Source organism: Ruegeria sp. AD9 (genome assembly GCF_056542305.1).
The window spans coordinates 55,474-110,408 of record NZ_JBQFZP010000007.1 but is presented as its reverse complement, the minus strand read 5'-3'; the positions used below and the strand labels follow the sequence as shown (position 1 = coordinate 110,408).

Genomic DNA, 54,935 nt, shown 5'->3' with positions numbered 1-54,935 from the left:
CCGGGCCAGTTTTGTGTCCATAAGCCCCGAATCATTGAGTTTCGCTGCTTTGCTGAAGGTGATGACATATTATTCGCCGCAAAGCAGACCGATTGTGCCCCTTTCGGGGCAATGTAGTACCTGAGCCCGGAACGTCTGGGCGAAAGGAATAAATGGGCAGGCTGCGGCTAACGCGCCTGTCGGAGAAGAACCGCGATGACGCGCGCGCAACGATTGAGTGACCGGGCAGGGGGCCACAGCGCCAGACCCTGCCGCGCGCCGTCCGATATCGCCCTGACAAGACACCTCCCCAAATGTGCCTGTCCACCTGGACGGGTCAGGACAACGCGTTTGGCGCGGTGCACCAAGGACACATGGCTAAGAAAATGCTTATCGATGCCACCCACGCGGAGGAAACCCGCGTCGTGGTGGTCGACGGAAACAAGGTCGAGGAGTTCGATTTTGAATCCGAAAACAAGCGCCAGCTTGCTGGCAACATCTATCTTGCAAAAGTAACACGGGTTGAGCCGTCGCTTCAGGCGGCCTTTGTGGATTATGGCGGGAACCGGCACGGCTTCCTCGCGTTTTCGGAAATTCACCCGGACTATTACCAGATCCCCATCGCCGACCGCGAGGCGCTGATGGAGGAAGATCGCGCCTATGCCGAGGCCATGAAGGCGCGGGATGAGGCCGACGAGGGCAAGCCGAAAAAGCGGCGTTCGCGCGCCCGATCAAAGGCCGCGGATCTTAAATCGGACGATCTGGTCGAAACGATTGAAGTTTCGACCGAGCCGACCGGTATGGAAACCATCGACCTTGACGATGCCGACATGGAGGTGCCCGAGGGGACATCGCCTATGGAAATCGTCGGTGAAACACCTGTTGAGGAGCCTGCGGACAACGAAGCGCCAGAAGCTGTGTCAGATGACACTGCTGAGGAAACGGCTTCGGAAGACGAGGCTCAGGCTGAAACGGTCGAGTCTTCACAAGACGATGCAGCAGGGGATTCTGATGACGCGGCGGATGCTTCAATCGCTGACGATGGCGATGAAGCGTCTGAATTGTCTGAGAATGACCCGGACGCAGATGATGGCGATGCGGATGAGGAACACGCTGACGCAGCCGCGAAAGATGACACGATTGAAACCGTAGCCGAGGAAGACGACAGCGAGGACATCCGCCCTCAGCGCAAGCCACGCCCACGCCGGTATAAGATTCAGGAAGTGATCAAAGTGCGCCAGGTGCTGCTGGTGCAGGTCGTCAAGGAAGAACGCGGCAACAAGGGGGCAGCCCTGACGACCTATCTGTCGCTGGCAGGTCGCTATTGTGTTTTGATGCCGAACACCGCGCGTGGCGGTGGGATCAGCCGCAAGATCACCAACGCAGTTGACCGCAAAAAGCTGAAAGAGATCGCCGCGGATATTGATGTTCCGACAGGGGCGGGTTTGATTATCCGGACTGCAGGCGCCAAGCGCACAAAATCGGAAATCAAGCGCGACTATGAATACCTGCAACGCCTGTGGGAGCAGATCCGGGCATTGACCCTGGAATCCATTGCACCTGCGAAGATCTATGAAGAAGGCGATCTGATCAAACGGTCGATCCGGGACCTTTATAACCGCGATATCGACGAGGTTCTGGTCGAGGGCGAGGGCGGATACCGCATCGCCAAGGACTTCATGAAGATGATCATGCCGTCCCATGCCAAGAATGTGAAACGGTACGAGGACGCGCTGCCACTGTTTGCGCGCTATCAGGTGGAAAGCTATCTGGCGGGGATGTTCAACCCGACCGTTCAGCTGAAATCTGGCGGGTATATCGTGATCGGCGTGACCGAAGCGCTGGTGGCAATCGACGTGAACTCGGGCCGGGCCACGAAAGAAGGCTCGATCGAGGAAACGGCGCTGAAAACCAATCTGGAAGCCGCGGAAGAAGTGGCGCGTCAGTTGCGTCTGCGTGACCTTGCCGGTCTGATTGTCATCGATTTCATCGACATGGACGAGCGCAAGAACAATGCGTCGGTTGAAAAGCGTCTTAAGGACAAGCTGAAAACCGACCGTGCCCGCATTCAGGTCGGCCGGATTTCGGGTTTTGGCCTGCTCGAGATGAGCCGTCAGAGGCTGCGCCCGGGTATGATCGAGGCGACCACGCAGCCATGCCCGGCATGCCACGGCACCGGCCTGATCCGTTCGGACGACAACATGGCGCTGTCGATCCTGCGTCAGATCGAAGAGGAAGGCACCCGCCGCCGCTCGCGCGAGGTTCTGGTGCGCTGCCCGGTCAGTATCGCGAACTTCCTGATGAACCAGAAGCGCGAGCATATTGCACAGATCGAATCGCGCTATGGCCTGTCTGTACGGATCGAAGGCGATGTGCATCTGGTCAGCCCGGATTTCTCGATGGAGAAATTCAAGACCGCCAGCCGCATTGTTCCCGAAGCGACAGCACCTGTCGTGTCGGTCGATGCCTCGCTGATGGATCTGGTCGATTCTTCGGACGAGGAAGAAACCGAAGAGGATATCGCGCCGACCGAAGATGACACCAAACCCAAGCGCAAGCGCCGCCGTCGTCGTCGCAAGAAGGGCGGGGGCAATGGTGACGCGCCGGAACAGGGCGCGGATGACGGTGAAGGGGCAGAGCAGGAGGATGCCGCAGGCGAATCCGCTGAAACCGAGACCGCTGTCGAGGCAACCGAAGCCGAAGCGACGGAAGAGGAAAAACCCGCCAAGCCCAAACGCAAGCGCGCTCCGCGCCGTCGTAAGAAAGATGCGGTGGCAGAAGAGGCTTCGGAACAGACAGAAGCAACTGATGCCGATGCCGGGGCTGATGCACCGACGGTTGAAGAGGCGGCCTCAGACGCTGAATCCGAACCTGCCGAGGCGACTGTCGCCGAGCAAAGCGAAGCCGCTGAGGCCGCTGATGCTGCGCCTGAAGCAACAGAGGTTGCCGAGCAGACTGAGGAAGTCGCCCAAGCTGAAGCGATCGTTGCGGTGGAAGAACCTGAAGTTCAATCTGCCGATGAGCCGGTCGAAGACGCGCCCGTGGAAGAAACACCCGTGGCAGCAGAACCTGAACCGGTGCTTGAAACTGTGGCAGATGAACCTGAGCCAGAATCCGACAGGCCCAAACGGCGCGGATGGTGGTCGTTGGGCAACTGATGAAAGGGCGGGCAGATTTGCCCGCCTTTCTTATTTCATTAAGTCAGTCGGATTTTCGGATCAGATAGACCTGATGTTCACCATCCAAATCCTGAGACAGCAATGTGTGGCCAGCTTCGGCGCAAAAATGCGGGACATCGATGATGGCTGCCGGGTCATCAGCCAGTACACGCAACACAGAACCTTGCGGCATGGATTTCAGCCGTTTGCGGGCCTTGAGGACGGGCAGGGGGCAAAGAAGGCCCAGCGCATCCAGCGTATCTGTAATCTCTGACATGATTTTCGGGATAGGGCGTAGTTGTAATATTGTCCAGATTCCAAGCACGAGGATGTGACTCATTGGCCCCGTGACGGACCGCCAATCATCACTTATGTGCTTAGACATGTTCGGAATAGAAATCATAGACGCGGGGCTGCTGCCCGCCATGTTTGTTGCCCTGCTGGGTGGCCTGATCAGCTTTCTGTCGCCTTGTGTGCTGCCCATCGTGCCGCCCTATCTGGCATATATGAGCGGCGTCACGATCAACGAAATGCAGGATGAGACCCGCGCCCGGCGCAAGGCAACCATGTCAGCGCTGTTCTTTGTGCTGGGCCTGTCGACGGTTTTTCTGCTGTTGGGCTTTACCGCATCTGCTTTTGGAGTGTTCGTGCTGCAAAATCAGGTGCTTTTTGCCAAGCTGTCGGGGGCCGTTGTCATTGTCTTTGGCCTGCATTTCCTGAATGTCTTCCGCATCCCCTTTCTGGACCGCGAAGCCCGGATCGAAACCGGTGATTCCGGTGGCTCGGTCTTTGGTGCTTATATTCTTGGATTGGCCTTCGCATTCGGCTGGACGCCCTGTATCGGGCCCCAACTGGGCGCGATCCTGTCCCTTGCGGCGACCGAGGCCTCGGTGGCGCGGGGCACGCTGTTGCTGGGTGTCTATGCGGCTGGATTGGGTATTCCGTTCCTGCTCGCAGCCATGTTCCTAAACCGCTCTATGACGGTGATGAACCGGATCAAGCCCTATATGGGTGTGATCGAAAAGGTCATGGGCGGGCTGCTTCTGTTCGTGGGCATCATGCTGGTCACAGGCCTGTTCACCCGCTTCAGCTGGTGGTTGCTGGAAACCTTTCCGGCGCTTGCGAATTTCGGCTGAGCGTCTGACCCCCTTACCTTGACCTAAAGCCTGCGTTAACCTGCGCGGCAGAAGGTAAAGGCATGAGCAGTCAGAGAAATCAGTCACAGGTGCGCAAACGCCGGGTGTTCTACATCCCCGGTTATGACCCGATGCCGCCGCGACGATATCGCGAGCTTTACCGAACCGAGTCGCAGGCGCAGGCCCGGATCTCGGGATATGAGATCGCCATGGCCCCCAAGTCCGTAAAAGGTCTGTTCGGCTGGTCCGTGACATCAATGCAGGACGGTGCGTCTGTTGAGACAGAGATCGAAGTACTGGTCTGGTCAGACATCGTGCGCGACAGCATGTCCGCGTCGATCCCTGCAACCTACGCGCAGTTGGCCCACACGGCGTGGATATACATTTCGACCGGTGCTTTGTGGCGCCTCATGCGGTTGCGCAAGGGCCCGGTGATTGCGGCGCTCTATCCGGTGGCGATGTTGGTGTCTCAGTTGCTGGTTGCGCTTGCGGTCGTGTGGGCATCTGTGGTTGTGGCCGGCTGGTGGGGCCTGTTTCCGGGTATCGCCGTTGCGGTTGCGCTGATGCTGTGGTTCCGCAAAATCGACAACCGGCTGTTTGCCTACTACCTGATGCATGATTATGCCTATTCCGCGCAGCTGAAGGGGGAAACTCCGCTTAAACTGAAGGACAGACTGGCCGTATTCCGCAAGGCGATTGAAGCCGCTCTGATATCTGGTGTGGATGAGGTACTGGTCGTGGGCCACAGTTCGGGCGCGCATATGGGGGTGTCTGTTCTGGCCGACCTGATCCGCGACAGGGCTGTGCCGAAACAGGGGGCAGAGTTGTCGTTCCTAAGCCTGGGGCAGGTGATGCCTATGGTATCCTTTCTGCCAAATGCGCATGGCCTTCGGTCCGACCTTCAATTCCTGTCCTCCAGTTCAGACATCACCTGGGTCGATGTCTCGGCCCCCGGGGATGGCTGCGCATTTGCGCTGTGTGATCCGGTGGCCGTCACAGGGGTGGCCGGGCCGGACAAACGCTGGCCGCTTGTCCTTTCAACCGCCTTTACCCAAACCCTAGCGCCTGAACGTTGGAAAGCCCTGCGCTGGCGGTTCTTCCGACTGCATTTTCAGTACCTTTGCGCCTTCGATAAGCCGGGTCTGTACGACTATTTTCGGATAACGGCAGGCCCTTTGACGCTGAAACAGCGGTTCCTTGGGCGCACGCCCTCGCGCAGCCGGATTGAGACGCCAGTGTCCAAATACACGTCAGTGCACCTATGACCCCGCCCAAGCCCCAGCCGCGCGCAGACAAGGTTTCCCTACTGCGCTATCTGAAACTGTTTCGTCAGGATCTGCTGTCTGCACAGCCAGCGCGCCTTTACCGCGCGTGGATGGCCGAATTTAGGACACCCTTCTTTCGATCTTTCCTGATCAATCAACCAGACCTGATTGACACCGTCCTCAGGAAACGCCCCGAAGATTTCCCTAAATCGGGCCGGATCAGCGAAGGCCTGCGCCCCTTGCTTGGAAATTCGGTGTTTCTGACCAACGGAGAGACGTGGAAACGTCAGCGGCGCATCATTGACCCGGCATTTGAGGGCGGGCGGCTGAAAGACACGTTTCCCGCCATGCTGGCCGCGGCAGACGCATGTGTTGAGCGGTTGCGGCCCCATGTCGGCAAACAGATCGAAGTCGAAGAACAAACAAGCCACGCCGCAGCGGATGTGATTTTTCGCACCTTGTTTTCGGTGCCAATAGACCACGCCATAGCCAGCAAGGTGTTTGAAAAGTTCCGCAACTACCAGCGCGAACAACCTCTGCTGAACCTTGCAGCCTTCGTTCCGCTGCCCAAATGGATGCCTCGGTTTCACTCCCGGACGACACGGAAAAACGCCGAAGACATTCGTAACCTGATCACTGACCTGACCCATGAGCGGGCTGAGGCGATCAAGGCCGGAACCGCCCCCGATGATCTGGCAACCAAGATCATGACGACCGCTGATCCTGAAACCGGCCAGTTTTTCGGGCCCGAGGAGATGGTTGATCAGGTCGCGATCTTCTTTCTGGCAGGCCATGAGACCAGCGCATCGGCTCTGGCGTGGACATTGTATCTGCTGGCAATTTATCCCGAATGGCAGGAAAGGATTGCTGACGAATCTGCCGCTCTGGACGATCCGACATTTGCCTCGGTTTCCAAACTCAAGATCAGCCGCGACGTGTTTCGCGAGGCACTGCGCCTTTACCCACCAGTTCCCATGATGGTGCGAGAGGCCACGTGCCCACACCGTTTTCGAAACAGGGACGTTCCCAAAAGGTCACAAATCGTAATCAGCCCCTGGCATCTGCACCGTCACGAACGATTATGGGACAACCCCGACAGCTTTGACCCGACTCGCTGGAACAGTGAAAACGGCAAGACATGCCAGCGCGAAGCATATATCCCGTTCTCCGCAGGTCCCCGCGTTTGTACCGGGGCCGGGTTTGCCATGGTCGAAGGGCCGCTGATCCTGTCGATGCTGGTGCGAAATTTCAAATTCGAAACAATCAGCGGCAAAACGCCGGTTCCGGTGGCCCACCTGACCGTTCGATCCAGGGATGGCATATGGTTGCGGCTGATTGAGCGCTAACAAACTACCATCGGTCCTGACTGTGATGTATGCGGGGGGAGACATCGGAATCATCATTGAACGGGAAAACACTATGGCCAAAGCAGAACAGCGCGCGCAGATGATCAACGGCGCAGGCTTTATCGCGGCATTGGATCAAAGCGGCGGCTCGACCCCGAAAGCTTTGGCGTTGTACGGCGTTGACGCGTCGACCTACAGTTCGGACGCTGAGATGTTCGGTGAAATACAAAAGATGCGCGCGCGGATCATTCTGGCAAATGACTTCACCAAGGACAAAGTCATCGGTGCGATCCTGTTCCAACGCACCCTCGGGGAAGAGATCGAGGGCCGCAAGGTCGCAGATTACCTTTGGTCGGTCAAAGGCATCGTGCCTTTTCTGAAAATCGACAAGGGCCTCGAGGATCAGGCCAACGGCGTTCAGCTGATGAAGCCGATCCCCGGTCTGGCCGACACGCTGGCAAAGGCAGAAGGCGTATTCGGCACCAAGGAACGTTCGGTCATCCACGAGGCTAATGCCGAAGGCATCGCGGCCGTGGTCAGCCAGCAATTCGACGTCGCCCGTGAAGTGACTGACGCCGGGATGGTTCCAATCGTCGAGCCGGAGGTCAACATTCATTCAGAAACCAAAGCCGAGGCCGAGGAGATTCTGAAAGCTGAAATCCTGAAGAACCTCGACCAGCTGGTCGAAGGGCAGGAGGTCATGCTGAAGCTGACGATCCCGACACAGGCAAACCTGTATGACGAACTGGCCGACCATCCGCGCGTTCTGCGCGTCGTCGCGCTGTCAGGCGGGTATTCGACCGAAGAGGCCTGTAACCTGCTGGGTCAAAACGGCAAAATGATCGCGTCTTTCTCTCGCGCACTGACCGAAGGTCTCTCGAAACAGCAGTCAGACGCCGAATTCAACGCCGCTTTGGGCGGCAATATTGACAAGATTTTCAAAGCCTCTGTCTGATCCTCAGACGGGTTTCGTGAAAGAGCGGCGCAACTGTGCCGCTTTTTTTCTGCTGATACAGCCCTCGGCATGGTCATTGACCAGTCCCATGGCTTGCATGAACGCAAACACCGTCGTGGGGCCAACAAACTTCCAGCCCCGTTTCTTGAGGTCCTTCGACATCGCCACCGACTCGGGCGATGTGGATGCCGATTGCGGGGGCGGCGGGGTTTCCGCCTCATACCGCCAGACATAAGCCGCCAGCGATCCTTCAGGCGCCACCAGCTCCTGCGCGCGGCGGGCGTTATTGATCACCGCCTCGATCTTGCCCCGGTGGCGAATGATCCCATCATTTTGCAGCAGACGTTCAACATCTACTTCAGAGAACTCGGCCATCTTGTTGAAATCAAATCCATAAAACGCTTCTCGGAAATTCTCGCGCTTGTTCAGGATCGTGCGCCAGCTAAGACCCGACTGAAAACTTTCCAGGCACAGTTTCTCGAATAACCGCTGATCATCCGAGACCGGAAAGCCCCATTCGTTGTCATGATAGTCAAAGAATTCCGGCGCGGCCTGGCACCAGGAACACCGAGGTTGACCGTCTGGCCCCAATACTGTGTTGCTCATGAATGTACCCCTTTTGTTCCTCTGGGACGTTACACCCAACGACCAAGATCTGACAAGTGTTAAACCTTGTCTCGGTACCAGTTCAGAATAAACACGCGAATAGCCGAGGCCAATCCGGTTTCCGGGTCGCGGTCAACATCAATCTGCGCGGCCAGTGCATTGATTGGCTGATCTTTTTCTTTCGCAATGTCGCGAAATGCCCGCCAGAATTCATCTTCAAGCGAGACAGATGTCCGGTGGCCCTTGAGGGTCAATGAACGTTTTATCGGCCGACCGCTCATTCATCCAGCTCGTGATTGTCAAGGTCACGCTTCTGCTTGTCCTGCTGAAGCCTGACAATTGCTTTCTCGGACTTGGTGCGCCCAAAGGCGACGGCATTCTCATCTGCGCGGGCCTTCTTCTCGGCCCGCGCCTTTTCTTTTCGATACCGGTTCAGGTTGACCGGCTTGCCCATTAGTCTTTCGGGCCGATCATCTGTTCGGGGCGTACAACGGCATCAAAGGTTGCCTCGTCCACAAACCCCAGCGCAATGGCTTCTTCCTTGAGGGTTGTGCCGTTCTTATGCGCGGTCTTGGCGACCGTGGTGGCGTTGTCATAGCCGATGGTCGGGGCCAGCGCCGTCACCAGCATCAGCGATTCCTTCATCAGCTTGTCGATGCGCGGCTCATTGGCCTTGATGCCCAGCAACATCCGCTCGGTAAAGCTGTCGGCAGCGTCGCCCAGCAACTGGATGGATTGCAACAGGTTGTAGGACATCATCGGGTTATAGACGTTCAGCTCGAAATGGCCCTGACTGCCTGCAAAATTCATCGCGGCGTTGTTGCCCATCACGTGCGCAGCAACCTGTGTCAGAGCCTCGGCCTGGGTCGGGTTCACCTTGCCGGGCATGATGGACGAGCCGGGCTCGTTCTCGGGCAGGATCAGTTCTCCAAGCCCCGAACGCGGGCCAGAGCCCAGGAAACGGATGTCGTTGGCGATCTTATAGCAGCTGCCCGCGATGGTCGCCAAAGCCCCGGACATAAAGACCATGGCGTCATGGGCAGCCAGCGCTTCGAACTTGTTCGGCGCGGTCACGAAGGGCAGGCCGGTGATCTGCGCCATATGGCCCGCAACCGCTTCGCCCCAACCGTTTTGGGTGTTCAGGCCGGTGCCTACGGCGGTGCCGCCTTGCGCCAGTTCGTAGATGCCGGGCAGCGCTGCGTTAACGCGTGCAATCCCCTGACGAATCTGGTGGGCATAACCGCTGAATTCCTGCCCCAGTGTCAGAGGCGTTGCATCCTGCGTATGAGTCCGGCCGATCTTGATGATGTCCTTGAACTCATCAGCCTTCTGCTCAAGACCAGAGGCCAGTTTTTCAAGCCCAGGCAGAAGGACGTCACGAACACTCATCGCTGTGGCGATGTGCATCGCGGTGGGAAAGGTGTCATTCGACGACTGACCCATGTTGCAGTGATCGTTCGGATGCACGGGGTCTTTTGAACCGATGATACCGCCCAGAATTTCGATGGCGCGGTTCGCGATGACCTCGTTCGAGTTCATGTTCGACTGGGTGCCGGAACCCGTCTGCCAGACGACCAGCGGAAAGTTGTCGTCAAACTTGCCTTCGATCACCTCACCCGCGGCCTGAATGATGGCATCGGCAATCCTGGCATCCAGTTTTCCGGTCGCCTTGTTCTCCATCGCGCAGGCTTGCTTGATCACGCCCAGCGCACGCACAATGGCGATGGGCTGTTTCTCCCAACCGATCGGGAAGTTCATGATCGAACGCTGCGTTTGCGCGCCCCAATACTTGTCGACAGGAACCTCGAGCGGGCCAAAGCTGTCGGATTCGGTGCGGGTCTGAGACATCTGTCACTCCGTCTGGTATGCTGTTGTATGCCGTTTAGCCGCAGCCAAGCCGTGACGCAATCGGCCAGTTGCGCGCACCTTAAACCCAAGGGCGTCAAAGGTATAGGCGCGGGGTGCGTCACTTTTATTGTTATCGTCGGGGAATGTGCCATTGTGCGCGGCCCCCTCTCAGCTACAATAGGTTCGTAGCCGCCTTGGAGGACAAGATGTCGAATTTCCATCGCATTACGCTTGAAAAAGCGATCGTGTTATTTGCTGTCTGTGCTTTGTGGCTGTCCGTTTTGGGCGCATCTGCGCGCGCCGCGGACATTACCCCGTTCCTGGGGGATTATGTGGGCTCGGCAAATGTCGTGGATGCGGACGGAACCTCAACTCCAAGGGATATGAGCGTTTCAATTTTCGAGACCAAAAACGGGTTCAACGTCAGCTGGCAAACCACCACCTACAAGCTAGACGGGCGGGTAAAAGAACAGCAGTTCTCGATTGACTTCGTGCCCTCGGACCGCCCGGATGTGTTCTCGGCCGCGATGAAACGCAATGTGTTCGGTCATGAGGTTCCGCTGGACCCGATGAAAGGTGAACCCTTCGTATGGGGACGTATCGTTGGCGACACACTGACCGTGTTTTCGTTGTTCATCGACGTGGACGGCGGATATGAATTGCAGCAGTTCGACCGAACACTGGCCGAAGACGGGCTGAACCTGTCATTTTCACGCTTCATAGACGGCCAGAAATCCCGATCAGTCGAAACATTTCTGATGAAACGCTGAACCCCGCGCAAGGCGGGGCTCAAAGGCTTATTTGCGGAAGCTGTCCAGCGACACGACATCGGCGTCGTGATGTGCCTCTTCTTCCTCTTCGACCTCGATCAAGTCATCTGCAACATAATCGTCATCATCTTCGTCGTCCGGGCTTTCGAACCGCAGTCCAAATTCCACCGATGGATCGACAAAGGTCTTGATCGCGCCATAAGGAATATAGAGCGGTTCCGGTGCGTCCCCGAAATTGAGAGTAATGGCGAATCCGTTCTCTCCGACTTCGAGGTTTTCAAACCAGTGCTGCATGACGATTGTCATTTCTTCCGGATACCGGTCGCGCAGCCAATCCGCGATGTCCACGCCATCTTCGCGTGTGTCGAAGGTAATGAAAAAGTGATGCGCTCCGGGCAGACCGGATTTCGATACATCCGTCAGCACAGTCTTGATAAGCCCGCGCATGGCGGTGTGCATCAGGTTGCCATAGTCGATGCCTTGCGACATGTGTCATCCTCAAAAGTGGTTAAGCTCAGCATAGGGGTTTTGTTCGGAAACGAAAGGGCAGGTATAATCGGATTGATCAGATATTATGCGCAGCCAGCCCTGCCAGTGACATCAGAACCAGCACCGTACCGATCCCCAATTTTAGTCTAAATATCAATATTCCAGCAATAAAGGTTAACGCAAGCGCCGGGATATCGAGCGAAGACAGCCGGGGCACGGGTATTGCCGCCGGACCCAAATTCATATCTGGCACCGATTCGAAAAGAACATTCAGGGCAAACCACACGGAAAGGTTGAGAATCACTCCGACAACAGCGGCGGTGATGCCGTGAAGGGCGGCAGACAGGCGGGGACGCGTGGCCAAACGGTCAAGATAGGGGGCCGTCAGGAAAATCCACAAAAAGCAGGGCACGAACGTTGCCCATAGTGCGACAGCGCCCGCAGCAAGCGCCAGTGAGAATCCACCGTTGATCTGCCCCGCCAGCATGGCGACAAACTGTGTAACCAGTATCAATGGTCCGGGGGTGGTTTCCGCCAGCCCCAATCCGTCGATCATCTGGTCTGCACTGATCCAGTGGTACTGATCCACAACGGTTTGCGACATATAGGCCAGAACGGCATAGGCACCACCAAAGGTCACAACGGCCAGACGGGCAAAGAACCACCCCAAATCGCTGAGCAATTGGTGCCCGCTGAGTGTCAACGCAACAAGCGGCCCCAGCCAAAGCGGCAACCAGATCGCTATCGTCCGGGCCGAGCGGGCAAGGTGCGGCGTGTCCCGAGCCGTGGCTGCCTCAGCGGGTCCTTGATGACGCAAATACCCCCACAGGGCCGCGATCAGAATGATCAGCGGGAAGGGCAGGTTGAACAGAAAGATCGACAGAAACGACAGGCCCGCGATGACACGATGTTCCATATCCGTCAGCGCCTTACCTGACAGCTTGCGCAGGGCTTGCAGGACGATCACGATGACGGTCGCCTTGATGCCGGTAAATGCGGATTGCACCAATGGAACGTCGCCAAATGCTGAATAAAGCGCGACTAGAAAAGCAATGACAAACGCCCCCGGCAAAACGAACAGGCTGCCCGCAATCAGCCCGCCCACGACACCGCGCAAGCGCCAGCCTGCATAGGTTGCCAATTGCATTGCCTCTGGACCGGGCAGCAACATGCACAAGGAAAGCGCGCGCAGATAGGTCTGTTCATCCAGCCAGGGCCTGCGCTCGACCAGTTCTTGATGCATCAGCGATATCTGGGCGGCGGGGCCGCCAAATGACAACAAGCCGATCCGTCCGAATACCTTGAAAAGGTCCAGTGCCGTAGGTCTCATGCGCCATGACCCGATGGCCAGTCATGCTTTTCATCAAACCCGTCGCATGCCCAGCGGAACAGAGCATCATAAAGGTGCAATCCGGCTTCAAGTTGAGCATGGTCATCGCGATACTGGCGGGACAAACCTACCGAGAACGCCAGCAACCCAGCGGCTTCCGGGGCCAGATCATGATGGTCGGTATCCGCAGCGCGAATGATCCTGGCCATACGCTCAAGCGCCTCGGTTCGCAGGTCAAATGCCCGGATCATCGTGTCAAATGTGCAGCCGCTGTCCTGATGCGTCCAAAATGTACTCGGAACGTCAAAGGGGGTGGCATCAAAATGATCAACGACTCCCTGAACTTCTTCCGACGCGACGAAAAGGAACCGTGCCTTGCGGTCAACAAACCGGCGGATCAGCCAGGGGCAGGCGATGCGGTCAATTTTGGGCCTTTGGCGCGTAACCCACAATGTGCTGCCATTAATGAGCGCCGGCAGAATCGACTGTGGGATCAACGGCGCCTCGCGCTGCTCGGGCCACCCTTCAAACCCACCTTCCAGATGTTCGGCGTTTTTGCCCATCCCGCGCAGCCAGGACGCCACCCCCTGGCTGAGCTTTTTGCCCTTGTGGCAAATAATTACACAAGGGTCGTTGCCAATCAGACGGCTTATTGCGTCGATTTCCGTGTGCGGACAGCGAATTGATCCAGGTATCAGCCGCGGGTCCTCACTGAAATCCGCGTCGGTGCGTATGTCGATCAGAACGGGCACCTGAGGCGTTCCGATTAACCGGCTCAATTGAGTTGGTGTGATGGCGTTAAGGGCAGCCATAGCATGTCTCCTTTAGTCATTCGGATCCATGCGAAGCTTGGGCTGACGCCTCACGGGGTGTTCGCAAGCTGACCCCCTGCATCAGTGCTACCGCGCAAGAACGTAGGGGGTCAAGTTTACGGTTTGAACCGTCAGGCCCAGTCGAGCCTCTGACCGGTCATGCACACCGGAAGGGTGTCGGCAGGAAACTGACCCATCTCTTCAAAAAACGAGATGAAATCGAAATGATTATACGCTTCGACCATCTTATTGTTTTTGAACCGGGCCATGACCTGACCGGTGACCTCCAAAGGGGCACCATTATCGGCCCGGCACGTCTGCACATGCAGGATGGCGGATACCCAATCGCCATTCTCGATGATCTTGGGCAAATCCACCTTGATATCCCCCAGGACATGGCGAAATGCCGTGACGAGATCCCGAAAATCGTCTGCACCCACCTGCATTTCGGGGATCAGCCCCTCGGCCATGGTTTCGGGCGCAAAGAACTGATCGATCGCCTCGGTGTTTCCGTTTTCCCAAACCTCAGAATACCAGGATCTGAGTATCTCTGAATTCGTCATCCCAACGCTCCTGTCCAACTGCGAACACGATGGCAAAAAGGAATGAACAAACTCTGAATCTGCGCAAAGGCGGCGTAAATCTTAGACATATTGGGGGGGAAGTGCAGGTTTCTGTTGCCAGGCACCTGCGAACCCCGCCTTACGCGGCTAGGCGCAAGGACTTAAGTTTCGGTCTTGTTACTGCTTACGCAGCAACTGCAACCGGAGCACGATTGTCGTTTGCAATTGTACTGTTTTCGCCGGTAACGGTGGCAGACAGCCGAGACAAAGCTTACCCCTTTAGACGTTCGTCGATCCTGTTTCGGCCCCGTGATCCTCAAACGAAGGATTTTGGTGGAGCCGCCGGGTACCGCCCCCGGGTCCGATCCGCTTATTACGAGCGCGTTTATGTCCATAGTCCCGAAGGACACCTCATATATAGGTGAGGTCAGCGACGGATGCAAACCCGGATTACACATCTTTGTTGGCTTTAATTACAGAGCGTTACGCGGCCCTATTGAAGTTTGCGGCGATCAACCATATCGCCAGAACCAGTTCGATTCCTCCAAAAGTCGCTGCCTTCAAAAAAGGCGGGTTATCCAGCGCCAGTGACAGGAAGCGGCCCAGTGCGGCACCGGCATAGGCAATGCCCAGCATCGTGTAGGCCATCGGAGCATTCAGCCAGATGACAGCAATGCCCGAGACGACAAACAGCCCTCCGACCGAAGCGCGCAGTTCGCTCAGACCCATGGTGCTGTTGGTGGGTGCCAGATCCAGCGCGTTGGCGGTATGAACTGGCGCCAGAAAGCCGAACAGGCCAAAACCGATTGTCAGCAACGCGGCAATGACATTCAGGGTCGTGATCATCCGGGCCTCATTGAATTGTAATATCAGCACCTAAAGATAGTGTGTTACGGCCCAAAGGAAAGCGATTAAACCGCCGACCACAGCCCCAAAAGACCAACCAAAACAAGGCTGAGAGCCCAGATGAGTTCAAGGTTGAACCAGCTGCGGGACAGGAAACGCAGCCCCAGCCAACGATAAACAGCGAAGGCCAGAAACCCTCCGCCCAGAACCATGGCGGCGGTGTGCAAGGCCGCAACTCCCAGAACCAGCAGACCGTTTGTTGTCATGATTTTGGAGATCGCCTGATGACCGGCATCCAGTTCATCCAACTGGCACAGACCAAGATAGATCGGAACCAGCATAAGGGCGGCCCCGTGGGCAAGCGCCACGAAAAACGACCACAGCGCCAGTTTGCTGGGTGGTATGCGCGACAGAAAACGGGGGTGACGGCGGGTGATCGCAACGTAAAGCCCCATCGCGATGACAATCAACGCAGCCCCGATGCGGATTTCCCGTTGATAATCAACCAGAACGGCCATCAGGGCAAAGGGCAGAAGGACACCCAGCATAGCAACAAAATGCCCGCCGGCCAAAGCTGCCAGCGCGCGCCAGAGGGCGGATTGGCGCTGCTCCATCAGGGCCGAGGAAACCGCCAGCGGCCAGCCCATCCCGGGGTTCAGCCCGTGATACGCGCCGCTCAGAACAACGGCCAGCCAAAGGCCAGCCGTTGATGTCATCAGGATTTCCAATTCAGACCGAAGGGTAACAGAAACTGTCGGTTGAACAATCTCCGCCCTCCAGCCGGATTTGGTGGCTGCGATATCCTTTGGGGAAATCGACCCAGAACTTAGGATCCAAGACCAGCCCGCCATTCTCGCCGACATCCGCCTTGACCATGGCCGCACCGCCTTCTTCGGGATAGAACTGATCGTCCCACGTGGAATAAAGCGAATTGGTCCAATAGACACGTTTACCATCGCGGCTGATCTCGACCATTTGCGGCCCATAGCCAAAGGTCTGACCGTTCGGATGCTTGGTCTTTTTGACGATCCCTCCGATCTCGACCTTCCCGGCAAGGGTCGGGTTCATCGGATCGGACACATCATATTGATGCATCTCACCGGTGCCCCAGCAGGCGACATAAAGGTATTTGTCATCCAGGCTCAGGTCGATATCGGTGACCAGTGGCGGTACAGCGGCAAACCCCTTGAGAAGATCAGGAAGATCATCAGGATCAGCGGGTTGCGGGTCGATGGTGATCGTTTTCTTGGCTTCGAACGTGCCGTCGTCGTTGCGCCACCAGGTAAATATTGCGCCTTGCAGGTTGGTGGTATCTACGACAACGCCGCAGAACCCGTATTGTTTGACCGGGTCATGCGCGGGCCGGATTTCCAGCGCCATCTGGTGGTTTTCGCCCAGATCGATGGTCTGAATATTGGTCCGGTTGCGCAGGTTCCAGAAATGGATTCGATGACCGTATTTGTTCGAAAGCAGATCCTCGGCCACCAGCCCGTTTTCAAATTGCGGGGGAAGGCCCCATTCGGAACTGACCATGTAATCGCGCGGCAGATTCCACCAGAAATCATAATGCTTGTCCTGCACGCCGCGCTCGATCTCATAGCGCCCGATGATCTCGAAGCTTTCACAATCCATGATGAAAATACCCGGAGGGCCATCCGTGCCGTCCTCGCCGCCGCCGCCCAGCGTGCTGACATAGATGCCTTCCGGCCCGCAATGGATCGTGTGCGGTCGTGAATACCCGGTTTTATCAAAGACTTCCTCGGGTTCGATGATCTTGTGAATCTTCGCCTCAAGCGGGTTCTTTACATCGATGATGTATATCCGGCTGGAACGGATACCGGGGATGATCAGATAGCGACGTTCCAGAAACGCATGACCGCTGAGCGGTGACAGCGATGAGGAACAGGCATTCCAACCGAAATGGTGAAACTCGTCGCCTTCTTCGGGCATGATCACCTGATGCACGATCTTCCCGAAATCGGCCGAGGATGGATCGACATTCACAACTGCCAGCCCGTCAGGTTGCGAAAAGTCGGGGCTGAGCATCAGCGTGAAAGCAAGCGTTTCAGCAGGGCCTTCCATTGCCAGCTTGGCTGACGGATAAAAGGTTGGGTCCGGTCTTTTGTTCATAACGTCCTCCCGTAAATCATTGTCATTCAATTCTTATTGAGAGTTCCGGTCTTGACGCCGGATGACATTCTGCCTGCTCGTACCTTTGCCTTTGAAAGTTTGTTTCCGTTTAAGCCCTCAGGCCGGTTTCCGTTTGCGTTCGGCCACATTGTGGGCCAGTTGCTGTGTGTAGTATTCCAGATCGACCAGCGCGGCGTCGACGGTATCTGCGTCTCTGGCCTCAAGCGCGTCTGCAATTCTGGTGTGCAATGCGATGATTTCTTCGCGCGAACGTGCCGTGAAGGTAATCATGTTCATCAAAGGCTGCATCGCCTCGACCGCGCCAGCCAGTTGATAGGACAGGACCGGGTTGTCGGCCCCGTCCACCAGGGCCCTGTGGAACGTGACGTCTGAGGCACAAAACGCCTCATCCGTCAGGCCGGGCTGGGACTGGCGAAATATTTCCGCTCGCATCGTGGCAAGCTGATCCGCCGTTCGTCTTTGGGCAGACAGGGGGGCACAGGCGCGCTCCAGCGCATAGCGGGCCTCGCAGGCGGTATCAAAGCTGACCGCGTTCATCGACAGCAGCAGGGTCGAGGTTGTGATCTGCTGCGAATAGGCATCTTCGAAACTCAGGCGGTTCACGAACGCACCTCCGGTAGCGCCACGCTGCGTACGGATCAGGGACTGCGCCGCAAGTCGTTTCAAAGCCTCACGCACCGTTGGGCGCGAGACCTGAAATTGCTCGGAAAGTTCCGCTTCCGAGGGCAGGCGCGCATCAACGATCAACTCGCCTGAAACAATCGCGTCCCGGATGGCTTGCGCAATCTGGGCAGACAGGTCGGCGGTTTTCCGAGGCGCGGTTTTCATGTTCAGAAGACCCTGAGTAAATTTTTATTTGTCTGACATTTAAAAGTCTGACATTTGAAAAGCAAGAGAGTTGAGTCGGGAGGCCGAAGTGAGTCGTACTTGGCTGCGCAGCGGAATGTGGCTGGGCTTTTATGTCCTGATCCTGTGGGCGTGGTGGGTCATGTTCGCGATGGGCCGCGACATGGACCTTGACCTGATTGGTCGTCCGGGGCCCATGGGGCAGGCCATGGCTGCGATGGACCCGCGCATGGATATGTACATGCCGATGGCCGAGTTTGGCACGCTGTTCTGGATGTGGGCGATCATGATGGCGGCCATGATGCTGCCGACACTTGTGCCAACCTTGCGAAACTATGACGACCTGATCCGCAGTGCCAATGGCACCCGTGCCGGTTGGCTGGGTGTACTTGCAGGGTATTCATTGGTCTGGGTCGGCTTTGCGGCTGTGATCGCGGGAACGCAGCGGGCTCTGCTGTTTGGTGGCGTGATTGATATGCTGGGCATTGCCAGGTCCGGCTGGGTTGCGGGCGGGTTGATGATCGCGGTTGGCGCGTTTCAGTTCTCGCGCGCCAAAGAGGTCTGCCATGGCGTGTGCCACGCCCCTATGGCCTATTTCCTGGGCCATTGGAGAACCGGATTTGCGGGCGGTGTTCGCATGGGTCTGGGCCTTGGTGCCTTCTGCGTCGGATGCTGCTGGGGTTTCATGGCGCTGGGTTTTGTGGGCGGTGTCATGAGCCTTTTGTGGATGGGTCTTGCGACCCTATTCATGGTTTTGGAGAAACTTCCCCAGATCGGTCATGCTGTAACCCGACCGGTGGGATTTGTATTGATTGCGGGCGGTCTTGTCCTGCTCGTCTACCCTATTAGCTACGGAGGATAAGCCAATGGCTAAGAACAGAAAACCAGATGCCGACCGGTTGCCCGTCAGCCAACGCATCGACAGCCGGCTGCCCAATCCCAAGCGGCGCGAGATGAGCCCGACTGACTGGGCCATCAAGGGTGAGTTGATCCTGAACTGCTCGTGTGATGTGTTCTGTCCCTGCGTCGTTTCACTGGGCGCGCACCCTCCGACCGAAGGGCATTGTCATGCCTGGATGGGTATTGTCGTTGATGAGGGCCATTACGAGGGCGAGGACCTGTCAGGTCTGAATGTCGGCCTGCTGGTCGATATTCCCGGCCGGATGGGCGAAGGCCAGTGGAAAGTGGCGGCTTACGTAGATGAGCGCGCCAGCGGCAAAGCTTATAACGGGCTGCTGCAAATCTTCAGCGGGCAGGCGGGCGGTACCACCGGTCTGTTCACCATGCTCGTCAGCGAAATCATCGGGGCCGAACGGGCGCCGGTTCAGATCGAGCGTGACGGCACCAAGCGCCGCATCATGATCGGCCGCAAGATTCAGGGTGAGATCGAGATGCTGGCGGGCAAAGACCCCGAACATCCCGTGATGGTTTCAAACTCAAAATACTGGATGGGTCCTGACATCATCGTGGCCCGCGGCACCAAGTCGAAAGTGCGCGACTACGGGCGCGTTTGGGATTTTGGCGGCAAGTCCGCTGAAATCTGTCCGATTGATTGGCACGGGCCCAAGTGATGATCTCAGGCGCACTTGCGCAAGAGATGGCGCGGTAAAATCACTGGCAAAACTCGCAGTTGGCCGGGTTTCTGCAATAGTTGTCGCATCAGAAACTGACTGTTGCTTGGGCCAATCAAAAGGTGCTTAGTCGTAAAAGAGGTCGACATCACAATGTCTTACGAAAACTGTGTCATCCATTTCTTCAACCATCAGACCCACCACCGGGATCAATTGCACAAAATGCTGACCGAAGTTGGTTCGCAAACGCCCGTCAGCGACATCGTCTTTATGCCCAAGGAGGTTTGAATGCCGCAGATTTCCGCCTCTCGCCGCTTGCGGCGCACACCGTTTTCAGAAGGGGTCGAGGCCGCAGGGGTCAAGGGATACACGGTTTACAACCGCATGCTGTTACCCACGGTCTTCGACAGCATCGAAGCCGATTACCGGCATCTGAAATCCCATGTGCAGGTCTGGGATGTCGCATGCGAGCGGCAGATCGAGCTGCGCGGACCGGACGCCGCGCGCCTGATGCAGATGCTGACCCCGCGCGATTTACGGGGGATGTTGCCGGGGCAATGTTTCTATGTCCCCATCGTGGACGAAACCGGAGGCATGCTGAATGACCCGGTTGCGGTAAAACTGTCCGAAGACCGCTGGTGGATTTCAATTGCTGACAGCGACCTGTTGTTGTGGGTCAAGGGAATCGCCGTTGGATATCGTCTGGATGTGTTGGTGGACGAACCGGATGTGTCACCTCTTGCTGTTCAGGGTCCCAAAGCCGACGACCTGATGGCGCGTGTCTTTGGCGACCGGGTGCGCGACATCCGGTTCTTCAAATTCGATATGTTCCAGTTTGAAGGTCGCGATCTGGCTGTGGCGCGATCGGGCTATTCCAAACAAGGCGGGTTCGAGATTTATGTGGAAGGCAGCGATATCGGCATGCCCCTGTGGAACGCCCTGTTTGCAGCAGGGGAAGATTTGCAGGTGCGCGCCGGATGCCCGAACGTGATCGAACGGATTGAAGGTGGTCTGCTGTCTTATGGCAATGACATGACCGACGACAACACCCCGCATGAGTGCGGTTTGGGCAAGTTCTGCAACACACATACCGCGATTGGCTGTATCGGTCGGGACGCGTTGCTGCGTGTGGCCAAGGAAGGGCCTGTTCAGCAAATCCGCCCCGTCGCCATTGCCGGCGATCCTGTACCGGGCTGCGACCGCCCATGGGGCCTTTACGCGGACGGCAAGCGTGTGGGGCAGGTGACCTCGGCCGCGTGGTCACCCGATTTCAACACCAACGTCGCCATTGGCATGGTACGCCTGAGCCATTGGGATGCGGGAACGGAGCTGGACGTGAAAACACCAGATGGAATGCGCCGCGCGACCGTGCAGCCGCATTTCTGGATTTAAAGGGGGGTTTTGGGGGCGCTGCCCCCGTCGCTGCGCGACTCCCCCGGGATATTTGAGGCCAAGTGAAGCAGCGGGCCGGTTACAGAAACACGAAAGGAATTGAGAGATGTTCAATGCACTTGTGATGGACAAGAACGAAGAAAGCGGTTTGGCGAGCGCGTCGGTCAGACAGCTTTCGCTGGATGATCTGCCGCATGGCGACGTCACGGTCGCGGTTGAATATTCCACAGTGAACTACAAGGATGGTCTGTGCCTGTCCCCCAAAGGGGGCGGTTTGGTGCGTGCTTATCCGCATGTCCCCGGAATTGATTATGCCGGTACTGTCGAGGCATCGACCGATGCGCGTTACAAGCCGGGTGACAAGGTTGTTCTGACCGGGTGGCGGGTAGGCGAGGCGCATTGGGGTGGTTATTCGCAGAAAGCCAGTGCCAAGGCGGACTGGCTGGTTCCTCTGCCGGATGGGCTTGATACCCGGCAGGCGATGGCTGTTGGTACCGCCGGGTTTACCGCGATGCTGGCCGTGATGGCGCTTGAGGATCACGGGCTGACCCCCGATCGCGGCCCGGTTCTGGTAACCGGGGCGGCCGGTGGTGTCGGGTCGGTGGCCACTGCCATTCTGGGTCATCTCGGCTATCAGGTGGCTGCCGTGACCGGGCGACCCGAAACCGGTGATTATCTGAAATCGCTGGGTGCAACGACAATAGTGCCCCGTGATGAGCTGAATGAGACTACCAAGCGCCCGTTGGAAAGTGAAACCTGGGCAGGCTGCGTGGATGCCGTGGGCGGTGCGATGCTGGCGCGTGTGCTTGGGCAAATGAAATACGGCTGCTCGGTCGCGGCCGTGGGTCTGGCGGGCGGTGCGGCGTTGCCTGCAACAGTGATTCCCTTCCTGCTGCGCGGTGTGAATCTTTTGGGCATCGACAGTGTCATGCAGCCCTATGAAAACCGGGTTCGTGCCTGGCAAAGGATCGCCACCGACCTGCCGATGGACAAGCTCGAGTCGATGGTGCAACCGGCGGCCTTGTCTGATCTTCCGCAACTGGGTGCCGATATTCTGAAAGGGCAGGTCAAAGGGCGCGTTGTTGTCGATGTGAATGCCTGAGCGCAGATGACAGCCTAAACCCGATACGATGCCGTGTCGGGTTTTGCGAAGGTGCGTTTGGTACAAAATGATCGCAACACCTCTGGCCATTGGTACAAAACCGCCTCATGATTGCTATACATCCCAAATGTGATGGCGTAAGACCCATCCAAAGAGTACCTGAATACGGGGAGTGAGCAGCATGTCTGACGACTTCGAACTGGACACCGATGACCTGAAACGCCGCATGGATGGCGCAATGGCCAATCTGAGAACCGAATTTGCCTCGCTGAGAACCGGGCGCGCCTCGGCTTCGATGCTTGAGCCCATTATGGTAGACGCTTACGGCTCGACGACACCGATCAACCAGGTGGGCACCGTCAACGTCCCAGAGCCGCGCATGGTCACTATAAATGTGTGGGATAAGTCATTGGTAGGAAAGGTTGAAAAGGCCATTCGCGAAAGCGGATTGGGCATCAACCCGCAGCTGAACGGCACAATCATAATGCTGCCGATTCCCGAGTTGAACGAAGAGCGTCGGCGTGAACTGGGCAAGGTCGCTGGCCAATATGCGGAAAGCGCCCGGATCGCGATCCGCAATGTGCGCCGGGACGGCATGGATCAGATCAAGAAGGCAAAAGCGGACGGTATGTCTGAAGACGACCAGAAGCTGTGGGAAAGCGAAGTGCAGGATCTCACGGATGCGATGATCAAGGCTGTAGATGCGGCGCTTGAAACCAAGCAAACTGAAATCATGCAGGTCTGATCTGGTCTGATGCCGAAAGATCCCCAAACCGATCCGGTCTGCGGCCCGCGCCATGTCGCTATCATCATGGATGGCAATGGCCGCTGGGCACAGGCGCGTGGTCGCCCCAGGCTGTTTGGGCACCATGCCGGTGCGCGCCGTGTTCGCGAGGTTGTTGAGGCCTGCCCACATCTGGGGATCAAGTATCTGACTGTGTTTGCATTCTCGACTGAGAACTGGAAGCGAACGCAGGTTGAGGTGGCCGGGTTGATGAGCCTGTTTCGGCGCTACATCATCAAGGAGACACGGACCCTGGCGGATAATGGCATCCGGGTTCGGTTCATAGGTGATCGGGTAAGGTTGGATTCAAAACTGATCGAATTGATGGATTCACTGGAAGAAGAAACCAAGGACAACGACCTTGTTCATCTGACGGTCGCCCTGAATTATGGCGGTCGGGACGAGGTAGCGCGCGCCACCAAACGTCTCGCGCGGGATGTGGCCGACGGGCGGCTTAAACCCGAGGATGTGGATGAAGAAACGTTGCCTAAGTATCTGGATACACGCGTTCTTCCGGATCCCGACCTTGTCATTCGAACCAGTGGCGAAGCACGGATTTCAAATTTTCTGCTGTGGCAGTCCGCCTATTCCGAGTATGAATTTATAGATACGTTGTGGCCGGATTTCACCGCAGCAGAACTCGAAAGGCTATGTCGCAACTATGGGGCCAGAGAGCGCCGGTACGGGGCGGTTCTGGCATGAGTGATGGCCGGTGGTCTGATCTGACGAGCCGGGTCCTTTCTGCCGCCGTTCTGGTTGCGATAGGGGCGATCGAAGTCTGGCTTGGCGGTCTCTGGTTCGAGGTCTTCATTGCAGCTGCTTGTGGCCTGATGACCTGGGAACTGGTCCGGATGATTGACCCTGAAAGCCAGGGTGTGGCCGTGCAGTTGGGCGTTCTGACTGCGTTTGCCGTTATCCTCAGCTACCACCTGCCGGCGCTATATACGCTCCCTGTCGTGCTTGCGCCAGCTTTGGTGGGTATGGGACAGATCGGTCGTTCGAAAACCTTATACGGCTTGTTCGCGGTCTGGATTGTTGCGGCTGGTCTGGGATTCATTTCCATTCGCGAAAACTCGGGATTTGGCTGGATGGTCTGGCTGATAGCGGTGGTGGTGGCCACGGATGTGGCGGGCTATTTTGTGGGCAAAATGGTCGGAGGGCCCAAGTTCTGGCCAAAGGTCAGCCCCAAGAAAACATGGTCTGGAACGGCAGGCGGATGGGCTGCCGCGGCCTGTGTCGGTATCGCCTTCGCAAGCCACGCGGGTTTCGGATTTGCCTTTGTTGTTGTTTCCGTTTTCGCATCAATGGCCAGCCAGGCGGGTGACATAATCGAAAGCGCGATCAAACGTAAGTTCGGGGTCAAGGACAGTTCGAACCTGATCCCCGGCCATGGCGGCTTTCTGGATCGGTTCGACGGCATGATGGGGGCTGCGGTGTTTGTTCTGATCGCAGGGCTTCTGTACACGCCGGGTGAGATGTAATGCGACGGATTTCCGTTCTTGGCGCCACGGGTTCGATCGGGCAAAACACGCTTGATCTGATTTCGCGTAATCCCGAAGGCTATGATGTGGTGGCGCTTACCGGCGGTGCGAATATTCAACAACTTGCCGATGACGCTCGTCGGTTGCGCGCCGATCTGGCTGTCACGGCACACGAAGACAGGTTGGAGGACCTGCGCGTCGCCTTGGCAGGCAGTGGGGTCGAAGTGGCGGCCGGGCCGCACGCAATTGCCGAGGCTGCCGCGCGTCCGGCGGATTGGGTCATGTCAGCAATCGTCGGGGCAGCGGGCCTTGCGCCTGGGATCGAAGCCCTGAAACAAGGGACGACACTGGCCTTGGCCAACAAGGAAACACTGGTCTGCGCCGGATCACTGGTTCTGGAAACTGCAAAAAACCATGACGCGCGTTTGCTTCCGGTCGACAGTGAGCATTCTGCCGTGTTTCAGGCGCTGGTTGGCGAAGATATCAAAACGGTCGAACGCGTGATTATCACCGCAAGTGGCGGAGCGTTCCGCGACTGGCCGCTGAAGGATCTGGCAAACGCCACCGTCGAACAAGCGTCCAGCCATCCGAATTGGGATATGGGACAGCGGATCACAATCGACAGTGCCTCGATGTTCAACAAGGCGTTGGAAGTAATAGAAACAAAAGAATATTTCGGAGTATCTCCGGATCAAATCGAAGTTTTGGTTCATCCTGAATCCATTGTCCATGCAATGGTCGGGTTTCGAGATGGCGCAATGATGGCACATATGGGCGCCCCCGATATGCGCCATGCCATAGGGTATGCGTTGCACTGGCCGGAAAGGCAGAAGCTGCCGGTTCAGCGGCTGGACCTGGCAAAGCTGGCTCAGCTGCGCTTTAACGAACCGGATCTCACACGCTATCCAGCCCTAAAACTTGCTTGGGACGTTATGGAGCGCGGTGGGCTGGCCGGCGCGGTATTCAATGCCGCCAAGGAACGCGCGCTGGATCACTTCATTGCGCGCCGGATCGGCTTTCTTGATATGGCGGACACCGTTTCTGCCGTATTGGACAGGTTTGACGCAACGGGTGGCCTTATTGATGCCCCGATGACACTTGATAACGTACAGCAAACCGACCATCTGGCACGTCAGTGGGTCGATAACACTGTGATGGAACGAGCAGGATAGAATTTTGGACGTACTTTCCCTGATCCCGCAATTCGGCAATCTGCTGTGGACGATTGTTGCCTTTGTTATTGCGCTGTCGGTCATTGTGGCCGTGCATGAATATGGCCACTACATTGTGGGCAGGTGGTCGGGTATCCATGCCGAAGTCTTCTCGCTCGGGTTCGGGCCGGTGCTCTGGAGCCGCAAGGATAAGCGCGGAACCAAGTGGCAGATCGCAGCATTGCCTTTTGGTGGATATGTAAAGTTTCTGGGCGATGCCAATGCGGCCTCGGGCAAGGATGAAGAGGCGATGGAAGACATCGCGACCCAAAATCCTGAGGAGTTGCGCCGCACCATGCACGGCGCCCCGCTATGGGCACGGGCAGCAACTGTCGCGGCTGGCCCGGTCTTTAATTTCGCCATGTCCATTCTGGTTTTTGGCCTGATCTTCTGGTCACAGGGCGTTTCGCGTGAACCCCTGACCGTTGGCGCGTTGCAGCCTTTGCCAGGCACCGTGCAGGAATTGCGCGAGGGCGATGTGATCACGGCTATCGCCGGTCGTCCTACGCCGGACTATGACGAAGAAGGCGCATGGAAGGAGTTCATCGACGACCTGCCTGTTCAACCGGTTCTGGATTATTCTGTGATCCGGGACGGTGAACCTCTTGAGGTTCAGGCCCCCTGGATGTTCCCGCCGCTGATCCGTCAGGTTGCCCCGCGCAGCGCGGCGATGGATATCCAGCTGAAGCAAGGGGATGTCATCACCTCGGTCAATGGTGAACCGATCTTTGCCTTCGAACAGCTAAAGGATCATGTCGAAGGATCGGACGGCCGCGTCTTGCTGCTTGAAGTCTGGCGGGATGGGTCCGAGTTGGAATTTGCCCTAGCACCCCGGCGCACGGATGAACCGCAGCCTGATGGTGGTTTTGTCACCCATTGGCGCATCGGAATCGTCGGTGGCATGATGCTGGAGCCTGCTACGGTACCGGCTGGTCTTTTCGATTCCCTAAAGGGCGGTGTCATCCAGACAGGCCGCATCATCGAAGGGTCCTTGTCCGGCATGTGGCACATGGTGACGGGCGCAATCAGCACCTGCAACATCTCTGGACCAATCGGAATTGCCGAAACCTCGGGGGCGATGGCCAGCCAGGGGGCGCAGAACTTTATCTTCTTCATTGCTGTCCTTTCGACGGCCGTAGGCTTGTTGAACCTGTTTCCCATTCCGGCGCTGGATGGCGGGCATCTGATTTTCTACGCCTACGAGGCCATTGCCGGGAAACCACCCAGCGACCGGGCGTTGCGCATACTCATGGGCATTGGAATTGCGATCATTCTGACGCTGATGCTGTTTTCGGTCAGCAACGACCTGTTCTGCTGAATGTGGCGGCTGGAGCAAATTCCAGCCGCATTCCCGCCATATTTCAGCGCTAGAGTATTCCCGTCAAAAGGGAACAGTCATGTCCAAAACGCTGAAAAAATCGTATCAAAGCTTTAGCTTCCTGTTCATGTTGAATTGGGACGTTATGCTGAGCTTTGCCGTTACAGCGTTGGCAATGGCTGGGGCCGCCTATCTGGCGGGAATGTGATTCTCGGGAAAATCGTAGGTCTGTTGTCCCGTGGCTGTCTGCCTGACTGCTTCGATATCGCCTTTTGACAAGCTCATTCAATCCCGTTACTCAACATTAAAGTCTCAAAATTCTGGGTAGAGCATAAAATGACTGACAGGCGAGACGCAGGCACATCCTGCGGGGGGCATAAGCCGATAAACAATATTTTGTGGCAGGCGCTAACGGTTTTTTTCCTTTTTGTTGCGGTAAGCTTACTGGCGTTTCCACATGCGGCATCGGCGCAAAGCTACACGATCAACTCGTTTGATGTTGAGGGGAATCGCCGGATCGAAACCGGGACAATCATCGCTCGTACCGGAATCGAACCGGGCCAGACCGTAACGGCCGGACAGCTTAACGATGCCTATCAGCGTTTGCTTGACAGTGGTGTATTTGAAACAGTCGAACTGACACCGCGCGGCACGACTCTGGTCATTCAGGTTCAGGAATACCCAACGATCAACCAGATCAGCATTGAAGGGAATGCTCGCGTCAAAGACGACGTTCTTCTGGACGTGATCTCGTCGCAACCACGCCGGGTTTTTACGCCTCAGGCTGCCGAAGCGGATGCTGACACGATCGCCGAAGTGTATTCGGCCCAGGGTCGTGTCGCGGCAACTGTCATTCCTCGCATCATCCGTCGCAGCGACAACCGGGTCGATCTGGTCTTTGAAGTGGCAGAAGGCACGACCATCGAGGTCGAGCGCGTCAGCTTTGTCGGCAACCGCGCCTTTTCGGACCGGAGGCTGCGCCGGGTTCTGGAAACCAAACAGGCAACGTTTCTGCGGACATTCTTCCGCAACGACACGTTTATCGGCGACCGCATCGAATTCGACAAACAAGTCATTCGTGATTTCTACCTGTCGCGGGGCTATATCGATTTCCGTGTGAACAGCGCCAACGTCGAATTTACCCGCGAACGGGATGCCTTCTTTCTGGTGATGAACGTCACCGAAGGCCAAAAGTTCTCGTTTGGAAAGATAACGACGGTTAGCGAAATCGCCGGGGTCGATGCGGCGCCGTATCAGGATGCGCTGAAAATCAAACCTGGCGTGACCTATACGCCGACGCTGGTGGAAAACTCGATCGCGCGGCAAGAGCGCCTTGGGTTGAAGCAGGGCGTTGATTTCCTGCGTGTTGAACCGCGTGTGACGCGCAATGACCGAGATCTTACCCTGGACGTCGAATTTGTTCTGACGAAGGGTCCGCGTATTTTTGTTGAGCGGATCGATATCGAAGGCAACACCACCACGCTGGACCGTGTGATCCGCCGTCAGTTCGACACCGTCGAAGGTGACCCGTTCAACCCGCGTGAAATCCGTCAGGCCGCGGAACGCATCAATGCGCTTGGGTTCTTTGCGGTTGCGGAAGTTGAGCCTCGGGAAGGGTCGTCACCCAGCCAGGTCATTCTGGATGTTGATGTCGAAGAACAGCCTACAGGCTCTCTGAGCCTTGGCGGCAGCTACTCGGTCACAGACGGCTTCGGGATTGCAATCGGCCTGAACGAGGCGAACTTCCTGGGACGCGGTCAGAATCTTGGTGTGTCCATCTCGACAGCACAGGATTCAGAACAGTACACGATTAACTTTACCGAGCCCTATTTGCTGGGCCGAAAGCTGCGTTTCGACCTTGGACTGGGTCTGTCGGCAACCAATTCCGGTTTTGCAAGTTACGACACGAGCTCGTTGTTTTTCACACCTCAACTGACCTATGCAATCGGCGAACTTTCTGCTCTTCGGTTGCGCTATGACTGGGACCGCAGCGAGATGACCCAGCAGAGCGATCAGGTCAACGGTGCGGTGATTGCGTCTGAGATTGCGCAGGGGAAACGGACATCCAGCTCGCTGGGACTGTCATACATCTATGACAGCCGGATCGGTGGTCTGGACCCGAATTCAGGCGTTCTGTTCGAGGTTGGCGTCGACGCGGCGGGTCTTGGTGGCGATAACAAATACTTCAAAACCACCGCTCGCGGGATCGCCCAAACACGGGTCTGGAACGAAGAAGTCGTTCTGCGTGCAACACTGGAACTGGGTGCGTTTAATTGGACTGGCGATGGTTTCAGCCGCGCTGTTGACCGCTTTGTTTTGGGGCCTCGTACCTTCCGCGGGTTTGAACCGGCCGGTATTGGCCCGCGTGATTTGTCCAATGGCCAGGATGATGCCATCGGTGGCAACTATTACTGGGTCGCGCGTTTTGAAACCGATTTCCCCTTGGGTCTGCCCGAGGAGCTGGGCCTGCGGGGCGGTCTGTTCTATGATGTTGGAAACCTATACAACATCAACGATGTGAACACCGCAGGGGCAAATATCGTTGGTGCAGACGGGTCCATTCGTCACGTAATCGGCATCTCGGTCCTATGGGAAACACCGTTTGGACCTTTGCAGTTCAACTTCTCGAAGGCTCTGAAAAAGGAAACGTTCGACAAGGAACAGAACTTTGACCTGACCATTCAGGCTCGGTTCTGATCTGCGATGACGAACAGGTTCTTTACCTTGATACAGGGCCCGCTTTGGGCCCTGTGTGCATTTCTGATGCTGTTTCAGGCCCCTTCGGCTGAAGCACAGCAACTGGGTGTTCCGCAAGCCAGCGTGGTCACATTGTCCGGCGAGCAGCTGTTCAAGAACTCGGCATTCGGGCAGCGCGTGCTGCGCGAGATCGAAAAAGAAAGCGCGATGCTTGCGGAAGAAAATGAGCGGATCGTCGCGGAACTCAGCCGCGAGGAAAAAGACCTGACTGAAAAGCGTGCAACCATGCCAGCCGAAGAGTTTCGACCTCTGGCCGAAGCGTTCGATGTCAAGGTGCAGTCCCACCGTGACGGGCAAAGAGCAAAGCTTGACGCGTTGGCGCGTCGCAGCGAAGAGGCGCAACAGACGTTCTTTGAAATAGTTCGTCCGATCCTTGTTGATTTGCTGCGCGACTTTGGGGCCAGCGTGATCATCGAACGTTCCAATGTCGTTGTAAGCACGTCAGATATCACAGAAGCTGCGATAACCCGTGTAAACACGGCAATTGGCGATGGCAGCGGGCTGCAAAAAGACAAGAGCGAATAGGTTCGCTTGCCCTTACGAGGCTGTATTGCTAACCACGCTGAAAAAGAAACATTCAGAACGGGATACCTGCATCATGACAACGGAACCCAAAAGCGCCGATATTCAGTTGATCCAAAGGATCCTGCCGCATCGTTATCCGTTTTTGCTGGTCGATAAGGTGGTTGACATCTCTGGCTATCAATCGGCCCGCGGTATCAAGAACGTCACCATGAACGAGCCGCATTTCCAGGGGCATTTTCCGGGAACTCCGATCATGCCAGGTGTTACCATCGTTGAGGCGATGGCGCAGACCGCAGGCGTGATGCTGGGCGTGGGTATGGATGTCATCGACACCGAGTTGCTGATCTATTTCATGAGCATCGACAAGTGTAAATTCCGCCGGAAAGTTGTTCCTGGCGACGTGCTAGAAATGCATGTCGAAACGGTTCGCGGCAAGAAGGGTGGCAAGCTTTTCAAATTCAACGGCCGCGCAACTGTTGATGGTGAAGTGGCCGCCGAGGCAGAATTCTCGGCCTATGTCGATTGGGATATGGAAAAAACAACATGAGCGGTATCCATCCCAGCGCGATTATCGAAGACGGAGCGCAGATCGGGCAGGATTGCATCATCGGTCCTTTCAGCTATGTGGGCGCCAATGTAAAACTGGCTGATCGGGTCGAGTTGAAGTCTCATGTCGTTGTGACCGGTGATACATCGATTGGCGAAGACACCGTGATCTTTAATTTTTCGGTGATCGGTGAGATTCCTCAGGACCTGAAATTCGGCGGTGAAAACACACGCCTTGAAATCGGTCAGCGCAACCGCATTCGCGAGCATGTAACGATCAACACCGGAACCGAAGGCGGCGGTGGCGTAACCCGGATCGGGAATGATTGCCTGCTTATGGCAGGTGTTCATGTGGCCCATGACGTACAGATCGGCAACCGGGTTATCATGGTGAACCACGCGGGCGCAGCTGGTCACTGTATCGTCGAGGATGATGTAATCGTCGGTGGCATTTCGGGCCTGCACCAATGGGTGCGCGTTGGACGTGGGGCTATCATCGGTGCGCTCACCATGGTGCCCAAAGACGTCATTCCCTACGGACTGGTACAAGCATCCAGGGGTGAGCTTGAAGGTCTGAACCTCGTGGGTCTCAAGCGTAAAGGTGTTTCGCGCGAAGACATCTCTGCACTGCGTGCCGCGTTCAAGGAGTTGTCTGAAGGCGAAGGAACGTTCATGGATCGCGCCTACCGTCTTGGTCAGGGTAACGACAGCGACTATGTGCAGCGGATCGTTGATTTTGTCACCGGACACAGCGATCGGTCGTTCCTGACACCGAGGAAATAGGAACATGCTTGCGTTGATTGCGGGAACCGGGGCGCTGCCGACCGAATTGGTTGCCCAATTGGCGGAACGTCCGCTGATCTGCGCGATGGAAGGTTTCCTGCCGGATGATCTGGTCGCAGATATCGTATTTCCGCTTGAACAGCTTGGCAGTTTTATCGCCGGGCTTCAGGCGAAGGGCGTGACCGAGATCTGCATGGCCGGCGCAGTTCGGCGCCCGAAGGTTGATCCTAAACGTATTGACGCGGCAACGATGCCATTGGTTCCGGTGATCCAGCAGGCCATGCTGTCGGGTGATGACGGAGCCTTGCGGGCTGTCATTGGCCTGTTGGAAGGCGCAGGATTGCGGGTGTGCGCCGCGCATGAAATCGCCCCTGGCCTGTTGCCGCCTTTGGGCTGTCTGACTGATGTGCACCCATCCGAGAGTGATATGGCAGATGCAGACCGCGCTGCCGGAATTCTGCGGGCCATGGGGGCTGCGGATATTGGTCAGGCCTGTGCAGTCTCAAAAGGGCAGGTGTTGGCAATCGAAGGCATCTTTGGAACCGCCTGGATGCTTCAGTCCCTGACACAACGCCCGGATGCGGGGGGCGGCATACTGTTCAAAGGCCCAAAGCCCGATCAAGATCGGCGTGCTGATCTGCCTGCCATCGGGCCCGACACCGTCACGGATGCGGTCGCGGCAGGCTTGTCTGGCATCGTTCTGGAAAAGGGCGGTGTGCTGGTTTTGGAAAAAGAACAGGTCATCGCCGAATGTAACCGTCTTGGGCTGTTCCTGTATATCCGCGAGCGAGCGGTCTGATGCGTGTTTTTCTGGTCGCCGGTGAACCTTCGGGCGATCGGCTGGGCGCCGCGCTGATGGAGGGGCTGAAAACCTTGATCCCCGATATTGAATTCGACGGGGTGGGCGGACCATTGATGGCGGCTCAGGGGCTGACCAGCCGGTTTCCGATGTCGGAACTTTCGGTGATGGGTTTGATCGAGGTTCTGCCGAAGTTTTTCCACCTCAAGCGTCGAATCTCGGAGACCGCGCAAGCAGTGTTGGGCACGCGGCCGGACGTTCTGATCACCATCGACAGCCCCGATTTCAGCCTGCGTGTCGCCAAAATCGTCAAAGCCGCCAGTGATATCCGCACCGTGCATTACGTCGCGCCTAGTGTCTGGGCCTGGCGTCCGGGGCGAGCGGACAAAATGGCAAAGGTCATCGACCATGTGCTGGCACTGCTTCCGTTTGAGCCGCCATACATGGAGCGGGCAGGGATGGAGTGCGACTTTGTCGGCCATCCAGTTGCCAGCGAACCGACGGCAACACAGGCTGAGATTGCAGCATTCCGGAGCAGGTACGACCTAGGGGATGCACCAGTCCTGCTGGCTCTGCCCGGATCGCGCCGGGGTGAGATCGAGCGTCTGGCAGACACGTTTGGTGAGGCATTGCGGCTGTTTTTGACGGATCATCCCAGTTATCGCGTCGTGGTTCCAACCGTGGGTGCAACAACTGATCTGGTCAACGATATGACGCAAAACTGGCCGGGCGCACCAATAGTGCTCGACCCGCGCCAAATCGGAGCCGGGCAAGCCACCATCGAAAAACGCGCGGCCTTTGGCACAGCACGTATTGCGCTGGCCGCTTCGGGTACGGTTTCTTTGGAACTGGCCGCGCAGAATACACCCATGGTGATCGCCTACAAGCTCAATTGGCTGACCCAGAAAATGGCTGAACGCATGGTCAAGCTGGACACTGTTACATTGGTCAATCTGGTATCTGAAACACGCGCCGTGCCTGAATGCCTGCTGAACGATTGCCAGCCAGAAAAGATCGCCAAGGCCCTGCATGATGTGACCAATGCCCCCGACGCTCAGCAACTTGCGATGAACCTGACAATGGAAAGGTTGGGGCGCGGAGGAGAAGCTCCGGGATTGCGGGCGGCACGAGCTGTGCTGGACAGAATGCAGATTGAGCATGCTTGATCACACGCTGTTCGCCGCTTCAGCCGGGATTGCCATGATTTCCACCAATCTGGACAATCTGGCCGTCTTGCTGGGTTTGATACTGGTGATCGAGCAGCGCCGCGCCATCATTGGCTTTGCCGTCGCGCAAACAATTGTTCTGACATTGGCCATGACCGTCGCCTTGGGCGTTGACCAGAGCGGCGCGCCGTTTTGGATCGGGTTTCTGGGTCTTGTGCCACTGGCCTTTGGTCTGCGCGGTATCTGGAGGCAGCTTTTCGGGGCCAATTCTGAAGGAACCGAGGCAAAAGGGGCCGTGACCTCGGTGGTTACCCTGTTCCTGAGCCTGTCGATTGACAGTTTCGCGGTCATGACACCGTTATTGGCGGATTCTACCCCCTCATACCGCGTTGCCGCCTTGATTGGCGCAGCACTGGCCGCTTCCGTGCTGGTCTTTACCGCCGCCTGGGGCGCCCCTCGGGCCAAAAGCCTGGGGCCACGCGTCGCCCGAATGGATAGGGTCGCCCCATATATCATGGTCTGCGTAGGGCTCTATATCCTCTTCAATTCGCCTACGGACGCCCTGTAACAAATTTGTTCCGGCGTTCCGTCTCGGGTTTGTGATCCGCGACCGTCTGTTGCAGCGGTGCGGACTTAAAGTATCCTCTCTAAAAAAGGAGCTTTCATCATGACCCGCATTCCCCCTTTGTCAGACGCCGAGATGGCAGACGAGACACGCGCGTCTCATGCGGCTTTGGGCGCTTATGGTCCGTTCGACAATTGGGCCCGGGTCGCCGCACATTGTCCACCGGTTCTGGAACATGTCGCAGGGATGCTAACAGCGTTACGGGAACAGCAGACCTTGCCGCGTCGTGCGCTGGAACTGGCCATGGTGACGGTTTCCAAACTGAACGCCTGTGACTACTGCGTCTCGCATCATACTCCGCTGTTGACAGTTGCTGGTCTCAGCCCCGAAGGCGCGGCGCGTTTGCCAGATGTTGACAACCACCCCGAGCTGGACGCGTGCGACAAGGCCGTCGTGCGATACGCCGAGGCGGTAACGACACGATCAGGCCGCATGCGCGACGCCGAGGTTTCCAACTTGCGGGATTGGTTCAGCGATGCCCAGATTGTCGAGTTAACCTGGCGCATCGCTTTGTGCGGTGCATTCAACCGGTTCAACGATGCGCTTCAGATCCAGATCGAACCGGAGGTTGAACCGGTTTCAGCCTAGTACCCGCGCCAGATCCAACCGCCGCCAAAGATGCGGCTGCCTTCTGAGGCATAGAAGACGCAGGCCTGACCGGGCGAGATGCCTTCTTCGGGTGTCAGCAATTCAACCTCGGCAGCGGTGTCGGACAGCGGTCGAATAATGGCTTCACGCGGGGGGCGGGTCGAACGGACCTTGACTGACAGGTGCCAATCTTCGCGAGAAGTGAAGGGTTCATCGCCCAGCCAGTTGATCTCACGCACGGGCACGACACGCGTTGCCAGCATCTCTTTGGGGCCGACAACGACCTGTTTCTTGTCCACGTCCAGCTTGACCACATAAAGCGGTTCGCTCAGACCGCCGATGCCCAAGCCGCGCCTTTGGCCGATCGTGTAATGGATCACACCGTTATGCTGTGCCAGAACGCGGCCATCGGCATGAACAATCTCGCCCGGCTCCGCAGCACCGGGGCGCAGCTTTTCTATAACGCTGGCATAATTGCCATCGGGCACAAAGCAGATGTCCTGACTGTCAGGCTTGTCCGCCACAGACAACCCATATTGAGCCGCCATTTCGCGGGTCGCGTCTTTTGAGGGCAGGTGGCCAAGCGGGAAGCGCAGGAAATCAAGCTGTTCCGGCGTTGTCGAAAACAGGAAATAGGATTGATCCCGGTTTGCATCTTCGGCGCTGTGCAGTTCCGGGCCGTTTGGCCCCATCTTGCGCTGGATATAGTGTCCGGTGGCCATACAGTCGGCCTCAAGATCCTTGGCGGTTTCCAGAAGGTCCTTGAATTTTACGCGCTCGTTGCAGCGGATGCAGGGTACGGGCGTTGCACCTGCCAGATAGCTTTCCGCAAACTCATCAATCACCGCGTCCTTGAAGATGTTTTCGTAGTCCAGAACATAGTGGGGAAACCCACGCTCTTCTGCCACGCGGCGCGCATCGTGGATATCGATCCCGGCACAGCACGCCCCTTTCTTGGCCAGAGCCGCTCCATGATCATAGAGTTGCAGTGTCACACCGACCACGTCATAGCCCTGATCGGCCAGATAGGCTGCGACAACAGAGCTATCGACGCCCCCCGACATGGCCACAACCACCCGCGTTTCCGAGGGCGGTTTGGCAAAGCCAAGCGAGTTCAGCGGGGTCTCGGTGTCGAGGGCCATTGGCGGTTCCTGTCCGGGTTAAGAAAGACCGGCAGAATATAGGAAAATTCTACACACTCTCAAGAGGCGGTTTCATACGACCTTAAGTAGGCTGGTGCCAGCTTTGATGCAGCAAAGAGGGTAAAGCGATGTATTTGCACAAAGTGGAAGGGCCAAGGTCTGTTTCTCTACCGGATGGGTCCATACTGACACGCGCCGATCTTCCGCCGTCAAGCACACGGCGGTGGGTGGCCTCGCGCAAGATTCTGGTCGTGCGTGGGGTACTTTACGGGCTGATCAGCCTGTCTGAGGCAAAACAGAAATACGGGATCAGCGACGAAGAATTCAACGGCTGGGTTTCCCTGGTCGCGGAACACGGTGTCCAGGCTTTGAAAGCCACGGCCTTAAAAAAGTATCGACAACCTATAGGAGAGCGGAAATAAATGATTCAACGGTAACGTCAGATTAACCATTCTTGGTCAGGTTTAATTTTAATTGGAATTATTGACCCGAATTGGAGCAGTGAAAATGCGTATACTTCTTGTCGAGGATGATCCGACCACGTCCAAAAGCATCGAACTGATGCTGACGCATGCGAACCTTAACGTCTATGCAACAGATCTTGGCGAAGAAGGTATCGATCTGGCAAAGCTCTACGATTACGACCTGATCTTGCTGGACCTAAATCTGCCGGACATGAACGGGCATGAAGTGTTGCGCCAGTTGCGGATTGCCAGGGTGGAAACACCGATCCTGATTCTATCGGGTGCAGATGATACGGACAGCAAGATCAAAGGCTTCGGGTTTGGCGCGGATGACTACCTGACCAAGCCCTTCCACCGTGAAGAGCTGGTGGCCCGTATCCATGCCATCATCCGCCGGTCGAAAGGGCATTCGCAGTCCATCATCCACACAGGTCGCGTGGCCGTTAACCTGGACGCCAAAACGGTCGAGGTGGACGGAAAAACCGTGCACCTGACAGGAAAAGAGTACCAGATGCTGGAATTGCTCAGCTTGCGCAAGGGTACGACTCTGACCAAGGAAATGTTTCTGAACCACCTATATGGCGGCATGGACGAACCCGAGCTGAAGATCATCGACGTCTTCATCTGCAAACTGCGCAAAAAGCTCAGCAACGCAACTGGTGGTGAGAATTATATCGAAACCGTTTGGGGCCGGGGTTACGTGTTGCGCGACCCGCAAAGCAACACATTGGACGAGACGCGAATGGCGGTCGGCCTCTGAATTGAACCGTTTGTGTCGCTGGTAGTCCAGGGCGGCACTTTGCACTCACGGCTCAGCACATCTGGACCTGGCCATGGCCTCGCCCTATCACTGAGGTCCAAGAACGCATGACAGGGCGAGGCCATGAGCAATTCCATTCCCATATCAGACCTGACGGATGATGAGGCGCGTGCCGAACTGGCGCGGTTGGCGGACATCCTGTCGCGAGCCAACACTCTGTATCACGCAGAAGATGCGCCCGAGTTGTCGGATGCGGATTATGATGCCCTCAAACGCAGAAACGCCGAGATCGAGGCGCGTTTCCCCCACCTGAAACGTGCTGACAGCCCGACAGAGCAAGTCGGGGCCAAACCGGCGGACGGGTTTTCAAAAGTCACTCATGCCGTCCGAATGATGTCACTGGAAAATGCGTTCGACGATGGGGACATTGCCGATTTCGACATCTCGATTCGAAAATATCTGGGCTTTGATGCAGGCGCGCCACTGGCTTTCACAGCTGAACCCAAGATTGACGGCCTGTCTTTGTCCTTGCGATATGAGAACGGACAGCTGGTTCAGGCCGCGACGCGGGGTGACGGTGAAGTTGGCGAGAACGTGACGGCCAACGCCTGCACAGTCTCTGATATTCCACAGCTGATCGAGAACGCGCCCCAAATTCTTGAGGTCCGGGGCGAGATTTACATGTCTCATTCCGATTTTGAAGCGTTGAATGAGCGGCAGGCTGAACGGGGGGGCAAACCCTTTGCCAACCCGCGCAATGCAGCGGCAGGGTCACTGCGCCAGCTGGATTCGGAAATTACCCGTTCCCGCCCATTGCGCTTCTTCGCCTATGCCTGGGGTGAACTGTCAGAGCCTTTGGCAGATACTCAGATTGGAGCAATTGAGCGTCTTGCGACCCTTGGGTTCCCCACGAATCCCTTGACCCGCCTATGTTCCACGACTGAGGACATGATCGCTCATTACCGGGATATCGAAGCGCAGCGTGCGACTTTGGGGTATGACATCGATGGGGTCGTCTACAAGGTAAACGATCTGTCTTTGCAAGCACGTCTGGGTTTCCGCTCAACGACGCCAAGATGGGCAATTGCGCATAAGTTCCCAGCCGAACTGGCCTGGACCAGATTGGAGGCGATTGACATTCAGGTTGGTCGAACAGGGGCGCTTAGCCCCGTGGCACGGTTGCATCCTGTAACGGTTGGCGGAGTGGTCGTCTCCAATGCCACATTGCACAACGAAGATTACATCGCAGGGCGCGATGCCAAAGGCGGCGCGATCCGTGATGGAAAAGATATCCGAGTGGGCGATTGGGTTCAGGTTTATCGCGCTGGCGATGTGATCCCCAAACTGTCGGATGTCGACTTGCCCAAACGCCCCGCCGATGCACGCCCCTTTGCCTTTCCGACACATTGCCCCGAATGCGGGAGTGATGCGATCCGCGAAGAAGGCGACGCGGTTCGACGGTGCACCGGCGGCCTGATCTGTCCCGCGCAGGCCGTTGAAAAACTAAAACATTTCGTGTCGCGCAAAGCCTTTGATATAGAAGGGCTGGGTGCAAAACAGATTGAAATGTTCTATGGGGATCCAACCCTTCCGATCAATGCGCCAGCTGATATCTTCACGCTGGAACAACGGGACGCAGCCAGTCTGACGCGGTTAAAAAACCGGGACGGGTGGGGCGAAACATCCGCCAGGAACCTGTTCGAAGCCATTGATAAAAAGCGGAAAATACCCTTTGCGCGCTTGTTGTTCGCACTGGGCATTCGGCATGTTGGCGAAGTGGGTGCGCGCGATCTGGCGCTTTTTTACCGCGACTGGGATGCGATGGCACTCGCGTTGGACACTGCGCGCCCGGCCGCGCTGGCCCAACGGCAGGCCGATGAGGCGGAAGATGCAGAGCGTGCGGCAGCGCAGCTTGAAGGGCGTCGCGCGCGCGTGAAAGAAGTGCGAGACGCAGCCATCGCGGAGGCCAATGTCACAGCCGATGCCAATGCCGCCTGGGCAGAGCTGATCGGCATAGACGGAATTGGCGCAACGCTTGGCCTTTCACTGTCGGACGCATTTGCCAATGAAGAGGAACGACGGGCTTTCGACACGCTGCACAGCGAATTGACGGTTATCGCCCCCGACGCGCCAGCCTCGGACAGTCCGGTGGCGGGTAAAACCGTAGTGTTCACCGGAACGCTGGAAAAGATGACCCGCGCCGAAGCCAAAGCGCGAGCCGAGGCGTTGGGCGCGAAGGTTTCCGGATCTGTCAGCAAGAAAACCGATATCCTGGTCGCGGGTCCCGGGGCCGGGTCAAAGGCGAAAAAGGCAGCGGAACTTGGGATCGAAACTTTGGACGAGGATGGCTGGCTTCAGCTGATAGAAGGCGCATGAGCGGACGGCCCGAACAGCTTTTCCCGCTATTTGCGGGGCTGGAAACGTTGGATGGCGTCGGCCCCAAGACCGCACAAGCCATGGCGCAGACCGGGGTGGAATCCCCGCGCGATGTTCTGTTCAGCCTGCCTTATGCCGTGGTGGATCGGCGCAGGCGGGATTCAATACAGGGGGTGGACCTGCCGGCCACTCTGACCGTGGAAGTGACAGTTGGCCCGCACAGACCGCCCCGCAGCAAGGGGGGTGCCTATCGCGTTCATGTCGAAGACAGTCAGGCCGATTTCCAGCTGGTCTTCTTCCACGCACGTGGTGAGTATCTGAAGAAAGTGTTGCCACAAGGATCACGCCGCGTGGTTTCCGGCAAGTTGGAACTGTTCGACGGTATGGCGCAGATGGTGCATCCGGACCACATGCTGCCCGTTGAACAAGCAGGAGATATCCCGGAATTCGAACCGGTTTACCACCTGACGCAAGGGCTGACGCAGAAAACAGCGTTCAAGGCCAGCCGCAGCGCATTGGCACGCGCACCCGAACTTGAGGAATGGATCGATCCGGCGCAGGTGTCGCAGCAAAACTGGCCGAACTGGTCCGCGGCCATTCACGCCGGTCACAATCCGCGCGGCGCGGATGATGTAGCGCCGTTTGCCCCTGCACGTCAGAGGTTGGCGTATGACGAGTTGTTTGCGCATCAGCTGACGCTCGCTCTGGCCCGGCAGCGAGAGCGCAAGTCGCGGGGGATCGTCAGCGTGGGAACCGGGGTACTGCAATCGAAAGTGCTGACAAGCCTTCCATATCGCCCGACTGGCGCACAAACGCGCGCCATTGATGAGATTTCAGCTGATATGGCGTCTGACGCCCGAATGAACCGGCTGTTACAGGGCGACGTCGGCGCCGGTAAGACGCTGGTGGCCTTCATGGCCCTTCTGATCGCCGTTGAGGCAGGCGGGCAGGGCGTGATGATGGCCCCGACCGAAATTCTGGCACGCCAGCATCTGGAAGGGTTGCGCCCACTGGCCGAGCAGGCCGGAGTGGTTCTGGAACTGCTTACCGGACGTGATAAGGGCGCGGAGCGGCGTGCCAAGATTGAGGCACTTAAACAAGGCGATATTCACATTCTGGTTGGCACACATGCAGTGTTTCAAAGTGATGTTGAATTCAAGGCGCTGAGATTGGCCATCGTCGACGAACAGCACCGGTTTGGCGTGCGGCAGAGAATGGAATTGTCGGAAAAAGGCAAGTGGGCCGATGTTCTGGTAATGACCGCCACCCCGATCCCACGCAGTCTTGCGCTGGCGCAATATGGCGACATGGATGTTTCGGTGCTGGATGAAAAGCCTCCGGGGCGAAAACCGATCAAAACGGCGATTGTCAACACACAGCGCATGGACGAAGTCATCGCCCACCTGCGGCGAGCGATTGATGAGGGGCGACAGTGTTACTGGGTGTGCCCTCTGGTCGACGAATCCGAAGTTTCGGACCTGACGGCGGCCGAGGAACGCTTCAAACGTTTGCGGGCCATTTTAGGCAAGGGAGTGGTGGGACTGGTTCACGGACAGATGCCACCCGCCGACAAAGACGCCGCGATGAGCGCGTTTCAGAACGGGCAAACAAAGGTCCTTGTTGCCACGACGGTGATCGAGGTCGGCGTGAACGTACCCAACGCAACGATCATGGTCATTGAACGGGCCGAGATCTTTGGGCTGGCGCAATTGCACCAGTTGCGGGGGCGCGTCGGGCGCGGGGATGCGGAATCCACTTGTTTGCTGATGTATCAACCACCGCTCAGCGAGGGGGGGCGTAAGCGGCTGGAGGTTCTGCGCGAGACAGAAGATGGCTTCCGAATCTCGGAAACTGACCTTGAGATGCGAGGCGCGGGCGATCTGATCGGGACTGCGCAATCCGGGTTGCCAAAATTCCATATCGCGGACCTGGAACGTCAGGCAGGATTGATGGCCGTCGCCCAATCCGATGCGCGGGCGCTGCTAACGACCGATCCCAAACTGACCTCCGACAGGGGACGGGCCGCACGCGTACTGTTGTGGTTGATGAAACAGGATCAGGCGATCCGTTTGATTTCAGTGGGTTAGCTATAATGTTCTCTAAAGTTCACAAATGTTCACAAAAAGTTCTTTACCTACACCAAAAAATATGAGAACAAAAGGTCAACAAAGGATTAAAGCTCTGACCGGAGGTGACCGTATGCTGACCCAGATCAAGACCGCTTTCAGCCGCGCGCAATCGACCATCCTGCAGGATGCCGTTGGCGTGTTGTCTTTGGTCGTGATGCTGATGGTGGCCCTTCACCTGCCGGTTGGTTTCTAAGCCTTTCTGCCTGCGATCTCGTGCCGAAAAATCCGCGCTGTCATCCCCATTTCAGTCAAGGGTGACCTGCCTGTCCCAAACCCCTTGAGGGGCCATGCCTCGGCCCCGCGCGGTACACCGGACCCCACGCGAGACACGCAATACCTGCCGCCGCCCTTTCGCCCGGAAAGCGCGGCGGCTTTTTTTACAATTGGCCGGTTTTGAAGATTTCCAACAGTGCGGACAGGACTGAGTTGGCAGCAACCGAGGCCAAAATCATCCCCATTACACGGCTGATGATCGCCGCGCCTGAATGGCCGATCAGCCGAATGATGGGCTCGGCCAATAGCATCAGTACAAACGCAACCAGCAATACAGAAAGCATGACAAGCGCTGTGATACCCTGATCAGCGATACTGTAACGGTGGTTGTCGGTCAGGATAACGATTGCCAGCATCGCGCCAGGGGATGCCAGTGAAGGCACGGCCAGCGGGAATATCGCCGGGTTCTGCTGGTGATACGCGTCTTCACGATCTTCTTCGGCTTGCCGTTGTTCGACCTCTTGTTTGCTTTCACCAAAGATCATCGTCAGGGCAAACAGAAACAGGATAATGCCGCCAGCGACCTGAAACGAATTAAGCCCGATATCCAGCGCTTCGATCAGCACCTGACCAAATACAAGGAAAAACAGCAATACGGCAGCACTTATCACGGCTGCTAACAGCGCTGTCCGCCGCCGGCCTGCCGCGTCCAATCCCGCAGTAACGGCGATGAAAACGGGAATTGTTCCAATCGGGTCGATAACGACCCAAAGCGTCACGAAATGCTCGAGCAAATTATTCAAACCCATCCCTCCTGAAATCTTGGCAGAGGGTAAACGGGTTTCCGCCAAATAGCTATAATCAGGCGCAGTTTGCCTGTTCAGCCTTCGCCATGGCCTCAGCCGTGGCATCCAGTACCAGCAGGATCGACGCATGGCGGTTCTTATAATCCCGAGCAGGCATCAGCACCTCAAGCCCGTCAAACGGTGCATCGGGTGCAGGACCGCCATTCTTGAGCATGGCCGCCAACTGATCACGCGCAGCTTCGACCTGCGCCCGCGACGTGCCAATTATTGCATCCCCAACGACCGAGGCAGACGCTTGCCCCAAAGCACAGGCCTTGACGTCCTGACCAAAGGCACTGATCTGACCGTCGCGAACCTTGATGTCGACAGTTACAGTCGATCCGCATAAAGGTGAGCGTTTCTTGACGGTTGCATCGGGATCTTCCAGTCGCTCAAGATGCGGAATATCCGCAGCCAGCGCCAGAATGCGCCCGGAATACAGCTTAATCAGGTCGTTCTCGCCGCTCATGGCTTTCCCTCGTCGTGTGTTACCCATACATAGTGGCCAGCCCACCGGATGCAAAAGGTTTTTCAGATGTCTGACCCAGTCGTGTTTGACCCCTCTAAATTGAGATTTAATGAGGCGGGTCTGATCCCGGCGATTGCGCAGGATGAAGCATCAGGCGAGGTTCTGATGATGGCCTGGATGAACGTGCAGGCGGTTGAAAAGACCCTCGAAACCGGGCGGGTAACCTATTGGTCGCGCTCGCGGCAGGCCTTCTGGATCAAGGGCGAAACCTCGGGCCATGTGCAGGAACTGGTGGATTTCCGGATTGATTGCGACCGGGATTGTCTATTGGTTCTGGTTCGTCAAACCGGTGCAGCCTGCCATACCAACCGGCGAACCTGTTTTTTTACCGCCGTTCGGGATGGGGTCGAGGCTGAACTGATGGCGCCAATGGAGTAGGGGTCAAAGCCCAACCATTCGGCGTATGTCGCTCGGGCTAGCCCCTTCGGCCCGGTATTTTGAGATCGCGCGGGCATCATCGCGTTTGGCCAGCCGTTTGCCTGCATCATCACGGATCAGGTCGTGGTGGAAATACTCGGGTGTCGGCAGGTTCAGTAACACCTGCAACAGAACGTGGATGCGGGTCGCGTCAAACAAGTCCCGTCCCCGTACCACCTGTGTAATACCCTGACCCGCGTCGTCAAGTACGACGGACAAATGATACGACGTCCCCATGTCACGGCGGGACAGAACAACATCACCTATGGTGGCAATCAACTCATCAGGCGAAAAGGTGACAATGCCGGTTTCGCCGCCCGGACCCGAACCCAGCTCAAGAAACTGATACCTGTCGGGGTTGCGGACCGCCTGACACGCCTTGACCACGTCCAATCGCAATGGGTCCTGAGTTGGACGAGGAAGTTCCGATAAATCTTTGCCAACAAACCTTTTTCGACAAGTCCCAGGGTAAACAAGCCCGTCGGGTCCAAGCATAGGTGCGCCTTCCTGCGGCGCACTGGTTGCAGCGGCGATATCTTTGCGATTACACGTGCATGGATACAAAAGACCCTGCGCCCATAGCTGATCCAGCGCCTTGTGGTAAAAGCCCAAACGATCCGATTGGCGCATCACGGGCTCCGGCCATGTCAGCCCCAACCATCTGAGGTCGTGGTAAATCTGATCCTCCCATAGCTGTCGCGAGCGGGATTGATCGATATCCTCAATTCGCAGCAGGAACCGGCCGCTTTCAGAAGCAGCCCGATCGCTGGCAACCAGCGCAGAATATGCGTGCCCAAGGTGAAGGGGGCCTGTTGGGGATGGCGCAAAGCGCGTTACGAGAGTCACGCTTTTTCTAATACATACACGTCAGAGTTAAGGTTGATACCGGGCAGGTGGGGGCCGTGTTCACGAAATAACAAACGTGCGGCCCCCATGTCGACCCAATCCGTCAGACGGCAGGTGAATTTATGGTCCGCCAACGCATGATCGTTCAGCGAAAAGCCAAGCAAACCACCCTTGGGCAACGCGTGCATCAACAAATCCAGTGTCTCGGGTGGGGCAGCACCTTTTCCGATCACTCCTATGGCAGTAATCATCGTGTACTCCCCACGCTTCAACGGCGCGGGCTTGGCGATATCGAATCCGGTCAGTGTTCGATAAACGCCCTTGCTGGCGGCTTCCTGAAGCATGTTCTCTGTTGGGTCCATCCCATCGATGACTTCAAAGCCAACAGCGCGCAGGGCAAGCCCCGACAACCCGGTGCCGCAGCCGTAGTCCAGAATTGGGGTCTGCGGCTTCGGTGCGAAAGACCACAAAGCCGCTGCTACACGGCCCGGCGTGGCGTAACCGTGCTCACCGACTTCCTTTTCATAGGTTGCAGCCCAGTTCTGATAGTGCGCTTCAGTCGCTTCAGGCGTGCCGAGGTTGTATGTGCTGTTCAGAAACGTGTCGTTCATTCCAGCATGCTAGGCCGAGTCCGCGTTACGCGTCCAGTCAGCAATGTTCCAACCAAGTACTCCATTCAGCTTTGGCCCGGTCGGTATAGGCCTTGTACCGGTCTTTACGACCCCGACGCCCGCCTTTCAGGCCATCCACGGGGCGAAACAGGCCGAAATTCACGTTCATCGGCTGAAAGGTCTTGGCCTCGGCACCACCCGTAATGTGGTGAATCAAAGCACCCATTGCGCTGTCTTGCGGAACAGCGGGCAGGTCACGCCCCAAAATCTGAGCAGCGGCAAACCGACCAGCCAGCAACCCCATCGCGGCGCTTTCTACATAGCCTTCCACACCCGTGATCTGTCCAGCAAACCGAATGTTGGGTTTGGATTTCAACCGCATTTGCGAATCCAGAAGCGTGGGAGAGTTGATGAACGTATTGCGGTGAATGCCGCCCAACCGGGCAAAGCTGGCATTCTCCAAGCCAGGGATCATACGGAACACGTCGGTCTGGGCGCCGTATTTCATCTTTGTCTGGAAACCCACGATGTTAAACAAGGTGCCCAATGCGTTATCGCGGCGCAACTGCACCACTGCATGTGGTTTCACGCCGGGCTCATGCGGGTTGGTCAGCCCGACCGGTTTCATCGGACCATGGCGCAGCGTTTCGCGACCGCGTTCGGCCATAACCTCGATGGGTAGACAGCCGTCGAAGTAACCTGCTGCCTCGCCTTCGTGAAATTCGGTTTTTTCTGCTGCCAGAAGCGCGTCTATGAAGGCCTCGTACTGATCCCGGTCCATCGGGCAGTTCAGATAGGCCGTCCGCTCTTCTTCAGTCTCGCCCTTGTCGTAGCGTGATTGCATCCACGCTTTGCTCATGTCGATGCTTTCGGCATAGACGATCGGTGCGATGGCGTCGAAAAAGGCAAGTGCGTCAGACCCTGTCTCGGCCTGGATGGACTGACCCAGCGCGGGCGACGTCAGGGGGCCGGTCGCAAAGATCCACTGGCCATCGCTGGGCAGGGTCGTCACTTCTTCGTCGGTTACCGTCACGCGTGGGTGGGCGCGAAGTTTTGTGGTCACACTTTCTGCAAACGGGTCACGGTCCACAGCCAGCGCGCCACCGGCTGGCAGGCGGTGTTCATCGGCTGTTGTCATGATCAACCCATTGGCGGCACGCATTTCCCAATGCAGCAGACCCACTGCGTTCTGCTCATCATCATCCGAGCGGAACGAGTTCGAGCACACCATTTCCGCCAGATTGCCGGTCTGATGTGCAAAGGTGCCGATGGTCGGACGCATTTCGTGAATCACAACATCCACGCCCATTTCAGCAGCTTGCCAGGCCGCCTCTGACCCGGCCATGCCGCCGCCTACAATATACAAAACTTGTGTCATGCGATGCCACATAGGGCAGACCACAATCGGGCGCAACTGAGGCAAAGCGGTTTCACGAATTTTATGGAAGGGGTCTTGGGGTCGCCGCTGCGGGATTGTCAGCGCTGGTGAGAGAGACCAGCTGGAGGGACCTTCCGCCCACGGCGACCCAAAAGTGTCCTGAGGCCTTGGCCTCGACCCAGCTTTGCCACAGTGTCGCCCTTTTGGAAAGTGCAAAATTCAAAACAGTGGCGAAAAATGTGCAAAACAATTGCATTATTGGGACCAATTTGGGGGACGTTTTTCGATAAAGGCTGAAATGCCTTCTTCTGTATCCCGGTACAGCATGTTCTGCGCCATTACGTCACCGGCATAGGCATAAGCCTGATCCAGCGGCATAAGAAGCTGTTGATAAAACGCCTCTTTACCGGTTTTGACAGCGGATCCCAGCTTGGAAGCAACCAGTTCTGCCAGCGCATTGGCTTCGTGTTCAAGACGCGTCTCGGGGACAACGCGGTTGACCAAACCCAAATTAGCCGCACGTTCGGCTGATATGAATTCACCAGTCGTCAGCATTTCAAATGCCTGCTTTCTGGGGATATTGCGGCTGAGGGCCACCATTGGTGTCGAGCAGAACAAACCGATATTGACGCCGTTCACCCCAAACCTTGTGCCTTCCGCGGCGACGGCCATGTCACAGGTGGCTACCAGCTGACACCCGGCGGCGGTTGCAATGCCGTGGACCTGTGCGATGACGGGCTGGGGTAGGGACTGGATCGACATCATCATTTTCGCGCAGCGCGAAAACAGGTCATTGAAATAAGCTTTGCCGCCATCTTCGGACTGGCGTCCGGCCGTCATCTGTTTCAGGTCGTGACCGGCGCAAAAAACCTTGCCCTGACCCGCCAGGATCACTGCCCGGATCGACGTGTCTTCACGCAACGTGTCCAGTTCAGCCTGAAGCGCCGACAGCATCTCGTCACTCAGCGCGTTCAGCCGCTCTGGGGCGTTCATTGTAAGCCGTGCAACAGCGCCGGTGTCGTTACGTTCCAGAATTGCCATCTTGCCCTCCGATCCCATGTTGGGCCAACTCTAGGTCGGTATGAGCAGGAGGGAAAGCATGGCTTTGGCAATGAACCGGGACGAACTGTCACAATACCTAAAGGAGGTTTTCCCGCAGGTGCATAAAGACTTTGTCGTCGAGGACCTGACCGAAGATACAATCACCATGCGCCTTGTTGTGAAGGATCAGCATCTGCGGCCGGGGGGTACGGTTTCGGGACCATCCATGTTTGGGCTGGCTGATGTTTGTGTATACGCGATGGTTCTGGCGCGAAAAGGGCGTCAATCCCTGGCGGTCACAACGAACAGTTCCCTGGATTTTCTACGCAAACCAGAAGGCAACACGGACATGATTGCTATATGTCGCCTGCTGAAACTGGGCCGGACTTTGGCCGTCGGTGACGTACTTATGTATTCCGATGGCGCGGAAGACCCTGTTGCCAGAGCGACGATGACCTATTCCCTGCCACCTGCAGGGTCCGCGGCCGCGAAATTCGGATAAAAAAGACCGGGGACAAGCCCCGGCCCAGGAAGAGGTCCCAATAATGGGACTGGGGATCAGTTAAATCTGCCAAAAATGGCGCTTTACCTCGCGGCGCGCATCATGGCGTGTCAGACCGACGTCTTTCAGCAAGCGGTCATCCAGATAACTAAGATTGACGCGGCTACGGCGACGACGCTCCCATTGAGTGACCGCTGCCGCAAACCGCACGGCCAGTGCAGCGGCCAGAGGCAGCCGGGGGCTGTCGGTCAGCAGCAGAAGGGCGGGGGTGTGCATTGTGCGTGTCATCTCGGAATTCCTTTCAATTGTATTGACACAAATCAGTTGTACTTGGTACACGTGACTGATACATTCGAAATTGTGTCAAAAGCAAAGGAAGAATTGTAATGGATACAATTTGGCCAGAGGCGCTACCGAAATCCAAAGGACCGAAATACACTCTGGTTGCTGACACAATTCGAAAAGCCATAGATAACAAATCTTTGGAAGTGGGCGTCAAACTTCCTCCGGTGCGCGAACTGGCGTATCGCCTGCAAATAACGCCTGGTACAGTCGCGCGCGCCTATACAATCCTGACAGATGAGGGGTTGTTACAAGCCGAAGTCGGGCGTGGTACATTTGTTGCGCCGCCAAAATCGCCCATTCTTGACGACGTTTGGGCGCGGCAACTGCATCTTCGGGACGACAAATACAATGCCAATGTAAGTCTGTTCAGCCCTAGGTTGGCAGATATGGGGCAGGTGTCCCTGATCCGTGAATGTCTGAAAAAAGTGTCGCAAGCCGATCCGGGTTTGTTTCTGAATTACCCGACGCGTGACGCGTACCAGCCCGTGCGACAGGCGGTTGTGGACTGGTTGTCAGACCTTCCGCTGGGCGCACTGACCCATGATGATATTGTGTTGACACATGGCGGCCAGAACGGGCTTTGCGTTGTGTTTCAGACGATCCTGCGCGGGCCCAAACCTGTCGTACTGGTCGAGGACCTGTCTTATGCCGGGTTCCGTCGCGCAGGCGAACTGATGCGCGCGGAAGTGGTCGGTGTGAAGATGGACAGATGGGGTGTCGATCCGGCAGCGTTAGAACATGTTCTGCGCCACACGACAGCGCAGGCCGTCTGCGTGTCGCCAGAAGTTCAAAACCCAACGGGCGCACACACACCGTTGGAGCGGAGGAAAGAGATCGTTGAGATTGCCCGTCGCTTTGATTTGCAGATCATTGAAGATGATTGCTATCGCATGGGCGATGCCCGAGAGCCCAGCTTTCGGGCACTGGCGCCTGAACGGGGATGGCATGTGTCATCAATCTCGAAGATTCTGACACCGGCATTGCGTGTGGGTTTTGCTATCGCCCCCAGAGAAAAAAGTGTGGATCTGCGCCGGTCCGCTGAATACGGATATTTCGGATTGGCCCAGCCCTTGGCGGAATTGACCCGCCTTCTGCTGTCCGATCCGCGTACGCGTCAGATCGCCAAGGATGTGCGCACGCGGATGGGGGATTATCTACGCGTTGCCGTCAATACCCTGGGTGGGTTTGATCTGAACTGGGCCCCGGACGTTCCCTTTGTCTGGCTGAGCCTTCCGTCTGGCTGGCGGTCGGCTGCATTCAGTCGCGCAGCCGAGCGGGAAGGGATACAACTCCGATCCGCCGACGAGTTCGCGCTGCGCGATGGACGCGCGCCGAACGCGGTACGTATTGCCATGAATGGTCATGTGTCACTGGAACGGTTCGAGGACGCGATGCAGCGCCTGCGTGTTCTATTGGACAATCCGCCTGAACAAATCAGCGTTTGAATATGGGGTAATATAATACCTATTTTCTAAGTATTTGGTTTTACATGCATAAATAAGACTAATGCCGCTTGACCTGCGTGCAGGCACCTCATAAAACCCGTCCATCGAATTCGGGCCGCTCCGCTGGGGCGGTCTTTCACATCAAACAGGACTATCCTGCCATGAAAACCTTTTCTGCAACACCTGCAGACATCGACAAGAAGTGGATCCTGATCGACGCTGAAGGCGTTGTTCTGGGCCGTCTTGCTTCGATCGTCGCCATGCGCCTGCGTGGCAAGCACAAAGCGTCGTTTACTCCGAACATGGACATGGGCGACAATGTCATCGTGATCAACGCTGACAAAATCCAGATGACCGGCAAGAAGCGCGAAGAAAACTTCTACTGGCACACTGGCCACCCGGGTGGCATCAAGTCGCGCACCAAACAGCAGATCCTGGATGGCGCACACCCCGAGCGTGTTGTCTTCCAGGCCGTCAAGCGTATGCTGCCAGGCAACCGCCTGTCGCGCCAGCAGATGACCAACCTGCGTATCTATGCCGGTGCCGAGCACCCGCACGAGGCCCAGGCCCCCGAAGTTCTGGACGTCAAGTCCATGAACAAGAAAAACACCCGGAGCTAATGACCGATGGTTGATCAGATCAATACTCTCGAAGAGCTGAGCGCCGTCGCAGGCGTTGAAACCGTGGCCGAAGAAGTCATCGTGCGTGAACCCGTACGTGACGAGCTGGGCCGCTCCTATGCCACTGGCAAGCGTAAAGACGCTGTTGCCCGCGTTTGGATCAAGCCGGGTTCCGGCAAGGTCACCGTAAACGGCAAAGATCAGGACGTCTATTTTGCACGCCCCGTTCTGCAGCTGATCCTGCGCCAGCCGTTCCAGGTTGCCGGCGTAGAAGGTGAATTCGACGTTGTTGCAACCGTCAAAGGCGGTGGCCTGACCGGTCAGGCCGGTGCGGTTAAGCACGGCATCTCGAAAGCGCTGCAACTCTATGATCCGAACCTGCGTGGCGCACTGAAAGCCGCTGGCTTCCTGACCCGCGACAGCCGCGTTGTGGAACGTAAGAAATTCGGTAAGCGCAAAGCCCGCCGTTCGTTCCAGTTCTCGAAGCGTTAATTCGCCGGGAATTCCCAAAAGAAAGGGCTCGCACTTGCGAGCCCTTTTGCTTTGCGCGGGTCAGGGATTCATTCTTCGTGAACGAGTTTCCACGCACCGTTTTCAACAACGTTGACGAACACAGTATCCGCGCCCTGATGGTCTTCAGGACCATAGGTTATGTGGTTGCCAACCAGATCGTCCTGATAATCCAGCGTTTCCATCGCTGCGATGAAACTGTCCTGCGTCAGATCAGGGCCTGCGGCCTCCAACGCCTTGACCATCATTTCAGCCGCCGAATAACCCAGCATGGCAAATCCGACCGGATCTTCGCCTGTGGCTGCCTTGTATTCCTCGATAAATGCGGCCGGGGCAGGTTGATCCGCGCGTGCCCAAAGATCCTGCCATGAGGCTGCCGCGTAGAATCCATCGGTCACGCCACCGGGCACCTGCGCCACGACCGTCAGGAAACTGGCCGAGGTGCCGAGAAATTTCATATCGGTCAGGCCCATTTTCTTAGCGGTGCCCACGACAGTGATCGCCTGCCGCACCCCAAGCGCCATGGTGACGATATCACAACCCTCTTCCTTGAGCTTGCTCAGCGATCCGACGAAATCTGTCTCATCCGGTTTATGGGTGGTTTCTGATCCAAAAGTGATCCCGGCTTCTTCGGCTCCGGCCTTGCTGCCTTCTAGAATTTCCTCACCAAAATCTGTCGGCAGGTACATGGTGCAGACCGTCTTTGAGCCAAACTCGCCAGCCAGATAGTTCACGCCAACGCGCGCCTGATCGAAATAGGTCGAGAAGGAGGTGAACTTGTTCCGCATGGGTTCCTGCAACATCTGACGCGCAGCTGTAAGAGGCGCTACGTTGGGAATGCCTTTGGGATCCAACAGCTTGAACCCTGCCATGTTCATCGGCGTGCCAAGCGATTGCAGCATGGCAAATACCTTGTCGCGATTGAGCAGTTTGTTATAGCCCTGCATCGCACGTGGCATCTGATAGCCGTTGTCTTCGACCACGTAACGAATTTTTCGCCCGTGCACGCCACCGGCTGCATTCACCCGATCAAAGACGACATTTGCACCTTTGGTTGCCGGAACACCCACTGCGGCGAATATCCCGCTCAGGTCGTTGACAGAACCAATGACAATCTCATCATCGGTCACGCCCTGTGTTTGCGCCCAACCAAGTGTTGCCGATGCTGTCAGCAGTGATGCAGCCGCCAGACTGTTGCGTAATTTCTTCATCTCTTTCCTCCCGTTAATCTTTTGGTCAAGTGTACATGTCTTCGATCAGATGCCCGTGTTTCTTTTCAACCAGTCCGCGTTTCAGCTTCATCGTCGCAGTCAGTTCGTCGTCTTCAGCGGTCAGCAGGACGTCGATCAGACGGAAATCCTTGATCTGTTCGACCCGCGCAAATTCTGCATTAACAGCGGCAATTTCCGAACTGATCAACTGCCTGATTTCCGGTGCCGCGCATAGCGAGGCAAAATTCGAGAAGGGGATTTTATGGCCCTGCGCGTATTTTTCGACATTTTCCTGATCAATCATGATCAGTGCCGTCAGAAATTTGCGCCTGTCCCCGATGATGATTGCGTCCGCGACATAATGACTGAACTTAAGGCGGCTTTCGATCTCGGCTGGGGTGATGTTCTTACCACCTGCGGTGATGATGATATCCTTCAGGCGGCCCGTGATGGTGACATAGCCATCCTTATCTATTGACCCCATATCCCCGGTACGCAGCCAGCCATCGGCGGTGAAGGTTTCTGCTGTCTTCGCGTTGTTGCGCCAGTATCCCTGAAAAATGTTCAGGCCCTTTAGTTGGATTTCGCCATCGTCCGAGATGCGAATGTCGCACCCTTCGACAACTTTGCCTATGGTTCCGATCTTATTGCTGTCTGTGGTGTTGAGCGTGGCGAGGCCCGAAGTTTCGGTCATCCCGAACCCTTCCACCAACGGCACGCCGATGGACCAGTACCATTTTAGCAGATCGGTCGAGATTGGCGCGGCGCCTGTTCCGCCTCGTCGCAGTTTGTCCAGACCCAGCATTCGGCGCAGGTTTTTCAAAACCAGCTGATCCCAGAACCAGAATCTGGTGGCGACGCCGGTTGGAACTGGTTGGCCTGCGCTCAGATATCCGGCACGGCGCGCACCAGTTTTTAATGCCAGGCCGAATGCCAGCCGCCCCAAAGGCGTGGCTTCCTGTGTCAGGATCTGGACGTGTGAGTATATCTTTTCCCAAACCCTTGGCACCGCTGTGAAGGTTGAGGGCGAAACCTCCTGAAGGTTTGCGAAAACAGTTTCAGGGCTTTCGGCAAAATTGACAGTGCAGCGGGCCGCCAAGGGGAAATAGACCGAAACATCGCGTTCCAGAATGTGACACAGAGGCAGGAAACACAGCTGTTCATCGCTGGGCAGCGCTGGCAGCACCCGTGCAGCGGATTCGATGGCGGCCAGGATGTTTTCATGGCTAAGCATTGCGCCTTTCGGCTGACCGGTTGTACCCGACGTATAGACCAGCAAGGCAATGTCCTGCGGTTTGGCCAATGCGATTTCCGCTTCAAAGCGCCCGGGCTCGGCCAGTTCCGCCTCTTGGCCCAAGGCGAACAACTCGTCGATCATCATGCAGCGCGGATGGTTCAGGTCATGCAGCCCTTCGTCCTCTAGGATGATCACCCTGATCAGATCAGGAACCTCGGCCTCAATTCCCAGAAACCTGTCCAGATGCTCTTCATCCTCGACAATCAGAAACCTGCTGCCGCTGTCGTTGATCAGATACTGCAACTGACTGGCGGAATCCGTGGTATAGACGCCGGAAGCTATACCGCCAACGCCCTGAATGCCCATGTCGAGCCATGCCCATTCCTTGCGGTCCTCGGACAAGATTGAGACCACATCGCCGCGTTCCAGTCCCAGCTTGCGCAAGGCCAGCCCGATCCATTTGGCATGCTGCCAGTAATCGGCCCAGGAATAGGATTTCCAGATACCCAGGTCTTTTTCGCGATGCGCCGTTCGGCTGCCCAGTTCAGCACATCGGCTTTGGAACAACTCTGCAATGGTGATGCAGCCATCAACGCGTACCGGGCGCTGCCCTGCCGTTGCGTTGAACTGAACGCCGTTTATCATGACCTGAGGGGGTAGGGGCGTGGCGTCCATCCGTCTTACCTCCACGTCTTTTTCCGCTTCCAGCGGCGGCTTTCGCGCGCGCCTTCTTCCTGTTTTCCAAGATAAAAGCTCTGAATATCCTCGGATTGCAAAAGCGCATCCGCGGCCCCGTCCATGACGATGCGACCCACCTCCATGACATAGCCGTGATGCGCCAGTTCCAACGCCGCATTGGCATTCTGTTCAACCAGCAACATCGTCATGTTCTGTTCTTCGTTCAGACGTTTGAGAATGCCGAAGATCTCTTGCACCAGCAGAGGGGACAGGCCCAGAGACGGTTCATCCAGCAACATGATACGAGGCCGGGCCATCAATCCGCGCCCTATGGCCAGCATCTGTTGCTGTCCGCCCGAAAGGGTTCCGGCCTCTTGCGACCGACGGTTTTTCAGAACCGGAAAATAACGGAAGACCAGCTCACGATCCTGTTCGATCTGGTCTTTGTCTTTGCGGGTGTAGGCGCCGAGGCTTAGGTTTTCATCAACCGTCAGCAGTGGAAAAACTTCGCGCCCTTCCGGGATGTGAACCAACCCGCGCTGGACAACCTTGTGCGGTTCCCAGCCCTGAATGTCGCCGCCATCAAAGGTGATTGTTCCCTTTTCCGGGTCCATCACGCCAGAGATGGTTTTCATCAATGTGGTCTTGCCCGCGCCGTTTGCGCCAAGGATCGACACGATTTTCCCTTCGTGAACATCCAGCGAAACGCCCCGAATGGCCATGATTGGGCCATAAAAACTTTCGATATTGCGGACTTGCAAGATCGGGGCGTTCATGAGGCTTTCCCCAGATATGCCTCGATCACGGCTGGATGCGATTGCACGTCTGCCGGAGACCCGAGGGCCAGCTTTGCCCCATCTGCCATGGCCAGGACCCGGTCGGACACGC

At 56.9% G+C, this 54,935-nt stretch carries 60 protein-coding genes and 1 other RNA gene (1 of these 61 running past the window's edge); 35 read left to right on the top strand and 26 right to left on the bottom strand.

Going from position 1 to position 54,935, the window contains the following annotated elements:
* Positions 1–353 precede the first annotated feature (353 nt).
* On the top strand, positions 354–3,137 hold the full coding sequence (locus ACR0AM_RS12455; protein ID WP_480623072.1) for an Rne/Rng family ribonuclease: 2,784 nt from the start codon (positions 354–356) through the stop codon (positions 3,135–3,137).
* 43 nt (positions 3,138–3,180) lie between these two features.
* Here ACR0AM_RS12455 and ACR0AM_RS12450 read toward each other — a convergent pair whose 3' ends face one another.
* Positions 3,181–3,414 carry a sulfurtransferase TusA family protein gene (locus ACR0AM_RS12450; RefSeq protein WP_480558467.1) on the bottom strand — a complete coding sequence of 78 codons (234 nt, stop codon included), beginning with the start codon at positions 3,412–3,414 and terminating at the stop codon, positions 3,181–3,183.
* A gap of 106 nt (positions 3,415–3,520) precedes the next feature.
* Between ACR0AM_RS12450 and ACR0AM_RS12445 the strand changes: the two genes are divergently transcribed.
* The 4 genes from ACR0AM_RS12445 (at position 3,521) to ACR0AM_RS12430 (ending at position 7,839) form a co-directional block, all read left to right on the top strand.
* A complete protein-coding gene (locus tag ACR0AM_RS12445; protein ID WP_267364596.1) occupies positions 3,521–4,273 on the top strand; it encodes a cytochrome c biogenesis CcdA family protein in 753 nt (250 codons plus the stop codon).
* Positions 4,274–4,335: 62 nt separating this feature from the next.
* A complete protein-coding gene (locus ACR0AM_RS12440) occupies positions 4,336–5,538 on the top strand; it encodes a hypothetical protein (protein ID WP_480623071.1) in 1,203 nt (400 codons plus the stop codon).
* On the top strand, positions 5,535–6,884 hold the full coding sequence (locus ACR0AM_RS12435; protein ID WP_480623070.1) for a cytochrome P450: 1,350 nt from the start codon (positions 5,535–5,537) through the stop codon (positions 6,882–6,884). Before ACR0AM_RS12440 ends, ACR0AM_RS12435 begins: the two co-directional genes overlap by 4 nt.
* A gap of 73 nt (positions 6,885–6,957) precedes the next feature.
* Positions 6,958–7,839: a fructose bisphosphate aldolase gene (locus ACR0AM_RS12430; protein WP_480623069.1), complete on the top strand. Its 882-nt coding sequence runs from the start codon at positions 6,958–6,960 to the stop codon at positions 7,837–7,839.
* 3 nt (positions 7,840–7,842) lie between these two features.
* Here the strand turns inward: ACR0AM_RS12430 and ACR0AM_RS12425 are convergent, their stop codons facing one another.
* The 4 genes from ACR0AM_RS12425 to fumC are packed head-to-tail and all read right to left on the bottom strand — an operon-like array spanning position 7,843 to position 10,293.
* Complete coding sequence (locus ACR0AM_RS12425) at positions 7,843–8,445, bottom strand: DNA-3-methyladenine glycosylase I (protein ID WP_480623068.1); 603 nt, start codon at positions 8,443–8,445, stop codon at positions 7,843–7,845.
* Between the two features lie 59 nt (positions 8,446–8,504).
* A complete protein-coding gene (locus tag ACR0AM_RS12420) occupies positions 8,505–8,726 on the bottom strand; it encodes a ribbon-helix-helix domain-containing protein (RefSeq protein WP_267364385.1) in 222 nt (73 codons plus the stop codon).
* Positions 8,723–8,899 carry a DUF4169 family protein gene (locus ACR0AM_RS12415; RefSeq protein WP_480516943.1) on the bottom strand — a complete coding sequence of 59 codons (177 nt, stop codon included), beginning with the start codon at positions 8,897–8,899 and terminating at the stop codon, positions 8,723–8,725. Before ACR0AM_RS12415 ends, ACR0AM_RS12420 begins: the two co-directional genes overlap by 4 nt.
* Positions 8,899–10,293, bottom strand: coding sequence for a class II fumarate hydratase (fumC, locus tag ACR0AM_RS12410; RefSeq protein WP_480623067.1), 1,395 nt, complete (start codon positions 10,291–10,293; stop codon positions 8,899–8,901). Before fumC ends, ACR0AM_RS12415 begins: the two co-directional genes overlap by 1 nt.
* 206 nt (positions 10,294–10,499) lie before the next feature.
* On the opposite strand from fumC, the gene ACR0AM_RS12405 reads away from it, so the two are divergent.
* The gene (locus ACR0AM_RS12405; protein ID WP_480472633.1) at positions 10,500–11,063 is read left to right on the top strand and encodes a hypothetical protein; all 564 of its coding nucleotides are present in this window, start codon (positions 10,500–10,502) and stop codon (positions 11,061–11,063) included.
* 27 nt (positions 11,064–11,090) lie between these two features.
* Here ACR0AM_RS12405 and ACR0AM_RS12400 read toward each other — a convergent pair whose 3' ends face one another.
* The 9 genes from ACR0AM_RS12400 to ACR0AM_RS12360 all read right to left on the bottom strand — a co-directional run bounded on the left by ACR0AM_RS12400 (position 11,091) and on the right by ACR0AM_RS12360 (position 18,082).
* Positions 11,091–11,552 (bottom strand): SspB family protein, encoded by a 462-nt coding sequence (locus ACR0AM_RS12400; RefSeq protein ID WP_480472635.1) that lies wholly within the window; start codon positions 11,550–11,552, stop codon positions 11,091–11,093.
* 76 nt (positions 11,553–11,628) lie between these two features.
* Positions 11,629–12,882, bottom strand: coding sequence for a chromate efflux transporter (gene chrA / locus ACR0AM_RS12395; RefSeq protein WP_480623066.1), 1,254 nt, complete (start codon positions 12,880–12,882; stop codon positions 11,629–11,631).
* Positions 12,879–13,694, bottom strand: a complete 816-nt coding sequence (locus ACR0AM_RS12390) for a chromate resistance protein ChrB domain-containing protein (protein WP_480623065.1) — start codon at positions 13,692–13,694, stop codon at positions 12,879–12,881. The genes chrA and ACR0AM_RS12390 overlap by 4 nt, the downstream gene beginning before the upstream one ends.
* A gap of 131 nt (positions 13,695–13,825) precedes the next feature.
* Complete coding sequence (locus ACR0AM_RS12385) at positions 13,826–14,257, bottom strand: ester cyclase (protein ID WP_209503996.1); 432 nt, start codon at positions 14,255–14,257, stop codon at positions 13,826–13,828.
* A 100-nt stretch (positions 14,258–14,357) separates the two neighbouring features.
* Positions 14,358–14,704, bottom strand: a transfer-messenger RNA (tmRNA) gene (gene ssrA, locus ACR0AM_RS12380).
* 36 nt (positions 14,705–14,740) lie between these two features.
* Positions 14,741–15,103 carry a DUF4345 family protein gene (locus ACR0AM_RS12375; protein ID WP_480558454.1) on the bottom strand — a complete coding sequence of 121 codons (363 nt, stop codon included), beginning with the start codon at positions 15,101–15,103 and terminating at the stop codon, positions 14,741–14,743.
* 65 nt (positions 15,104–15,168) lie between these two features.
* The gene (locus ACR0AM_RS12370; RefSeq protein WP_480623064.1) at positions 15,169–15,819 is read right to left on the bottom strand and encodes a hypothetical protein; all 651 of its coding nucleotides are present in this window, start codon (positions 15,817–15,819) and stop codon (positions 15,169–15,171) included.
* A 13-nt stretch (positions 15,820–15,832) separates the two neighbouring features.
* A complete protein-coding gene (locus ACR0AM_RS12365; RefSeq protein ID WP_480623063.1) occupies positions 15,833–17,233 on the bottom strand; it encodes a selenium-binding protein SBP56-related protein in 1,401 nt (466 codons plus the stop codon).
* Between the two features lie 117 nt (positions 17,234–17,350).
* Positions 17,351–18,082 carry a FadR/GntR family transcriptional regulator gene (locus ACR0AM_RS12360; RefSeq protein ID WP_480623062.1) on the bottom strand — a complete coding sequence of 244 codons (732 nt, stop codon included), beginning with the start codon at positions 18,080–18,082 and terminating at the stop codon, positions 17,351–17,353.
* A 115-nt stretch (positions 18,083–18,197) separates the two neighbouring features.
* Between ACR0AM_RS12360 and ACR0AM_RS12355 the strand changes: the two genes are divergently transcribed.
* The 19 genes from ACR0AM_RS12355 (at position 18,198) to ACR0AM_RS12265 (ending at position 34,748) form a co-directional block, all read left to right on the top strand.
* Positions 18,198–18,962 (top strand): DUF2182 domain-containing protein, encoded by a 765-nt coding sequence (locus tag ACR0AM_RS12355; RefSeq protein ID WP_480623120.1) that lies wholly within the window; start codon positions 18,198–18,200, stop codon positions 18,960–18,962.
* 4 nt (positions 18,963–18,966) lie between these two features.
* Positions 18,967–19,671 carry a DUF1326 domain-containing protein gene (locus ACR0AM_RS12350; protein ID WP_480623061.1) on the top strand — a complete coding sequence of 235 codons (705 nt, stop codon included), beginning with the start codon at positions 18,967–18,969 and terminating at the stop codon, positions 19,669–19,671.
* A 153-nt stretch (positions 19,672–19,824) separates the two neighbouring features.
* Complete coding sequence (locus tag ACR0AM_RS12345) at positions 19,825–19,959, top strand: DinB family protein (protein WP_480623060.1); 135 nt, start codon at positions 19,825–19,827, stop codon at positions 19,957–19,959.
* Positions 19,960–21,063: a dimethylsulfoniopropionate demethylase gene (locus ACR0AM_RS12340; RefSeq protein WP_480623059.1), complete on the top strand. Its 1,104-nt coding sequence runs from the start codon at positions 19,960–19,962 to the stop codon at positions 21,061–21,063. It begins immediately after the preceding gene.
* A gap of 106 nt (positions 21,064–21,169) precedes the next feature.
* Positions 21,170–22,165: an acryloyl-CoA reductase gene (acuI, locus tag ACR0AM_RS12335; RefSeq protein ID WP_480623058.1), complete on the top strand. Its 996-nt coding sequence runs from the start codon at positions 21,170–21,172 to the stop codon at positions 22,163–22,165.
* A gap of 181 nt (positions 22,166–22,346) precedes the next feature.
* A complete protein-coding gene (gene frr / locus ACR0AM_RS12330; RefSeq protein WP_480472657.1) occupies positions 22,347–22,910 on the top strand; it encodes a ribosome recycling factor in 564 nt (187 codons plus the stop codon).
* A gap of 9 nt (positions 22,911–22,919) precedes the next feature.
* Entirely contained in the window at positions 22,920–23,651 is a 732-nt protein-coding gene (locus tag ACR0AM_RS12325; protein WP_480472659.1) for an isoprenyl transferase, read from the top strand.
* Positions 23,648–24,430 (top strand): phosphatidate cytidylyltransferase, encoded by a 783-nt coding sequence (locus ACR0AM_RS12320; RefSeq protein ID WP_480545597.1) that lies wholly within the window; start codon positions 23,648–23,650, stop codon positions 24,428–24,430. Before ACR0AM_RS12325 ends, ACR0AM_RS12320 begins: the two co-directional genes overlap by 4 nt.
* The gene (gene dxr / locus ACR0AM_RS12315) at positions 24,430–25,602 is read left to right on the top strand and encodes a 1-deoxy-D-xylulose-5-phosphate reductoisomerase (RefSeq protein WP_480603673.1); all 1,173 of its coding nucleotides are present in this window, start codon (positions 24,430–24,432) and stop codon (positions 25,600–25,602) included. The genes ACR0AM_RS12320 and dxr overlap by 1 nt, the downstream gene beginning before the upstream one ends.
* Positions 25,603–25,606: 4 nt before the next feature.
* Positions 25,607–26,959, top strand: a complete 1,353-nt coding sequence (gene rseP / locus ACR0AM_RS12310; RefSeq protein WP_480623057.1) for an RIP metalloprotease RseP — start codon at positions 25,607–25,609, stop codon at positions 26,957–26,959.
* 79 nt (positions 26,960–27,038) lie between these two features.
* Positions 27,039–27,167, top strand: a complete 129-nt coding sequence (locus tag ACR0AM_RS12305) for a hypothetical protein (RefSeq protein WP_267364732.1) — start codon at positions 27,039–27,041, stop codon at positions 27,165–27,167.
* 128 nt (positions 27,168–27,295) lie between these two features.
* A complete protein-coding gene (bamA, locus tag ACR0AM_RS12300; protein ID WP_480472667.1) occupies positions 27,296–29,656 on the top strand; it encodes an outer membrane protein assembly factor BamA in 2,361 nt (786 codons plus the stop codon).
* A 6-nt stretch (positions 29,657–29,662) separates the two neighbouring features.
* Positions 29,663–30,241 (top strand): OmpH/Skp family outer membrane protein, encoded by a 579-nt coding sequence (locus ACR0AM_RS12295; protein WP_480493217.1) that lies wholly within the window; start codon positions 29,663–29,665, stop codon positions 30,239–30,241.
* A gap of 73 nt (positions 30,242–30,314) precedes the next feature.
* Entirely contained in the window at positions 30,315–30,788 is a 474-nt protein-coding gene (fabZ, locus tag ACR0AM_RS12290) for a 3-hydroxyacyl-ACP dehydratase FabZ (protein ID WP_267364735.1), read from the top strand.
* Positions 30,785–31,570 (top strand): acyl-ACP--UDP-N-acetylglucosamine O-acyltransferase, encoded by a 786-nt coding sequence (lpxA, locus tag ACR0AM_RS12285; protein WP_480623056.1) that lies wholly within the window; start codon positions 30,785–30,787, stop codon positions 31,568–31,570. The genes fabZ and lpxA overlap by 4 nt, the downstream gene beginning before the upstream one ends.
* A 4-nt stretch (positions 31,571–31,574) precedes the next feature.
* Complete coding sequence (locus tag ACR0AM_RS12280; RefSeq protein ID WP_480603668.1) at positions 31,575–32,369, top strand: LpxI family protein; 795 nt, start codon at positions 31,575–31,577, stop codon at positions 32,367–32,369.
* On the top strand, positions 32,369–33,535 hold the full coding sequence (gene lpxB / locus ACR0AM_RS12275) for a lipid-A-disaccharide synthase (RefSeq protein WP_480623055.1): 1,167 nt from the start codon (positions 32,369–32,371) through the stop codon (positions 33,533–33,535). The genes ACR0AM_RS12280 and lpxB overlap by 1 nt, the downstream gene beginning before the upstream one ends.
* The gene (locus ACR0AM_RS12270; protein WP_480516967.1) at positions 33,528–34,103 is read left to right on the top strand and encodes a hypothetical protein; all 576 of its coding nucleotides are present in this window, start codon (positions 33,528–33,530) and stop codon (positions 34,101–34,103) included. Before lpxB ends, ACR0AM_RS12270 begins: the two co-directional genes overlap by 8 nt.
* Before the next feature lie 99 nt (positions 34,104–34,202).
* On the top strand, positions 34,203–34,748 hold the full coding sequence (locus ACR0AM_RS12265; RefSeq protein ID WP_480516969.1) for a carboxymuconolactone decarboxylase family protein: 546 nt from the start codon (positions 34,203–34,205) through the stop codon (positions 34,746–34,748).
* Here the strand turns inward: ACR0AM_RS12265 and mnmA are convergent.
* Complete coding sequence (mnmA, locus tag ACR0AM_RS12260; RefSeq protein ID WP_480623054.1) at positions 34,745–35,890, bottom strand: tRNA 2-thiouridine(34) synthase MnmA; 1,146 nt, start codon at positions 35,888–35,890, stop codon at positions 34,745–34,747. The two genes, ACR0AM_RS12265 and mnmA, sit on opposite strands and share 4 nt — an antisense overlap.
* 128 nt (positions 35,891–36,018) lie before the next feature.
* On the opposite strand from mnmA, the gene sciP reads away from it, so the two are divergent.
* The 5 genes from sciP to ACR0AM_RS12235 all read left to right on the top strand — a co-directional run bounded on the left by sciP (position 36,019) and on the right by ACR0AM_RS12235 (position 41,812).
* Positions 36,019–36,312 carry a CtrA inhibitor SciP gene (gene sciP / locus ACR0AM_RS12255; protein WP_480623053.1) on the top strand — a complete coding sequence of 98 codons (294 nt, stop codon included), beginning with the start codon at positions 36,019–36,021 and terminating at the stop codon, positions 36,310–36,312.
* Positions 36,313–36,397: 85 nt separating this feature from the next.
* Positions 36,398–37,114: a response regulator transcription factor CtrA gene (gene ctrA, locus ACR0AM_RS12250; RefSeq protein ID WP_267364745.1), complete on the top strand. Its 717-nt coding sequence runs from the start codon at positions 36,398–36,400 to the stop codon at positions 37,112–37,114.
* 123 nt (positions 37,115–37,237) lie between these two features.
* Positions 37,238–39,490, top strand: a complete 2,253-nt coding sequence (gene ligA, locus ACR0AM_RS12245; protein ID WP_480623052.1) for an NAD-dependent DNA ligase LigA — start codon at positions 37,238–37,240, stop codon at positions 39,488–39,490.
* Entirely contained in the window at positions 39,487–41,577 is a 2,091-nt protein-coding gene (gene recG, locus ACR0AM_RS12240; protein ID WP_480623051.1) for an ATP-dependent DNA helicase RecG, read from the top strand. Before ligA ends, recG begins: the two co-directional genes overlap by 4 nt.
* A gap of 112 nt (positions 41,578–41,689) precedes the next feature.
* Positions 41,690–41,812, top strand: coding sequence for a hypothetical protein (locus tag ACR0AM_RS12235; protein WP_267366389.1), 123 nt, complete (start codon positions 41,690–41,692; stop codon positions 41,810–41,812).
* A 184-nt stretch (positions 41,813–41,996) separates the two neighbouring features.
* On the opposite strand, the gene ACR0AM_RS12230 is transcribed toward ACR0AM_RS12235, so the two are convergent.
* Positions 41,997–42,635: a MarC family protein gene (locus ACR0AM_RS12230; RefSeq protein ID WP_209596212.1), complete on the bottom strand. Its 639-nt coding sequence runs from the start codon at positions 42,633–42,635 to the stop codon at positions 41,997–41,999.
* Between the two features lie 58 nt (positions 42,636–42,693).
* Positions 42,694–43,146: an iron-sulfur cluster assembly scaffold protein gene (locus ACR0AM_RS12225; RefSeq protein WP_480623050.1), complete on the bottom strand. Its 453-nt coding sequence runs from the start codon at positions 43,144–43,146 to the stop codon at positions 42,694–42,696.
* A gap of 48 nt (positions 43,147–43,194) precedes the next feature.
* Between ACR0AM_RS12225 and hisI the strand changes: the two genes are divergently transcribed.
* A complete protein-coding gene (hisI, locus tag ACR0AM_RS12220; RefSeq protein WP_480516981.1) occupies positions 43,195–43,584 on the top strand; it encodes a phosphoribosyl-AMP cyclohydrolase in 390 nt (129 codons plus the stop codon).
* 3 nt (positions 43,585–43,587) lie between these two features.
* On the opposite strand, the gene gluQRS is transcribed toward hisI, so the two are convergent.
* From gluQRS to ACR0AM_RS12200, 4 genes are all read right to left on the bottom strand, one after another.
* Positions 43,588–44,469 carry a tRNA glutamyl-Q(34) synthetase GluQRS gene (gluQRS, locus tag ACR0AM_RS12215; RefSeq protein ID WP_480623049.1) on the bottom strand — a complete coding sequence of 294 codons (882 nt, stop codon included), beginning with the start codon at positions 44,467–44,469 and terminating at the stop codon, positions 43,588–43,590.
* Positions 44,466–45,080, bottom strand: a complete 615-nt coding sequence (locus ACR0AM_RS12210; protein ID WP_480505215.1) for a class I SAM-dependent DNA methyltransferase — start codon at positions 45,078–45,080, stop codon at positions 44,466–44,468. Before ACR0AM_RS12210 ends, gluQRS begins: the two co-directional genes overlap by 4 nt.
* A 37-nt stretch (positions 45,081–45,117) precedes the next feature.
* Complete coding sequence (trmFO, locus tag ACR0AM_RS12205) at positions 45,118–46,458, bottom strand: methylenetetrahydrofolate--tRNA-(uracil(54)-C(5))-methyltransferase (FADH(2)-oxidizing) TrmFO (RefSeq protein ID WP_480623048.1); 1,341 nt, start codon at positions 46,456–46,458, stop codon at positions 45,118–45,120.
* A 255-nt stretch (positions 46,459–46,713) separates the two neighbouring features.
* The gene (locus tag ACR0AM_RS12200) at positions 46,714–47,499 is read right to left on the bottom strand and encodes an enoyl-CoA hydratase (protein ID WP_480623047.1); all 786 of its coding nucleotides are present in this window, start codon (positions 47,497–47,499) and stop codon (positions 46,714–46,716) included.
* A 58-nt stretch (positions 47,500–47,557) separates the two neighbouring features.
* On the opposite strand from ACR0AM_RS12200, the gene ACR0AM_RS12195 reads away from it, so the two are divergent.
* Positions 47,558–48,001, top strand: coding sequence for a PaaI family thioesterase (locus ACR0AM_RS12195; RefSeq protein ID WP_480623046.1), 444 nt, complete (start codon positions 47,558–47,560; stop codon positions 47,999–48,001).
* 60 nt (positions 48,002–48,061) lie between these two features.
* On the opposite strand, the gene ACR0AM_RS12190 is transcribed toward ACR0AM_RS12195, so the two are convergent.
* Complete coding sequence (locus ACR0AM_RS12190) at positions 48,062–48,289, bottom strand: DUF1127 domain-containing protein (protein WP_480472702.1); 228 nt, start codon at positions 48,287–48,289, stop codon at positions 48,062–48,064.
* A gap of 98 nt (positions 48,290–48,387) precedes the next feature.
* Between ACR0AM_RS12190 and ACR0AM_RS12185 the strand changes: the two genes are divergently transcribed.
* From ACR0AM_RS12185 to rpsI, 3 genes are all read left to right on the top strand, one after another.
* A complete protein-coding gene (locus ACR0AM_RS12185) occupies positions 48,388–49,791 on the top strand; it encodes an aminotransferase-like domain-containing protein (RefSeq protein ID WP_480472704.1) in 1,404 nt (467 codons plus the stop codon).
* 161 nt (positions 49,792–49,952) lie between these two features.
* Positions 49,953–50,411, top strand: a complete 459-nt coding sequence (gene rplM / locus ACR0AM_RS12180) for a 50S ribosomal protein L13 (RefSeq protein ID WP_480472706.1) — start codon at positions 49,953–49,955, stop codon at positions 50,409–50,411.
* A 6-nt stretch (positions 50,412–50,417) separates the two neighbouring features.
* The gene (gene rpsI, locus ACR0AM_RS12175; RefSeq protein WP_209503959.1) at positions 50,418–50,903 is read left to right on the top strand and encodes a 30S ribosomal protein S9; all 486 of its coding nucleotides are present in this window, start codon (positions 50,418–50,420) and stop codon (positions 50,901–50,903) included.
* 68 nt (positions 50,904–50,971) lie between these two features.
* On the opposite strand, the gene ACR0AM_RS12170 is transcribed toward rpsI, so the two are convergent.
* The 4 genes in view from ACR0AM_RS12170 to ACR0AM_RS12155 are tightly spaced (at most 25 nt apart) and all read right to left on the bottom strand, a layout consistent with a single transcriptional unit that may run on beyond the window.
* On the bottom strand, positions 50,972–52,132 hold the full coding sequence (locus ACR0AM_RS12170; protein WP_480623045.1) for an ABC transporter substrate-binding protein: 1,161 nt from the start codon (positions 52,130–52,132) through the stop codon (positions 50,972–50,974).
* Between the two features lie 25 nt (positions 52,133–52,157).
* Entirely contained in the window at positions 52,158–54,044 is a 1,887-nt protein-coding gene (locus ACR0AM_RS12165; RefSeq protein WP_480623044.1) for an AMP-dependent synthetase/ligase, read from the bottom strand.
* Positions 54,045–54,049: 5 nt separating this feature from the next.
* Complete coding sequence (locus ACR0AM_RS12160) at positions 54,050–54,823, bottom strand: ABC transporter ATP-binding protein (RefSeq protein ID WP_480623043.1); 774 nt, start codon at positions 54,821–54,823, stop codon at positions 54,050–54,052.
* Positions 54,820–54,935: the 3' end of an ABC transporter ATP-binding protein gene (locus ACR0AM_RS12155; protein WP_480623042.1), read on the bottom strand. 649 nt of this gene lie beyond the right edge of the window; the window shows 116 of its 765 coding nt (coding positions 650–765); its start codon lies off the right edge, out of view; its stop codon occupies positions 54,820–54,822. The genes ACR0AM_RS12160 and ACR0AM_RS12155 overlap by 4 nt, the downstream gene beginning before the upstream one ends.

What these genes read in the sequence shown, in the direction of transcription:
- sciP (WP_480623053.1), top strand. Translation starts at nt 36,019, where the DNA reads ATGTATTTGCACAAAGTGGAAGGGCCAAGGTCTGTTTCTCTACCGGAT.
- ACR0AM_RS12385 (WP_209503996.1), bottom strand. Translation starts at nt 14,257, where the DNA reads ATGACGAATTCAGAGATACTCAGATCCTGGTATTCTGAGGTTTGGGAA.
- ligA (WP_480623052.1), top strand. Translation starts at nt 37,238, where the DNA reads ATGAGCAATTCCATTCCCATATCAGACCTGACGGATGATGAGGCGCGT.
- dxr (WP_480603673.1), top strand. Translation starts at nt 24,430, where the DNA reads ATGCGACGGATTTCCGTTCTTGGCGCCACGGGTTCGATCGGGCAAAAC.
- ctrA (WP_267364745.1), top strand. Translation starts at nt 36,398, where the DNA reads ATGCGTATACTTCTTGTCGAGGATGATCCGACCACGTCCAAAAGCATC.
- ACR0AM_RS12320 (WP_480545597.1), top strand. Translation starts at nt 23,648, where the DNA reads ATGAGTGATGGCCGGTGGTCTGATCTGACGAGCCGGGTCCTTTCTGCC.
- ACR0AM_RS12415 (WP_480516943.1), bottom strand. Translation starts at nt 8,899, where the DNA reads ATGGGCAAGCCGGTCAACCTGAACCGGTATCGAAAAGAAAAGGCGCGG.
- ACR0AM_RS12305 (WP_267364732.1), top strand. Translation starts at nt 27,039, where the DNA reads ATGTCCAAAACGCTGAAAAAATCGTATCAAAGCTTTAGCTTCCTGTTC.
- ACR0AM_RS12390 (WP_480623065.1), bottom strand. Translation starts at nt 13,694, where the DNA reads ATGGCTGCCCTTAACGCCATCACACCAACTCAATTGAGCCGGTTAATC.
- trmFO (WP_480623048.1), bottom strand. Translation starts at nt 46,458, where the DNA reads ATGACACAAGTTTTGTATATTGTAGGCGGCGGCATGGCCGGGTCAGAG.
- ACR0AM_RS12420 (WP_267364385.1), bottom strand. Translation starts at nt 8,726, where the DNA reads ATGAGCGGTCGGCCGATAAAACGTTCATTGACCCTCAAGGGCCACCGG.
- ACR0AM_RS12445 (WP_267364596.1), top strand. Translation starts at nt 3,521, where the DNA reads ATGTTCGGAATAGAAATCATAGACGCGGGGCTGCTGCCCGCCATGTTT.
- ACR0AM_RS12370 (WP_480623064.1), bottom strand. Translation starts at nt 15,819, where the DNA reads ATGACATCAACGGCTGGCCTTTGGCTGGCCGTTGTTCTGAGCGGCGCG.
- ACR0AM_RS12165 (WP_480623044.1), bottom strand. Translation starts at nt 54,044, where the DNA reads ATGGACGCCACGCCCCTACCCCCTCAGGTCATGATAAACGGCGTTCAG.
- acuI (WP_480623058.1), top strand. Translation starts at nt 21,170, where the DNA reads ATGTTCAATGCACTTGTGATGGACAAGAACGAAGAAAGCGGTTTGGCG.
- mnmA (WP_480623054.1), bottom strand. Translation starts at nt 35,890, where the DNA reads ATGGCCCTCGACACCGAGACCCCGCTGAACTCGCTTGGCTTTGCCAAA.
- ACR0AM_RS12455 (WP_480623072.1), top strand. Translation starts at nt 354, where the DNA reads ATGGCTAAGAAAATGCTTATCGATGCCACCCACGCGGAGGAAACCCGC.
- rpsI (WP_209503959.1), top strand. Translation starts at nt 50,418, where the DNA reads ATGGTTGATCAGATCAATACTCTCGAAGAGCTGAGCGCCGTCGCAGGC.
- ACR0AM_RS12235 (WP_267366389.1), top strand. Translation starts at nt 41,690, where the DNA reads ATGCTGACCCAGATCAAGACCGCTTTCAGCCGCGCGCAATCGACCATC.
- ACR0AM_RS12340 (WP_480623059.1), top strand. Translation starts at nt 19,960, where the DNA reads ATGCCGCAGATTTCCGCCTCTCGCCGCTTGCGGCGCACACCGTTTTCA.
- ACR0AM_RS12350 (WP_480623061.1), top strand. Translation starts at nt 18,967, where the DNA reads ATGGCTAAGAACAGAAAACCAGATGCCGACCGGTTGCCCGTCAGCCAA.
- ACR0AM_RS12345 (WP_480623060.1), top strand. Translation starts at nt 19,825, where the DNA reads ATGTCTTACGAAAACTGTGTCATCCATTTCTTCAACCATCAGACCCAC.
- fumC (WP_480623067.1), bottom strand. Translation starts at nt 10,293, where the DNA reads ATGTCTCAGACCCGCACCGAATCCGACAGCTTTGGCCCGCTCGAGGTT.
- ACR0AM_RS12185 (WP_480472704.1), top strand. Translation starts at nt 48,388, where the DNA reads ATGGATACAATTTGGCCAGAGGCGCTACCGAAATCCAAAGGACCGAAA.
- ACR0AM_RS12365 (WP_480623063.1), bottom strand. Translation starts at nt 17,233, where the DNA reads ATGAACAAAAGACCGGACCCAACCTTTTATCCGTCAGCCAAGCTGGCA.
- ACR0AM_RS12160 (WP_480623043.1), bottom strand. Translation starts at nt 54,823, where the DNA reads ATGAACGCCCCGATCTTGCAAGTCCGCAATATCGAAAGTTTTTATGGC.
- ACR0AM_RS12440 (WP_480623071.1), top strand. Translation starts at nt 4,336, where the DNA reads ATGAGCAGTCAGAGAAATCAGTCACAGGTGCGCAAACGCCGGGTGTTC.
- hisI (WP_480516981.1), top strand. Translation starts at nt 43,195, where the DNA reads ATGCAAAAGGTTTTTCAGATGTCTGACCCAGTCGTGTTTGACCCCTCT.
- chrA (WP_480623066.1), bottom strand. Translation starts at nt 12,882, where the DNA reads ATGAGACCTACGGCACTGGACCTTTTCAAGGTATTCGGACGGATCGGC.
- frr (WP_480472657.1), top strand. Translation starts at nt 22,347, where the DNA reads ATGTCTGACGACTTCGAACTGGACACCGATGACCTGAAACGCCGCATG.
- ACR0AM_RS12400 (WP_480472635.1), bottom strand. Translation starts at nt 11,552, where the DNA reads ATGTCGCAAGGCATCGACTATGGCAACCTGATGCACACCGCCATGCGC.
- ACR0AM_RS12360 (WP_480623062.1), bottom strand. Translation starts at nt 18,082, where the DNA reads ATGAAAACCGCGCCTCGGAAAACCGCCGACCTGTCTGCCCAGATTGCG.
- bamA (WP_480472667.1), top strand. Translation starts at nt 27,296, where the DNA reads ATGACTGACAGGCGAGACGCAGGCACATCCTGCGGGGGGCATAAGCCG.
- ACR0AM_RS12325 (WP_480472659.1), top strand. Translation starts at nt 22,920, where the DNA reads ATGCCGAAAGATCCCCAAACCGATCCGGTCTGCGGCCCGCGCCATGTC.
- ACR0AM_RS12270 (WP_480516967.1), top strand. Translation starts at nt 33,528, where the DNA reads ATGCTTGATCACACGCTGTTCGCCGCTTCAGCCGGGATTGCCATGATT.
- ACR0AM_RS12405 (WP_480472633.1), top strand. Translation starts at nt 10,500, where the DNA reads ATGTCGAATTTCCATCGCATTACGCTTGAAAAAGCGATCGTGTTATTT.
- rplM (WP_480472706.1), top strand. Translation starts at nt 49,953, where the DNA reads ATGAAAACCTTTTCTGCAACACCTGCAGACATCGACAAGAAGTGGATC.
- ACR0AM_RS12190 (WP_480472702.1), bottom strand. Translation starts at nt 48,289, where the DNA reads ATGACACGCACAATGCACACCCCCGCCCTTCTGCTGCTGACCGACAGC.
- lpxB (WP_480623055.1), top strand. Translation starts at nt 32,369, where the DNA reads ATGCGTGTTTTTCTGGTCGCCGGTGAACCTTCGGGCGATCGGCTGGGC.
- ACR0AM_RS12200 (WP_480623047.1), bottom strand. Translation starts at nt 47,499, where the DNA reads ATGGCAATTCTGGAACGTAACGACACCGGCGCTGTTGCACGGCTTACA.
- fabZ (WP_267364735.1), top strand. Translation starts at nt 30,315, where the DNA reads ATGACAACGGAACCCAAAAGCGCCGATATTCAGTTGATCCAAAGGATC.
- ACR0AM_RS12280 (WP_480603668.1), top strand. Translation starts at nt 31,575, where the DNA reads ATGCTTGCGTTGATTGCGGGAACCGGGGCGCTGCCGACCGAATTGGTT.
- ACR0AM_RS12170 (WP_480623045.1), bottom strand. Translation starts at nt 52,132, where the DNA reads ATGAAGAAATTACGCAACAGTCTGGCGGCTGCATCACTGCTGACAGCA.
- ACR0AM_RS12425 (WP_480623068.1), bottom strand. Translation starts at nt 8,445, where the DNA reads ATGAGCAACACAGTATTGGGGCCAGACGGTCAACCTCGGTGTTCCTGG.
- ACR0AM_RS12210 (WP_480505215.1), bottom strand. Translation starts at nt 45,080, where the DNA reads ATGAACGACACGTTTCTGAACAGCACATACAACCTCGGCACGCCTGAA.
- lpxA (WP_480623056.1), top strand. Translation starts at nt 30,785, where the DNA reads ATGAGCGGTATCCATCCCAGCGCGATTATCGAAGACGGAGCGCAGATC.
- ACR0AM_RS12430 (WP_480623069.1), top strand. Translation starts at nt 6,958, where the DNA reads ATGGCCAAAGCAGAACAGCGCGCGCAGATGATCAACGGCGCAGGCTTT.
- ACR0AM_RS12450 (WP_480558467.1), bottom strand. Translation starts at nt 3,414, where the DNA reads ATGTCAGAGATTACAGATACGCTGGATGCGCTGGGCCTTCTTTGCCCC.
- ACR0AM_RS12225 (WP_480623050.1), bottom strand. Translation starts at nt 43,146, where the DNA reads ATGAGCGGCGAGAACGACCTGATTAAGCTGTATTCCGGGCGCATTCTG.
- ACR0AM_RS12265 (WP_480516969.1), top strand. Translation starts at nt 34,203, where the DNA reads ATGACCCGCATTCCCCCTTTGTCAGACGCCGAGATGGCAGACGAGACA.
- ACR0AM_RS12295 (WP_480493217.1), top strand. Translation starts at nt 29,663, where the DNA reads ATGACGAACAGGTTCTTTACCTTGATACAGGGCCCGCTTTGGGCCCTG.
- ACR0AM_RS12355 (WP_480623120.1), top strand. Translation starts at nt 18,198, where the DNA reads ATGTGGCTGGGCTTTTATGTCCTGATCCTGTGGGCGTGGTGGGTCATG.
- ACR0AM_RS12195 (WP_480623046.1), top strand. Translation starts at nt 47,558, where the DNA reads ATGGCTTTGGCAATGAACCGGGACGAACTGTCACAATACCTAAAGGAG.
- ACR0AM_RS12435 (WP_480623070.1), top strand. Translation starts at nt 5,535, where the DNA reads ATGACCCCGCCCAAGCCCCAGCCGCGCGCAGACAAGGTTTCCCTACTG.
- ACR0AM_RS12375 (WP_480558454.1), bottom strand. Translation starts at nt 15,103, where the DNA reads ATGATCACGACCCTGAATGTCATTGCCGCGTTGCTGACAATCGGTTTT.
- recG (WP_480623051.1), top strand. Translation starts at nt 39,487, where the DNA reads ATGAGCGGACGGCCCGAACAGCTTTTCCCGCTATTTGCGGGGCTGGAA.